This is a genomic window from Wolbachia endosymbiont (group A) of Pipizella viduata (assembly GCF_964028555.1).
In the GTDB taxonomy this organism is placed as follows: domain Bacteria; phylum Pseudomonadota; class Alphaproteobacteria; order Rickettsiales; family Anaplasmataceae; genus Wolbachia.
The window spans coordinates 115,344-173,014 of the sequence record NZ_OZ034787.1; the positions used below are offsets into that span (position 1 = coordinate 115,344).

The following is a 57,671-nucleotide window of genomic DNA, read 5'->3' on the forward strand; positions in this document are numbered from 1 at the left end:
TCAAATTGCTCTTGAAAGAGCGGATAAATTTTATCTACCACACAATACCTACAAGCCATGTTATACCTACAAAATGGATTCTCTATTTCATCTATTTTTTTCTCAGTTAGCTTCTGTCCTAGTATGTGATTATTTAATTTTGTATCCGACCAGCAACTTTCATCGCGAAATATGTTGTATAAGAATTGCCACTCACTATCTTCTAAATACTCTATTTGTTCAATGTAGGTTTTCACCCATCTTTCAATCGCTAAATGCCTTTCAGCAGCAATTTTAGAATCTGTATGTTCAATAACACTTTGTAACTTATTAAGTACTGTAGCATGACGTTCTGTTTTTCTTGGCATTTGATCTCCTAAAAAAATACTTATGGCATTATGTAAAAGTTAGAATTAAATAGCAACCTAAAATTACTAGGGATAAAAAAACTTCATGAAAAACATTTTCTATATTGAACGGATACAAAAATTCTATTGGAATTTACAGACAATACCTTAATTTCTCAGCGTCATAAAAATTTTAAATGTTTACTTTGTTTAAAAAGAAAAAAGATCGTATATTTGTGAGAACAAGCAGCGTAAAAATAAGGTTATAAAAATAGAAGATTTAAATTATTTTAATAAGCTTAGGTAAAACAGTTCGTATGTAGATATGGATCAAATGGGCTAATATGTCTAGTTTTACCGTATAGTAAAATTATTATAAATAAAAGTTCGTATGTATCACATGGTAGACCATGCCATCCCAAAGAAAAATGTTCTCACGGTTATTATTTTTAATTAAACAAAAGCGACCATATTATTAATTTAATGACAAAAAATATTGAAATATATACCTATTGAAATAATGTTATTAATCATAAAAAGATAACTTTACTTTGTTGATTTTTTCAACTATCATGTAAATAGTTTAGTATAGCGATTCAATATGTTAGCAGGGAATAAAGAGTCCGGTAAATCACCTAATAGTAAGAGCACTCTAGAAAAGTCAGATTTTGTTACTAGAGAACCTATTTCCATTTTCAATGGGATAAAAAATGCAAAGAATGAAGAGGAAAAAAAGAAGCTTAATCAACTTTTAGAGACACTAAGGAAGAAATTGCCTGAGGGCTTTAAGATAGGAGCTGCTATAGGTGAAGGGGATTGTTTCTTTGATTCCATAGCTCAAGGATTGAACGAGCTAAAGGATAAAGGTCTGATTGCAGGTAGTAAAGGATTTAGTGTAAAGTCTTTGCGGGAAAATTGTAAGCAATATGCACAACAAGTTAGTCAATCAAAAAAAGGTTCATGGCTGGGTAGTGCTTTAAAAGGAGAAGGTGAAAAACTTTGTGAATATATTCCGCGTATTGAATTTACTGCAGAAGACATTGAAAATACAAGCTCTGATTCAGAAATAAAAATTCTAAAGTTGGAAAACGCTATATGGGGAAGACCTAAAATTGAAGGAAAAATGATATGCGAAAAGTATGGCGTGAAAGTTAGGACTATAGAATTGAGAGATAAAGAGATAGATGGATTATATGTTACTAAAGGTAAGGTAGGTACAGGTAATAATATTATTTACATAGTGAATTACAGGAACCATTTTGTACCACTTCTTAGTAATATTGAAAAAGATATAAGGAGAAGCATAAAAGTTTCTAGAGAGGAAGCTTACGGTAATGTGGTAGGTTCAAATTCAAACAATATTTCTCAATCTTACATTTCTACACCATTACAAGATATTGAAAACCCCACATACAAACAAAGTGGTTGCTCAAGAAGTCCAAGTAAGGAAAATCATAAAACGAGTAAAAAACGTGGACGTTCTGTCACAGACAAAGATAATAAAGCACCAAAAAGGGTGCGCATGGATGTCAATGTTACTAGTAATGAAGATTCAGAATTCCCTAGTGATTTACAAGATGAACCTAAACAGAATGAATTAGATAATACTTGTCAAACTAAGCAATACATTCCTCATCATTTGATAGGGCTTATGTATCGATTAGACTTATCAGTGCTTTGCTCACTTAGAAAGTCTACGTATGAACATAAATATCCTTCATTGTCATTAGCGTTTGAAGATTCTGAAATTGATATGTTTAGTAATATTGTTCTTCGTTACGAAAAGAAGTCTATTCATATACGAATTGAAAATGTAGACGAATATTGTATAGATAATGATATTAGCTATGCTAAATTATTTACTAAAGAAAGACGAAGTTCTTCTATTAATAGTTACTTTGGTAGTTTTGTTAAACATCTAATCTCTAAATCAGGTAGTTTATCAAATAATGTAGAATATCTTATTGTCTATACTAATTCAGGCTTGGATCTTACAGAAAAAAAGGAATTAAAAAAAGGACAGTTGAGAAATTTTTATCCTTTTAAATTTGATAGCATAAATACAGAGGAATGTGACATTTTAAAAGACTTTTTGTTTACAAATGATAATACGCAAGGGAGTGGTTTTTATCAATTTTTGCAGGATGAGGCAACAAGAGAAGAACTTTTAGGACAATTAGAATTTTCTCCTGCTATGCGAAAAGCAATAAAAGGGAGAAAACTTTCTCAAGAGTTTGAAAAAGAAACAAAAGAAGCATTTTTGGATAAATTAGTACTTGCAGTTAATCAGCCTAATAGAGAAGAACTGAGCAACATCGTTAAAAACGAAATAAAAAAAAATAGTAAAGTTCAAGACGATTATATAGCATTACAAGAAAGAATATTGTGTGATTTAACAGCTCCAGAAAAGGATAAAAAACTTAAGAATTATATATCTGGAGTTATATATGAATTCAATTTATTAATACTCTTCTTGCATGAAATGTTCTTGAATAAAAACATGCTTTCCATGAGTTTTGAGGAAAAAAGCCGTGATACATCTAATAATATTACTATTAATTATAAAGATAGAGTTACTTATGTAAAAGCTCATAATGCAGATAGTAATATTGGTTATGATCAGTTATTTCCCTCCAAAAGACAGGAAAGAAAGAATACGTTTTCTATTAATAAATGTTTTACTCTTTTCATTGAAAAATTAGAAAATGATAAGGATATAAAATATTTTATTATCTATACTGATGCAGATCTAGACCTTACAGAAGAAAAAAAATTAAAAAAAGGGCAATCTAAAGATTCTTATCCTTTAAAATTTGATAGTATAGATATTCGAGAAAAAAGATATAAAATTTTAAGAAATTATTCGTGTATAAATGGGAATGGTCTTTATCAATTTGTGCAAGAAGGAACAACAAGAGAGAAACTTTTAAGTCTATTAAAGCTTCCACCTTCTTTGCATAAAGAAGAAGACAAAGGAAGACTCTCTGATGAGAATGAAATAGAAATAAAAGAGAAATTTTTAGATAAACTAATACTTGCAGTTAACCAACCTAATAGGGGAAATTTGAATAGTGTTATTAGAAATGAGATAGGTAAGTCTGATATTCCATATAATTACGAGAAATTACATGAAGTAGCGTTACGTTGGTCAGAATCTCATGAATTTGACCCTATTACGAAAGGAATAATGGAAAAGCTTTTGGAAGATATAAAAAATAATAGATCTAGTTATCAGAAAATTCAAAATAAAAACATTGATGAAGAAATTAAATTTGCTAAAAGTTTGGTTGGTAAAAAAGGAACACCTGCATTTAATCAGTTCTTAAGTTTTTTAATTAAAGGAGAAGGAAAAAAATATCTGAAAGTCATGAAAAAAGAAGGAATAAGCTTAACTAATGTGTCCAGTATCTTAGGCGGAGCGAGAGGTAAAGCTCCTACAGCATTTAAAGGCTTATATGGTCTATGGTTTGACAAAGAGGGAAACAAAACTCAATATTTAAAAACCCTAGAAAAAGAGGGAATAAATCTAGCTAATATATCTAGTATTTTGAATAGAGCAAGAGGTAAAGCTCCCACAGCGTTTAAAGACTTATATGATCTGTGGTTTGATGAAGAAGGAAATAAAACTCAATATTTAAAAACTCTAGAAAGAAAAGGAGTAAATTTGGCTAGCACGTCTAGTATTTTAAGTGGAGCAAGAGCTAAAGCTTCTACGGCATTTAAAGACTTACATGATCTATGGTTTGATAAAGATGGGAATGAAACTCAATATTTAAAAACTCTAGGAGAAGAAAAAATAAATTTAACTAATATGTCCAGTATTTTAAGTGGGGCTGGGGCTAATGCTGCAACAGCATTTAAAGGCTTGTATGATCTGTGGTTTGATGAAGATGGGAATAAAACTCAATATTTAAAAACTCTAGGAGAAGAAAAAATAAATTTAACTAATATGTCCAGTATTTTAAGTGGGGCTGGGGCTAATGCTGCAACAGCATTTAAAGGCTTATATGATCTGTGGTTTGATGAAGATGGGAATAAAACTCAATATCTAAAAACTCTAGAAGAGGAAGGAATAGATCTAACTAATATGTCCAGTATTTTGCATGGAGTAGGAGCTAATGCTACAAAAGCATTTAAAGGCTTATATGATCTGTGGTTTGATGAAGACGGGAATAAAACTCAATATCTGAAAACTCTAGAAGAAGAAGGAATAAGTCTAACTAATATGTCCAGTATTTTGCATGGAGTAGGAGCTAATGCTACAAAAGCATTTAAAGGCTTATATGATCTGTGGTTTGATGAAGACGGGAATAAAACTCAATATCTGAAAACTCTAGAAGAAGAAGGAATAAGTCTAACTAATATGTCCAATATCTTGCATGGAGTAGGAACTAATGCTGCAACAGCTTTTAAAAACTTATATAATCTATGGTTTGACGTGAAAGGAAATAAAACTCAACATCTGAAAATTCTGGAAGAAAAAGGAATAGATCTAACTAATATGTCCAGTATTTTAGGTGGATCAGGAACTAATATTGCAACAGCTTTCAAAGACTTATATGACCTTTGGCTTGATGAAGAAGGAAATAAAACTCAATGTTTAAAAACTCTAGACAAAGAAGGAGTAAGTCTAACTAATATGTCCAATATTTTAGGCGGAGCAGGAGCTAATGCTGCAACAGCTTTTAAAAATCTATATTACCTATGGTTTGGTGAAGAAGGAAATAAAACTCAATATTTAAAAACCCTAGAAAAAGAGGGAATAAATCTAGCTAATATATCCAGTATTTTGCATGGAGTAGGTACTAATGCTGTAACAGCTTTCAAAGACTTATATGGTCTGTGGTTTGATGAAGAAGGAAATAAAACTCAATACTTAAAAACTCTAGAAGAAAAAGGGATAAACCTAACTAATATGTCTAGTATTTTGAATGGAGCAGGAGTTAATGCTGCAGCAGCTTTCAAAAGTTTGTATGATCTGTGGTTTGATGAAGAAGGAAATAAAACTCAATATTTAAAAATTTTAGAAAAAGACGGAATGAGTCTAACTAATATATCCAGTATTTTGCATGGAGCAGGAGCTAATGCTTCTAAAGCTTTTAAAGAACTATGTGATACTTTTTTTGATGAGCAAGGAAATAGAAAACAGCTTTTAAAGCACTTTTGTATTGAGGAAAAAGGTGGAGAAAAAAGCTTTAAGCCAAGTAACTTATCCGGTATTTTAAGTAAAGCAGGAACTAGAGCTAGATATGCTTTTGAAAAATTGCATAATGTCTGTTTTAATGATGAAGGAAAAAGAACAAAACTTTTAGATGATTTCTATAAAGCAGGCTTTAGGCCAAGTAACTTATCCTCTGCATTATGTGGAACAGGAGCTCGTGCTTCTTCTATCTTAAAAAGATTGCATAATGTCTGTTTTAATGATGAAGGAAAAAGAACAAAACTTTTAGATGATTTCTGTAAGGTAGGTTTTAGGCCGGGTAATTTATGTAGTATGTTGAGTGGAGCAAAGAATAATCTAGAAAAGAGTCTGAAGAGGTTTCATGATTTTTGTTTTATAGGAGACACAAAAAGATACTTAAATCGTTTCTTAAGCAAGAAAGAAAGTTTTACGCTGAGTAACTTATCTAAGATATTACATGGAGCAGGAGATAATATTTGCCCTGCTTTAAAAAATTTTCATGATGTTTGTTTTGATGAGAAAGGAAACGAAACACAGCTTTTAGGTAACTTTCGTAAGGCAGGTTTTACGCCAAGTGATTTATCTAATATATTATCCATGTCGGGAAATAATGCCACTTTTGTTTTAAGAAACTTTCATAAAGTTTGTTTTAATGAAGAAAATTATTTAAATCACTTCTTGGCCGAGAAAAAGCTTTTTACGCCGAAAGATTTATCTAGAATACTACATGGAGTAGGAATTGATGTTTGTTCTATTTTTGAAAGATTGCATGACCTTTGTTTTGATAAAGAGGGAAACAAAACAAAATATTTAAACAATCTCATCAAAAATGGTCGTTATAAGATATCTGATATATTACATGAACAAGTTAAAAAAGCTTCTCCTATTTTTTTAGATAAACAGAATATTAGTAAAGGAGACAAAGTAACTAATGCATCGAGTAATTCATCCGGTAAAACGGAGCAAGAACAAAACTTGGGTAGTTTACAACAAGGTGATTCTAAAATTAAGAGAAAAACCCGGAAGAGTACCGTAAACTGGAGCGAAAACGTGCAAGAAACTGATGACGTAATAGACGATAATCCTGAAACTTATTTAAGTGATACAACAATAGATAATCAATTAACAAGATCACCAAATTTTTAAGCTATTTCTTTCTTGAGTTGTAAAATTTCAGCTTTAGAAAGTCCAATAGATTGGGCTATCAAGTCAACAGATAAGCCGGCTTTAAGTAAGTTTCTAATTACAGCTATTTTAGCCTGTTTTTTGCCCTCTTCCCTACCTTCCTGCTTACCTTCAGCTCTGCCTTTTTCATGAACGATTTGGATACCTTCTAGTCTACCTTTTTCTTGACCTAGGTGTATGGTCCCAGAGTGTGATGGTGTGGATTTAGTATAAATAATTCTGGAGACTGTGTCCACTGATAACATATAAATTCATAAGGAGTAAGACCCTTAAGAGTTTTGAGTCTCTTTGCATAATTATAAGCCATAACAAAGTTATAAAGGTGTTCTTTAAGTTGCTGGTGCGATTGATAGTAATACTTCTTAACTGTAGCATCCTTTAAAGTTTTATTCATACGCTCGACTTGCCCATTCGTCCAAGGATGGCTAACTTTTGTCAAACGATGTTCAATAACATTCTCTTCGCAAACTCTATCAAATATATGTTGGAAAGCATACTTATGACGCTTCTGGTTTGTAAATTGTATACCGTTATCTGTCAAAATAGTATGGATTTTATACGGTAAAATTCTAATCAAATTACGTAAGAACTCAGCAGCTATGGGTTTTGTAGCACTGTTACGCAACTCAACATAGGTAAATTTGGATGTCCTATCAATAGCAACAAACAAATGTAATTTGCCCTCCTCAGTTCTAACTTCAGCAATATCAATATGAAAGTAACCGATAGGATATTGTTTGAATTTCTTTTTTGACTTAACTTCTCCATCAACAGTTGGTAATCTGCTAATGTTGTGTCTTTGTAAACAACGATGCAAGCTAGAGCGAGTCAAATGCGGAATTGTAGACTGCAGAGCGTAAAGGCAATCATCTAGTGGCAGTAGTGTATACTTGCGAAATGTAACTATTATAGCTTCCTCTTCTAGCGTTAAAACAGTCGATCTTGGACGCTTTGGACCCATATCAGCATCTTTCGTAAATGAACGTTTTCTCCACTTAATAATAGTTTTTGGATTAAGGTTATAATGCTTGGAGACCCCAGTTATGGATTAGAAAATAGATAAAAGTAGAAGTAACAAAGAGTGAAATAGGGTAAATTCAAGTATTTTAGCAATAATGAAGAGGTTACCCATGAAGAAAGATATTACAGAACTTTACTGTTTTATAGAAGATTTTTGTTGCGTTGCTGATGAAAAGTTTTCAGAAAGGCTTCTATCAAGTAGCAAAAAAACAACAAGAATACCTGAAATTACTGTACCAGAAATACTTACTATAATCTTACTTTACCACCAATCGCCGTGCAAAAATTTCAAGTTTTTTTACTTGAATTATCTTAAATTATTGTACAGTTCTGAGTTTTCTAAACTCCCTTCATATCATAGGTTTGTTGCTCTAAAATCGCGGGTTTTATGGTATTTAGCAATGCTTTTGCAGTGGTTCTGCGAGCAAGCGAAAATTACTGAAATTTCCTATATTGATACAACTGCAATCGCTGTTTGCCACACAAAAAGGATCTCAAAAAATAAAGTTTTCAAAGAGTTGGCAAATATAGGAAAGACTACCTATGGGTGGTTTTTTGGTTTTAAATTGCATCTGGTAATCAATGAAATAGGCGAAATTCAAGGTATTACGCTAACTAAAGGCAGCGTTGATGACAGAAAACCTGTACCAAATTTGACTAAAAAATTGACAGGACTTTTGTTTGGAGATAAAGGTTATATCAAGAAGGAGCTCTTTGAGAAACTCTTTGATAGAGGTCTAAAACTCATCACTAAAGTGAAAAAAGGTATGAAAAATGCACTAATGTCATTAAAAGAGAAGATTTTATTGAGAAAAAGGTCGATTATTGAAACAGTTTTTGGTTGTTTGAAAAATAAGTTTGAGATTGAGCATACTCGGCACAGATCGCCAATAAATTTTTTGGTACATATTTTTTCAACATTAATTTCATATTCCATGCAGCAAAAAAAGCCTTCTATTTCTAAGTTTTATTGCCTTGGATAATCCGTAACTGGGGTTTGGAGAGTTTTGCTATGCTCTCTTTTCTATTTTGTATTGCTCTACGAATCGTCTGTGTTGTTTTGGCGCACCCATGTAATATTTGTCCCATAACTCCTCCTTTGATGGTATTTTTTTCTCATATTTTATCATACCATCACACTCTGGGACTGTACATGAACAATATATTTAGTAATGATAATAAGGAACTTAAAAAACTACGGGACAAACTCTTTGGTAAATTAAAAAAGAAAATAATGACTGATGAAAAGAACAACCAGGCAGCTAAGAACGTTAATGATCAAATCACAAAGTCTAAAACTACTGAAAGTAAATTAAGTAATTTACTGGAATTTAAAAAACAGCTAGAAGCTTTCCTGAAGGATCAAGATAATCGCGGTATTGTGTTGAATGAGATTGACTCTACAAGTGTTGCCCCAGTTGTTGAAGTTAATGGTATAAATCCAAAATGGAGTAAGATTAAAAAGTTAAAAAAAGCTCAACCTCTCACCTCTAACAGACAAGACTTTGAAAACGCTCTAGGGTACATAAAATCAAAAGAAGAAGTTATGGGGATTACATTAGAGGAACTTATGGAATACAAGCAACACTCTGTTAAGATTTTTCTACTGAACCGTGTTAATTCATGCAGAAATGGGTATTCTCAATTGCATCCTGATGTAAGAGAGGCTATAGCAATATTATCAAATGATAAGCTGAGAGCTTTCTACGATGAAGAAGTAAAGAAGAAGACGCTACAACCAATATTATCCTACAAAGAATGTGAACAATTATATGACAAAATTAACTATGAAAAAAATGAATCTCGTATTATAATCGAAAGAGAAGAACTTGGAGAGAATGTTATGAGGGTAATGGGAGTGAAGCGCTTTACGAATGAAAGCAGTAGAGAAGATCAGAAAAATGGTACTAGTCCAACAGGAACTTCTACAAATTATAGACAAGAGCAAGTTGCCTCTAGTGGTGATAGAACACTTTATAATAGTGATATACCTTCACTAGGTAGATCGATTAAGAGCAGCCGAAGTGCACTGTTTATGCCATTTGGAGCTTCTGTTGATACGAGTACCCCGATTAAACCTGCCAATCCATCTAACCTAGTTACCACTGGTGAGAATTATACTAGTAATGCAGATCTGAGTGATGAATTGAACGTAAGTGAAGTAACTAAAATTGTTGAACGAATGGAGCTATTATCCAATAGTTTAAAAAAAATCCAAGAAATTGTGGAAAAGCTGGGTAATACTACACTAAGTGAAGAAGTGATAGTTCATGAGAGACATTTCAAAAAGTTTATGGATTTTGTAGGAGAAATTCTCGTAGATATTGGTACAAGATTACCACAAAGTGATTCTAAAAGCATGTATCTTGAACAAAAATTGAAGGGATTGGAAAAGATGAATGAATCCTTAGATAACAGTGTTCAAGAGTTAGAGAAAAAAGTAGATAAACTTGAAAAAGAGAATAAAGATTTTCTAGCAGAAAATGATGAACTTAAGGAAAAACTTGCTACAGCGAAAGAAGAAAAGGAATTGCTATTTAATAAAAAAGAAAAGATGCAGGAAGTTATAAATGGGCTGAATGAGAACAATCAACGATTAATGCAAAAAATAAATGGGTTAGAAGATGATTATGAGTATTTGTTAAGAGCGGAAAAGACAAAAAGAGAAACCGAAGATTCGTGTATACAAGTGGAGGATGCAGATATACCGGAAGGAAAAGCTGAGTTATGTAAAGACTATGAAATTAAACTAGTAAAGCTGGAACAAGAGATAGATGCAAAAGGGAAACAATGTGAGGAATTGCTATTAGAAAATAGTATATTACGAGGAAATATAGAACGATTAAAGGAAGAGAATAAACGATTAGAAGGCATTGAAGAAAGCTTTAGTATCGATCCCTCACATTTTTGCTCTGTAAAAAATTTGCATGATGAGCTTATTCTAGCTAATGAACAGCCGGAAAATATTGATATATCAATCCAGGATGAGATGGATTCAAAAGTTGCCACTGAGTCTGTGGGTGTTAATGTAAAACAAGGTTATAGTAAAAGGACTAGCAACCTATCTCGAGTCTCTGAACAAAGTTCAGCAGTAAAATCTCAATTCTCAGAAGCAAGAGCTCAGAGTAGAAAGCAAATAATTTATGCCTCTGCTTCTCTTATATTATCTGGAGTATTTGCTGTTGGCACAAGTTTAACAATGTCTCATTTAGGAATATCTATTTCACTTGCTTTGACTGCATTAACTTTCCTTACATTGGGATGTTATTGTTCATATAAGGCAAGTACAACGCTTAGGAATATTGAACTTGATCGAACTTTTAAAATGGCTGATCATGAAGCTGTTTTTATGGTTCCCAGCTTATAACTATGTGGAAAAATATATTGTTTTACTCACCCCAAGAAAAGAGATAATGGGAAAGATAAAAAGGTCTATCAGTTCTCGGTGCGGCAGATTAATTTCTGACGGTGATATAGAGCATTACTTATTTCTCTAGAGAATAGGGAATTGGCGAATAGAGTTCTAGGTGTAGAAGGAGATATAGATGAAGAAAAGACCAGATTTAGTAGAAAAATATAAGGGCTTCTTTGTAAATGATAGTAAGGGAACAGCAAAGTAGTTATATTAAGGGACTGGTTTTATGTTCTGAACTCAGATTTTCGTTAGGTTATAAAAGAAGTAATATCGAGACCTTACTTTGAAATTCCAGATTATCAGAGTACTTTGCTCTTCTGAAGTGAGTGATGTTGGAATACCTCTGGATCGCAGTACTAATAACCAAAATTAAAGAGTAAATAGTTTATAATTTAAGTATTTATAATAGAGAAATTAGCATGTATCTAAATTTGAGCAGCAAATACCTTGAAATTACCATCAATTCAGTAAAATTGAAGAGTTTTATGGTTTAATCATGTAAAGTATTCAATAAACTGCCGTTTTTAAATTTTATCAGACTCAGTTAAAAGAGTGGAGATTTTAATGATTTACCTCAAATCTAATTAAGAGTTAAAGTGAGAAGATGTTTTAGTTTTTATGCACCTTCCTCTCTACTAATTAAGGCGTTCTTTTTATTTGCGGCTTTTCAGACGTACGATTCTGCTTAGCAACCAATCCGGTACTTCTCTACCCTTTTCCCACTTAGCAAACCTCATCTTTTCTTTTAGGTAGTACTCTCTGTAAGCTTTTACTGAATGACTAGACTTATATTGATCTGGTAACGCCTGTACAAAAGGCTTTATATCGGTTGATTGAAAAACAAGCAAATTCTTATTACTATCACACCAATCTATAACTTCTTCTGATCTATGTTTTCTTTTATATCGCCAAGTATACTCTTTGCACAGCTCCCTTCCGTATTTTATTAACCAGAAAAAGTTCCCTTTGGATTGTCTAGCCCATAGAGAACAAGGGTGGTTTTTGTGAGTAAGTTTATATGGAACTTCTATATTCTGGTCTGTGATGCTGACTAAAGGATTTGGCACTTTTAATGCTATTGAAAAAACATTACTCAGTAACTGAGCAGTTTCTAATAGCATTTTTACTATATGCTTATCACATAACATTTTTGCCGCAATCTCTGGGTTTTCATCTAGTACAAAGATGTTCATCTAAACATCCAAAGAGCTTAAGTCTTTAATTTCATTAGCTGTAAGACCAGTAGTTTGAGCTATGATATCAATAGAAACTCCTGCTTTAAGTAGATTCTTTGCAACTTCAATTTCCCTCTCTTTTCTGCCTTTTTCATGTCCGATGAGGATGCCTTTTGCAGTAGCATCATCAAGTTTTTGAGCAAGGACAGCCTGTTCATCAAGAATACGTTTTATTTCCTGTTCATAGGCAATAAATTCTTTTTCTGACCAGTTGAACCTATTTAGTTCTTCATAGGCCTTTTTAATTATTAGATCACTACCTATTATTTTTTCCAGCTCTTCTTCACTAGTCTCATCTGCATATTTAAAGAAGTAGACCCATTTCTCAACAATACTTGAAAGCTGATCTTCTTTGGTTTTTGGAAATTTAGGCAACTCAATAAATATAAAGTAAAAATCTTTTAGATCATGTTCATTAGTATCTTCATCGCGAATGGTATGCTTTGACTTATACTCAGACTTATCAGGAAATAAAATACAGTCTGCTATAGCAATAAAGATAATTTCCTTAAGGTCATGATATTGATCGCCTTTGTCAGCCTGTCTTGAATAGGCTTTAGCAGCATAGTATTGAGCACGTTTTTCAAAGCCCTTAGTTTTAGCGACCTGCATTTCGACTATCACTTGCAGCCCATTTTTATCTCTACAAAGAACATCAACAATGCTTTGTTTTTTAGAAGCAATATCAGGATCTTGAATAGTACTTAAAAACTCTATATCCTGTATTGCATTTGTTCCAGCAAAGCCGAGAATATCATTAAGAAAGTGAATAAGGATATCTTTATTTTTTTCAGTACCAAAGATGCGCTTGAACGATATATCATTCTTGGGATCGAGAAACTTCGAAAGAGCCATAGTTTAAGAGTACGTAAAAAACATTAATAATTATACACAATTGTGAAGAAATGTTCAACCTTTTTATCGCTAAACCTTATTTTTCAAACTTTTGGGTATGTTAAAGAAAAAAAGAATATCAGAGATCATCTGAGAATTGTATTTAAGGCTTTAGATGTAAGTTTTATCATCTTTTTATAACTGCCTTATAAAGGATCTTAAAACCCCAGCAAATGAATTAACAAGCTATAAAAAGTTTCAAAAACACTTTGGTGTAGGCTCCCAAAAAAATGCGAGTACAAATTATCTATTGGTGAATATGATAAGAAAAAAATTCCTATTCCGTACAAAGTAGGTCAAAGAATAAAAGAGTGGAGGTTGAGACGAGGATACACTCAGGAAGATTTAGCGAATAGAATCGGGGGGATAACAAATCAAGGGATATACGAATATGAACAAGGACGAGCTGCTGTTTCACTTAAAATGTTAGATGAAATAGTAAAGAATTAATATTACAGATCTGCTTCCAGAAACAAGAGAAAATGAGAATAGTGAAGCAGAGCTATCAAAGTTAATAGAATAATACAAAAAGCCAAGTCATGTATTAATAAAATCTCTGTTTGAAAGCATACAAGTTTGCAAAGAGAAAGTGAATAGAGTAGAAAAGATAAAAATTACAAAGAATTTAGTTAAGGAAGGAATTTCTATCAATATTATTTTAAAAACAGTAGGCATCTCTTTAGACGAAATTCAACAAATTTAAAATAAAAAAATCAGTATCTATTAACATCTTAACTTCTTGATAAAAAAATAAGTAAAAAAGATTAAAAAATTGATTTGACTTCACTCGGAAGCTATGGCTTTATGCCAATGCTGATAAAAAACAGCAGTAAATAATTAAAAACAATTTGTTATTAACGAGGAGTATATTTTATGAATAATAGTGAAAAACTTACAGAAGAAATAGAGAGAGTATTACAAAGTGGAGGAGGAAGTGCTTTGTTTGATCGTGAAATAGTGTCAGTGCTTCTAGGGGCAGTTCATGACAGAAAGCAAGCACAAGATGTTACTAAAACTCTAATGGATAACTGCCCAGGAATAGGAGAAATTTTGGGACGAGAAATCGATGATCTGAAAATGATAGAAGGAATGACCGAACATGCAGCCGCAGCAATTGAATGTGTTAAAGAAGCTTACAAGAGGGCACTAAGAGAAGGGTTAAAGAGAGGCCCTGTAATGGATAGCCAAGAAAAGCTCATAGAATATGTAAGGGTAAGTATAGGCTTTTCAGCAAAAGAAGCTGTCCAGATAATATATTTGGATACACAGTACCGTTTGATAAGAGACGAAGTGTATTTTGGTACAATAGATGAGGTGCACCTATCTGAAAGGAAAGTGGTAAAAAAGGCATTATCAATGGAGGCAGCATCGATAATATTAGCTCACAACCATCCAGGAGGGAGTTTAGAACCATCAGAAGATGATAAAGTTATGACTAGAGAATTAGTGTCAGCATGTCAAGGGGTGGGAATTGAACTAGAGGATCACATTATTATGACAGACAAAGGATATTGCAGCTTTAAGGAAAGAGAGCTGTTATAAAGATGGATGCCAAATTTTTCAGGTTTGGGAAGTTTGGCTACCACTGCTAGTGGCAAACAATACAAAATATGAATATAAGTGCTTTAAGGAAAGCATATTTCTATAGCTGAGATTTGGAAAAAGACATCAGAAAAGTTGTAAAGCATACAAGATCTTTGTATAGCTTGCATATTAAGTTATAATAAACGAATAAAAGCCCAAAAAGCTCTATTCTTTTGTTATAAATAGTTGCAAACTATACAAGATCTTTCTAATATTTGTATATTAAGTTAATAGTAAAGCAATAAATTGCGCTATAGACTTAGATAATATGCTTAATATAGGAGGCTTATATGGCTAGTAAAAAAATTACAATGGTTCGAAAAGACCCAAATAAAAAGAATCGTAAGTTCAATATTAACCGCAAGTTATTGGGCAAAATATTTAGTGCTCTTGAGGGCATTGATATACAACCGTCTAACTTTGTGAGCAAAATTAATAACCAGAATCCTGGAGGTACAATGCCTTCCCCTAGTAGAGATGGTCGCGAAAACCAAATAAACTTCGAAGAAGGACTTGACCGTATTTATGGTACAAAACCAGCAAGTAATCAAGAAGATTATCCAGAAAATTTAAATCCATTTACCTCAGGCTTGCAAAAAATAAAGCTAAGTGCAAGGGAAAGTAAAGAGTTGAGCCGATTAAAAAGTGCAATTGTAACAGCAAAAAATCCAAGTGAGCTGAACAAAGTTGTAGATGAGACAATAGCTGCTGGAATGAGGATGAATGGGTGTGATGAGGGAGGCCGGAGCTTTGCTGAGTATGTAATACTGGGTATGCATTTTCACAAGTTCAAAAAAGGTGATCAGAAAAAGATAATGAGTAAATTAATACTAAGAGGAGCAGAGTTTCATGACAATCTGTTGCAGAATAAACTGTTAGGTGAAATTTATAAAGAACTGCAACCGGAAGTGCAGCCACAGATAGATAAGCGACTTGAAGAACTAAGGAAAGTCGGTGAAAGTGCTGTTCAAAGAGGAGCCGTAATAGACGTGGAAATGGACAACAAAACATTTTTTATGGAATTCTCTGAGGATAGTAAAATAGAGGTTGCCAAGGTACTAGAAGGCACAAGAGATTTAGGTCTAGACAAAGGGTTAGGAAGTAACATTATAAAAATGGGCAATAGTGAAATTGAAGTCAGAACTGAGAAAGGAGGTGAGAGAAACTACATTGATGTATCAGAGAGTAGCTCAGTCGTGTTAGAATTTCCTACAAGTGTTGGCAAGCTAAATATTATATTGTACCATGATGTAAAAAACTGCTATCAAGTACAGGTAAGAGTGGGAAACCAAGAAATGTGGTCTGAACTACAAAAAAGAGGTCAAATAATAGGAAAATGTTGCCTCTTTGGGGGAGCGACAGTCAAAGAAGCTGTAGAAAGAGGAAGTTTCACAAGAAGTGGCATGTGGAGTAAAGAGCAGGCCAAAGAGGAGATAAGGGCGGATCACTCAAGTGAAACACTGTCGTGGGTGGATAGGACATGTGGAGGTAGCCAAGAAGCATTTAGGAAACGTTAAACAAAGGACTTCCTTCTCAAATTGGACTGCGTAAAAGCTTTATATAAATCGCAGTCCAAGCCGAGCTCTTCCAATAAACATAAGCTAAATTTAATCTTTTGACAAAGTAGGTTATAGCAAAAAGCCTATTAACAGGGTATACATGTTTATTTCTGTAAAACCGTTGCAGCATGGCAAATATCTCTATAAGATACAAAATAGCGCAAAAAGTAAGAAGCTGGAGGTTAAAAAGAAAATATACCATAAAAGACTTAGCAAACAAAACAGGTATAAACTATCATACGCTGCGAAGATATGAACTAGGGGTATGTGGCATTCCAGATGAAGAGTTACAAGCAATAGCAGACGCATTATCAGTTAGTTTTAGTGATCTACTTCCTAGACAAAAAGTACTCAAAGAAAATCGTTGTTGTGATAAGACTCAATGGATGTCCAATTTCATAGAAAAAACAAGGGGACGCAAGGCAATCTACGCATTAACCAAATCTATCCGAGCTGAGGAAGAAAGTGCTATAAAAGCAGCAAGAATAAGAATGGCAAAAAATATGCTCAAGTTAGAATTTGATGCTGATATTATCTATCGAGCAACAGGCTTATCAGTTGATGAATATGAAAATAAAGAAGAAAAAAGTTCTAAGCGTTCCAACAAAAGGGATGGAATGAAAAAGTGGAGGATAATACGGGGATATACTCAAGAGGAATTAGCGAAGGAGCTTGGTATAGGAGGTCCACAGATACATTACTATGAACAAGGAAGCACCATGTTCGGTGAGAGGTTATGGGAAATAGCAAGAAAATTATCAGTGAGTGCTGAAGATCTGGTAACGGAAGAAAACTGTTGTGAAGACGAAGATACAGATAGTGAAGGAGAAAAAGAGCTATTAAGCTGGGCGAGAGAGTTAAAAAAAATTAACACTCAAGAATCACAAGATGAACTGGATATATGGGTAGAATTTCTATTGCAAAGAAAGCGAATTTACAAAGAAAAGATTGATAAAATAGAGGGAATCAAAGTAGCAAATAATCTACTTATACTAGGTGTTTCTGCTGATGCTATTTCTTCAATAACTAGCTTGACTGTTGAGGAAATTGCGCAACTTACGCTCCCAACGGAATTAAAACTATGATAATTTATATAATATATTATGATATAGATGAAGATAGTTAATCTATTTAAGATTTCTCTGAAATTTTGCTTGCGGCTTTTTCTTTTACCGGTTCAACCGATACATCTTGAATTTCCTCTTCCGGCTTGTTTGGTTCGGCTACTTCTTTAGATTCTGTTGCTAATTTGCGTTGTTTGATAAACTTCATCAATGTTTTGACTGCGATAAAGTTTATACTGAAAACACAAGCAGAAGTTACCGCTAATGCTGGCAAGGGAGCTAAACTGAATGTTGGTAAAATTGCCACGATTGTAGCAGATGTTAGTAAAAATGCTAGTCTTTTGCTCCCGATTATCTTGTTTTTCTTGGACTTTATGGGGTTTAGGCTTTTTATTTTCCCTTTTAGCTTTTTGAAGCCTTTTTTGAATATGTCACCCTTTTTCAGCTCTTTTTCTACGGGTTTTGCTTTCTTTATTTTAAAGCTTTTTATTTTTTCTTTTATTCCTTTTTTATCTTTTTTTGCTTTAGAGGTTACTTTCGAGCATAGGCTAGGTTTCATCACAATTTCAGAGAGCGGTTTTGGCTTATCGTTTGAAGTTTTAGCTTCTTGCCCCTTAGCATGTTTTTTGGGCGAAATTATGTTTTTTAAACCTTTCTTTGCTTTGTGGTATAATTTCTTTAGTTTGCTTGGCATCGTTCAATATTGCAGAATCTATCTATTACTTCCTGGTTGTCCTCTATCATTGCCTTTGCCTCTTGCTGAAGAGATTTGATATTTTTTGATGTAATATTATCCATGTCAGGTGATGCTATTTTTAGCTGTGACTGTATTCTTAAATACTTACTACCTATAACTTGATCGAGCTGGTAGTTCACTGCATCTAAACTTGAAGCAAACATCATATTCAGTAGTGGCTTGATCCAGCCTATTTTTCCAAATCTCTTTGAATTGGCATACTCTATGCTTCTATCTGTTCTGCCAGTACCTATCGATAACAGTAGAATATCATCATTTGGAAATAACCTCTTACCACTTGCATATGCACAAGCCGCTGGATTACTTGCAAATACCCCTCCATCCACTAATACCATTTCCTTTTGGTCGATTTTAAGATATTTAGGTGCAAAGTAAGTAGGTGCTGCAGTTGTAGCTCGTAATGCATCTTTCAATTTGATAAAATTTCTATCTTCTCCCCAGCTCTTAAAAAAGAAAGGATAGTTGTTGTTAATATCATAACTTGTTATCAGTACCTTACTTAATGTATTTTTTAGAATATCCTCTCCAAAATATTTATCCAGTACAAATTCAATATTTTTATGTGGGTATTGTGCGCAATTAAGCCAAGAAAATATCGATCTTCTCAAAAATGAAGATTTAAAAATATATGCTCCGTACTTTTGGTAAAACTCAACTAGGTCGTTGGCTGAGTATTGGGGATTTCCCCGTTCATCTTTTTTACATAATCCCGCTACAACAATTCCACCGGTTGAGGTCCCTGCCATTAAGTGAAAGATTTCAGCTATAGTTCTTCTTGTTCTTTTTTCTATTTCTGCTAATATTATTGTTGGTATTATTCCTCTTATGCCTCCACCGTCGACTGAAAGAATATATTTGGCCATGTTTAGATATTTATTGATTTTTTTAACTTGTTTGCTTTTATCAGGTTGTGTTTCTTGTCCAAGTATTACTGTATGTTTCACTCCTAGAGAAAATTGCACCAACCTAATAATTGATTCCGTGGATCATGCTAAAAAATCCGTGTTGGTCCAGGCATACCAATTTACCTCAAAGTCTATTGCTGAATCCTTAGTTCAAGCTAAAAAGCGTGGAGTTGATGTCATGGTTATTCTCGACGAATCGCAAGTTAGCTCAAAGTATAGTGTTATTAATGAACTGTTTCATCAAAAAATCCCGATATACATAGACTATAAACCTGCAATTTCACACAGTAAAATTATGATTATTGATGAGCAAAAAATCATAACCGGATCTTTCAATTTCTCTGGCGCCGCACAGAAAAAAAACGCTGAGAATCTACTGATTATAACAGGAGACCCTACATTAGTTGAGCAATACATCGAAAACTGGAAGGATCGTAAATCTCAATCTGATCCTTATACACCAAAAGTAGAAGAATAATTACTTAAAATCAGCTTTAAATTCGTCCAATTCCTCAGAAAGATTTTTTACCCGCTCTTCCAGACGATATACCGTAACGGTCAATTCGTTGTTCTGCTCTATAAATTTATCATGCATGTGAACCCGTAAATCTAGCTTGGCAAGCCACCAAATTGTTGCTACGGTCTGTATTAACATCGTTACAATTACTGTAATTGGGATTTTTTGCTTTTGCATAATGATTTAAAATGTGAATTTATTATGGATAGCTACTTTAGTAACTACTATTTTGATTTATGCTGTTCCTCTGCATTTGCAAGTAGCTTAATAATTTCTCTGTAAGGTTTATCTTTGTTGTGCCTTGATTCTATTACAGCTACATCCCGAGGGTTTTTTCCATCTGTATCTCTAATATTAGGATTAGCACCTCTTTCTAATAAGAACTTAACTATCTCTAAATTGCCTCCGTATGCGGCAGAATGTAATACTGTCCATCCTTTATATCTACCTGTATCATTTATATCAACTCCTTCATTCACTAGAAATTTTACTAATTCTAGACATTTTCCTTCTGCTGCACAATGTAGCGCTGTTAATCTAGGAATTTGTGTGTTAATGCTCAATAGGTTCTTTACTGAAAACTTTACTACATCTAGATTACAATTTTCAGAAGCAATGCGTAAGATTGTTTTGTAATTATCTGTAGCTTTAGATTTTTGATAGCAATATGTAATAACAACACATACTATTAATAGTGCGAACCATGCGAAATGTAATTTATATTTTTTATTAGACTTTATTTTTTTCATATTTGGCACATAGTTTCTTCATATTAAACAGGTCATTACTCATTTTTTTCTTAACATTACTTACTCAAAGATGCTGACAACATAGTAAGGTAACCCGAGCTATTTAAAGCATGTTCCGCTCTATTAATTATCCATTCACCATCTACCGCTTGATTAAAACCTATAAGATTAAGCTTTGCTTCTGCAAATAACTCTGGATTACCAGGCATAGTTATATCTAAAGTTTCATTGTTACGCTTCAATTGTTTCAACTTGGCATTTGCTGCACTTAATGCTGACTCTGCATTTGGATAGATTTCTAGCATAATATAACTTGGCTCGCTACTACCAACTGTTTCTTTAATAGTTTCACCCTTTTCATAGCTATGCCACTTTGCCACTACTGAATTATACTTATCACGTACGGTAAAATGCACTTTCCAATTAATTGTGTCTTGAGGTCTAATAGTCGTTGTTCCTAAAGCTTTTCCTGTGGCTGATTTTGCCATATTCTTTGAAATAAACAATATATACCCACCAGCTAATTTTGCCATTGCTTCACGCTCTGTTGCGATCTTTGTTAACAGACTTATATCACTTTCATCTGCCTGATTAATATGGGGTATCAATACATTCTTAAATTCCTCAGCAACTTTATGTCCATATCCATGTTTTTGAGCTATTTCTTTCACTAAGTTTTCTATGGTAATTTGGTGCCATTCTTTTGATACTTTTGCCTTCAAAGATATTCTTAAATTTGTTGCATGAGCTTTTATTAGTAGAGTTTTAGGTGGGCCTTGTATAGTAACTTCGTTGACTGTATATATACCCATTGGAAAGATTCCCGTTTCCTTATAACCTAGTGCTATGTTCAATTCATTTGGAACTTCTACATTTTCATTGCCATGATCAACATATACCTCTGCGACATCATCTATAGTACCAGATTCATCAGTAAGATGCACCGATATTACATGATCTTTTATTCCTTCGATACTAAATTCAGGTTTCATTTATTCCCACACTTTTAACTTCAATTTTTTCAACTGCTCTTGTATTGTAGGTAACTTAATTTTTAATCCTGCAGGCAAAAAACTTCCATAATCTGCAAGTCCAGGATTTTCTTCCAATACTATTTCTACTGCTCCAGAGCTATGTCCATAGTGTTTAAAGCATATATAATCCAACATTTCATTTTCTCGTGCTATATAATGTACTGTCATACATAACTCCTTAAACTTAAGCTAAATTCAACCTTTTTTGGTAATCCACAGGGAAAATACGACGTTTGCTTTTCTTCTAACCGCACAGTAACAAATCTTCCCAAAACATTTCCTAAACTGTCTACTAAGATACTTGGTTCTTGATTTTTCTCAGCTTCTTTCATACTTTTTAATTGATTTAAATCATTGAGATTATGTAAATAAATTACTCCTTCTAAATCTATATTTTCTGTACCTTGACCAATATTTTGTAATGAAGGTATTTTGCCAATACACTCAATAGTACTCCAACGATTTTCTTTACTGTACCTTACACTTGTTGGAGAAAGCTTATGTTGACCAAGTGATAGCATTAGTAAATCGGTTCTATTGAATCAAACAGAACGTCACGCGATTTTTCTCTTATTCTTTTTATTACTGTATCAGCAAGACTACGTACATCTTGGTTAGGTTCTGCTTTTATACTTATATTAAATGTAAAAGTTTGATTGAAAATTTTTTGTTCACACTTTTCACAGTCTTTTAAAACTTTCTCTGAATTATCTCCTGCAGAACTTTTTTCTGTAATCACACTTTCAATAATATTCGTTCTACTATTTGAAACTCCACTAAAAGCATTATTATTCAATAAAGGATTTCCTTTACTAAAAACATTTCTATCTTCACTAGTTGTACTGCCTATTTTTGCTTCTACTGGTGTCTCTAATGCTTTTATTGGATTATCATTAAACAATTTTCCTATACCAATCCAATTTTCTATAGGTTTTGTAATTGATTTCCAGATACTTGAGAAAAAGTCCTTTACCTTCTGCCAATTAGCGATTACAAGCGCTGCACCAACTGATAGTCCAGCAATAGCAGCTCCTATAGGATTGGTTAGCGTTAAAGCTTTCAGTCCCATGATCACTGCTGGAATTACTCGCGCTGATAACGAGATTAATACTGGTAAAAGTGTTCCGTGCAAAATAGCCTTAAAAGTTAATATTCCACCTCCAGCCAATGCAAATGCATAACCAAAACCTACCACTGCAATCTTACCAATAATAAGAGCTGAAATTATGCTCATAACTCCTGTAGTTAAAATTGGACACTTCTCTGCGAACCAAGCTATACCTGTAGATATAGACCTCAAAATCTTACTTATCCAATTTAAAGGAGGTAGCATAACTGACCCTAAGTTCATTCCTAGCTCTGCTATTGTATTTTTAAGTAGCTGCAAATTATTTGCTGTAGTACTTGCACGGTTATTAAATTCTTTTTGCATAGATTTGTTATACTTTTCTTTATCAGCCACAAAATCTATTGCTTTTTTATATTCTTCCAAACTCCCAACTATCAATGCAATATCATCTTGATATTCTTGACCAAAGAGATTGAGAAGGATTTGTGAACGTTCCTGTCTATCTACTTTTTCTAAAATTTCAAAAAAATGAAGTAGAGCGTTTTGCCCGTTTTCAGCAACCTTTTGTGACATTTCCTCTGCAGTGATACCTATCGATTCCAATGCTGCTTTGAACTCTTTTCCTTGCCCTTCAGCAGTTTGAAGTTTAGAAAGCAGAGCATTGACAGCAGTTGCTGCTTTTTCAGGTTGTTTACCTAAACTAACGAAGGCATTTACTAAACTACTTGTCTGATTAATATCTAAACCAAATTGTTTTGCATTACCACCCACTCTAGCAAGCGCTTCAATCATATCGTTTGCCTTAGCTGCAGTATTGTCTGATAGGTAATTTATAACATCACCAACTCCTTCCATCTTCTCTACTGCAATTCCATAAATGTTAGCGAGTTTAGCTATGGAATCACCAGCTTGTTCGGCAGACATGTCAAATGCTGTGGCCATTTTAGCTACTGTTGTGGTAAATTCAAGTAGCTTACCTTTGTTGATACCAAGCTGTCCACCACTTGCAGCTATTTGTGCTAACTCTGCAGCTGATAATGGTATTTCACGGGATAATTTCTTCAATTTTTGAGCAAATTCTTCAGCTTCGTTTGTACCAGAAGTAAAGTCTACGACCTTTTTAATATCAGCCATGGCACTTTCAAAGTCAATCGCAACTTTAATTGGAGCTGCAAGTGAAAGACCTAGTCCTATAGTCTCCATTGCTTGTGATCTATAATGCGCTTTTTTTGCTAAAGCATTTTGCTGTTTTTGTATTACAGATCCTAATTTACTGTATTTTCCTTTTAGTACTTCAATAGATGAACCAAGTTTAGTTTGATCTCTCACTAAAGATTTGACATCCTTTCCACTTTTCCTGATTTCTTCATTTAATGTGTGAAGAGCATCTCTCTTTTTGATATAAGCCTCTTTTGCTTTTGATGCTGATGCTTTCAATTTTTCAAATTCATTTCTCAGTGCTTTGCTTGGCTCTTTTTTTTCCTTCTTCTCTTTAGCAATTGCTGCGGCTGATTCTTTTGCTTTCTTCTCCGCTTCCTTCCAATTCTTCATAGCTTCAAGGGCATCATGATTTAGTTGCTTAAATTTGGAAACTGATTTCATTGACGAATCAAGCTGCTTTATACTATCACCCAACTTAGAAAGCTTTGCTGCACTACCTGTCATTGCACTATTAAAACTGCCATCTAACGTTGCACCGATCTTTATTGAAAGCATTGACATTTTTTTGTTACTCCTTCACTTACTTCTAACCACTTTGGAAACTCTTTTATACTCATATTAATAATTTGCTCAATTCCACTTCCTGTTGTTGAGCTAAGTTTTAAAATATTGAATCTTAACTCCTCTGTTCCAGCGGCGACAAAAAATCTTTTAGTACCTTTTGTATTTCTACATAATCTTTAATACATAAATCTTCAACTACTTCTTTTGGCACAGATGCTAGATTAGCAATTAAAGCTACCTCTTTCAAAGCTTCGCCTTCTATGCGTTCTATAGTAAGTAAATCTCTTACTTTAGGTTCACGCATCGATAACTCTGAGACAGAAATTCCATCAACTGTAATTGGGTTGTTTAGTGTTATAGTGTGCATTATTGCCTCCTTAAAATAAAATTTCGAAATCTTTTCATATGCCTAAAACCGTTTGTAGCAAAGCCATCTGATCAACACCATTTATCTTTCTAATCATATTTTCAGCATCGATTTCTATTAATTCATTACCACCTATAGTAAGTTTGTAGTAATGGGCAGCTACAGTACACTTTAGCGTTGCTTTTTCAGCAGGTTTCCAGCTACCAAAGTCAAATTCTTTGAATATTCCCCTGAGATTGATTACTACAGCTTCAATATCGTTACTACCACTCCCTTGCATTCCACCACGAAGAGTTAAAGATACAGAGTTTCCATTTATCAAGCCAAATAGCCGAAAGAGCTCTGTATCGTATTCAGAAAAAGTGAAATCTGCTTCAAGCTTCTCCATCCCCATGTCAATATTTATTGGAATATCCATACCACCAGCACGATATTCTTCGGTTTTGATGGTAAGCTTTGGTAGCGTAATTTCATCTATTTTTCCTGCATAACCACGACCATCAACAAATACGTTAAAATTTCTCAGTATTTTCGGTAACACTTTGCTTTCTCCTAACTTATTACACTATTATTTACGAGATGAGATTTGAATGTTATTTGCTCAGCCGGATATGGTGGTGTAAACTCAAAGTCAAAATATACTTTTCCGCTTGCGATGTTTGCTGGTGTGTTTAATTCTGAGATTGTGTAACATTTTCCACTGATAATTGCTCCTTGCGCTTTTAAACTTGCTAGGTAGGAATTCACCCCCTCAATCACATCATCTATATAAGTTTTGGTGATATTGCGATCAACTGCCCATAAATGAGCTCGAAGTAGACTATCATTGATTAAATCTGCAGTCCTTCTCACTGACAGAAAAGCCCATTTTGAGTCATTTGAACATGTTCTATTTCCCCAAAGCCTATAGCCGTTTTGATGAATTATCGTTGTTACTTCATTTTCATTTAAGTGGTTTGCTCTGCAATTTGCATAACCTAAGCTAAAATCAATAGGCCTGCTTGTGCCAACAATACCATTTATCTCTTTATTTGAAGGTGAATGCCAGAAGCCTTGTTCGCTGTCTATTTTAGCTATTAAACCAGCTACAAATGGACTCGATGGCAAGATTTTTTCTTTTCCTTCAATAAATAACTTAATCCATGGGTCAACTACGTAAACTCTTGAGCTGCCTACACTTTTTCTCCATTTTATTGCTTCTTCATCATTAGTATTTGGTCCGTCTGCAACAATAATTGCTCTTAATTTTTCTGCTATGGAAATTAAAGCACTCACTACTGGATTTACTCCATCTATTTCAGGTAACTGATGAGTAAACTGAGGTGCAATTAATATTCTTGGAGCAACATGAACTATACTTTCACTACTGAGGAATGCCTCTATCCCTTGATATTCTCCAGTCTCTTTATCAACTCCACCGATTATACTTTGAATAGTTTCACTTTCTTTGAGCTTTGGATCGCTGTTTTCACTTTCTTTAACTCGAATAACTACTACTGTTGCACCAATCTGGGAAAATATTCCATTTATTGCAGAAGGTAAACTGCCACTCTTTCCGAGCTTTGCTGCTTCCTTTAAGCTTCCTGCAACTAACACTGGTTTATTTAGCGGAAATTTTTGCTCATCTGCTTCAGGTGCAGTACCAATTACACCTATCACTGATGATTTAGCTGTACGTACTGTCTTTGCTCCTGAGGTTACCTCAATAACATTTACGCCATGTAAAAATTCTTCAGCCATTTCTTTGTATTTTTTTCCTGAAATCATCTAGCAAAGTCTGTAGCTCATTTTCACTTTTGGCTTCTTCAATCTTTCTTTTGGCTAAATCTTCAAGCTCTTCACATTTAATTATTGCTTTTACTGCTTTTTTCACTTTTTCCTCAATTATTCTTGCCATTTCAATAACCGTAATACCACGGACTTTTGCTAAAGGTTCTATAATTTCTTTATCCTTTTCATCTATAGATTCTGGTGCTGCTAGAATGCTTTTTGCGGCTTCCGCTTGAATCTCATAAGATTTAGCTTTTTGGTGAGAATGACCTGCATATTGGTGAGTATGATTATCATAATAGAAACGCATACTATCAAATGCACAAAGCTTCGCATTATCCAGTAACTCCTTTTGTATATCTTCTTTAGTACGCTGAGCAATTTTTCCTCCTTCTGTTAAACAATAGCTTTTTTGCCAATCAAAATCTTCTGGTGCTTCATACCAATCATTTTCAGTTGGCTTACTTTCAAGCGTTGTTGTTTCTACTTGTTTATCATTTTCAAATCTAATGTAGATAGACATTGTTTGTTACCTCCAAATCTCATACGTGTTAGATAATCCTGGACATTGCCAACCCCTGAGCGTCCTTTCCACATCTACCTCAAGCCCTGTGGTGAGAAAATTGCTACGTATGTTATAAATCCCCCACTGAATAAATTGACCATAGTTGTGTACATAATTTGATGCAAGCATACCTTGACTAACTTGTGTTCTGGAATACAGATAAGATGATGTGTAAAGTAATATTGCAACTGTTTTTCCTGCTGGAATCTCCACATTACCAGATCCGGCTAACTTGCTATCAGAACTCGTGTATTGGTAAACATTTTTCCATACTATTTTTGAAATACTTGATTTATTAGAATTAGTATTATCTGGTGTTCCCACAAATAATCCTGCACCTCCATACTCCGTACTCGAATACGATGATCCAACAAATTCTATTGCTTTATTTATGTTCACATTGGTTGTATTTTTTACAAATACTACTCCAAGTGCAGCATATGGGTAATAGTATATCTCATCATAACTACCCGAAAAGCTTTTTGTGCATAACTCTCCGTAAATAAATGTTCCTTTACTTCCCTCTATAAAACTTAGTTGTCTTGGCCGATAAAAACTAACGTAATCTGTATTGTACGTATGGCTACCTGCTAGTAGTTGTAACATATAGTCTGTTTTTGTTATATCACTACTCCACTTTCCAAGCTCTGTCGTAAAAGTTCCGTGGCCAAAATAATTATTTTTTCTGCCAAGTACACCAAATAAGAAAGGTAATGACCCTGGTTCAACCATGTTGCGCTTTCTTATTTCATTTATAAGAGACGCTTTTAACTGTTCATCCCGAGTTTTTACCTCATTAGAGATGTTTTCAATTCGAGTTTCTATTTCTCCTATAATTGATGAGCCAGGTGGTACATTATTAACAGCACGAAAATCTTCTACTAAACCTTTAAGACCATCTTTATGACTGTTACTAATACTATTTATTGCTGCAATATTTGCATTCTTTCTCGTATCAAGTAGCGATAAATTTGTTGTCCCTTTTTCATCAATTCTCTTTAATAACTGCTTCTCTGATTCAGAGATCACTGCTAAAGAACTAGCTTTTTTATTATCCAGATCAGTTAAGTGTTTTTTTGCACTATCAAGAAGTTCTTTTAGCTTACCATCTGTCATCTGTACAATTTCAGAAACTGCACTTTTGTCGATTATTGATTCCAATGCTTTAGCAAGATATGCTAATTGATCTGGTGTACTGTTTTCTGCTAAATCCTTAAGCCTCTTTTGTAGTGCATCAATTATCTCTTTTACCTCAGTCATCTGCACAATGTCAGCAATAGCTTTTTTATCTGCTATCAATTCCAGCGATTTTGCAAGATATGCCAGTTGATCAGGTGTGCTGTTTGCTGCTAAATCCTTTATCCTTTGGTATATTGCTTCTTTCATTTCCAAAAATTTAAAAAAGTCTCAAAATTAAACCGCTCAAAATTACTCTTAAGTTGATTATGCTCATCTTCTCTTTCGGTAATATCTTCATCTATTTTCTTAATTGTGGTACGGATACGAACAACATCTTGCACAGCAATGTTTTCTGGATGAGGCAAAGAGTATCCTCTACTTGTTTTATCATCTGACATTCTGCTAAGTGATAATGATTCGTAGATTTTTGACTTTTGGACGATAGACAACCGTTCCACTTAAAACTAATTTTATCCTTGTTTCATTGCCATTAAAGTTTGTCAGCACATGAGTTCTCTCTACCCAATTTTCTCCAATTGGTTTTCCTGATGTTAAATTCACTAATTGCCAATCCACATTTTTTTGCACATATGCTTTAACATCTGCAGTGCCAGGTATTAGCGCATCATATGTTATGGTAATTTTAGTGTTAGCTCCTGCTGTGATACTCCTAGTTATATAATCTCCAGACTCTAAAAGATTACCCATAACTAACTGTAACCCAGGATATAGCACTGGACTTTTTTCTTGCCCTCCTTTTAGGCTTGCTTTTACCGTTAATTCCCCATTTATTCTTTCGCGCAGTGCAAGCGGCAAATTATCAGACAAAAAGTTCTCTTTTCCCTCTTCATCTGTTAAGATAAATTCCACATTGGTATCAAATGCTACTTTTTCAACGTTCGTCAAAACAATTAAATCTGAAGTATTGTTTGCAGTAACTTTTCCCAGATCAATAACGTGAGAATTTTCGCTAAATTTTGCAGCTAGTAGTCGAAACGTAAGGTCAAAGTTTTGATGTGGAGTCCAGGTGCTTGCATTGCTAGATGACAGTAATACTCCTACTTGATAAGGCTGACTTGTTACCCAACGGCTATTTACTGCATCATATTTGCCAAGTTCTGCTATTTTTACTGCAGTACCCGGATCATCAGTAAGTAGCACTATTGCATATTCCTCTCCTGCATGGCAAAACACTGGTGGCCACTTTATACGTGTTGCTGTGCCATCTATCTTTATATCTTTTGGCTCAATATAACTTTCAGCAATAACAGTCTGCGAGGGCATTCCCACTGCTGTTTCTCTAATTTGCACAACAACACGTTTTTTGCCTTTATTTACAAACCATAGCTCCACGCCTCCTATGTGCCTACTTTCATTTAGAGTAAATGTTTGCGCTAAAGGATCAACTCTTCTTGCTGCGATAACTCTTCTTCTTTCTTCTATGGTAATAGTTTTTTTACCAGTATAAGTTGCTTCTCCATAGCTTCCCTTATCCCCGTAAAACTGTACTAATTTAGTACCTGCTGGAATATTTGCTGGGATTTTTATTTTTCCACTTATTTGTCCTTGATTTTCCACTTTTTTTCTTTTTATTTTTACATAGGTTGGATAATGATGCCGTCAAATTTTACTTCTTTAAGCCTTTCACCTAGCTCAAAACCTTCAATTTCAAAATCTTGTACTGCTTCTCTCATAAATTCAGTTTCGTATGAGGTACTTGACAGCAGCTCTGTTGTTTCTTTAACATTAAATACTCTGGTTACTGGACTTTTCCAATTCGTGGTAACCTCCGTCCAGTGATCTATATTTTTATTTAGAGTAATTTGTGCCGGGACTGGATCAAAAGCTTGATATGGATTGATCTTTTCTCCTTTAGTCTGTAAAAGCTGCTCCAGTACCGGTTCAAGTTCATACGGCAACAAATAAGTTTTTTCTCCTTCATCGATATCAGCAATCGTTACATCTATTGGTAAAATTAATTCCTTGTTTACTATTGCTGCAGACTGCGAAATTCCTTGATCACGCATATCATCATCAAAGAATGGGTCAACAAATACTCCTTTTTTGGTAGTAGGTTCTCTTGAATTTGCATCACTGCGTAAACGCTCCTGTGCAACAAGAGCATAAAGATCATTTATTCCTTTTTTCATTGCTTCAAGCTCATTCATCGGCACAGCATGAATAGCATTATTCACTATTTTTACCCCTTCTTTTTCTCCGTTTTTCCATGTCTGATGAATGTAGCAGAGCAAAAGTTGTCCGCTAGGTGCTTTAGGCATCGATGGTCGCCAAGGGTGAGCTATGCCTTTTATCCTTCTTATTGCGCCTTTTGCATCTATAGTAATTAAATCAAAACGGGGCATTTTCCAGGTGTAATCAATCAAAACTAAGCTGTTGTCAACTGCACCTCTTACTTTACATCCCTCTTCGCTTATATCTTCAGGACTTACATGAGTGCGACAGCGATAGGTTATTTGATAACTACTTCCAGGAGCTGGTTCTTTACCTGGTAATGACCAATCAACGTTTCCTGCGTTTAATTTGTAATCTATACTATTTTCATAAATAACATTGCCTTGTTTAACTTGAATAATCTCAAGTACTGCAGAGTCAGGTATCGGATCAATAGCTCCAGAGTATGAACCATGAGTAACAGTAATGGTTTTCTGAACAGTTATATCTACTTTTTTAATTTCACTTATTGGAAAATCATTCACCTTCAGTTCCATTACTCTTTGGCTATTTGGCTGAAAAGTATGTGGTTCTGATTCAACTGATTTTATATCCGGATCTTCATCAAAAGAAACACGAATACTGTGAGGAAGTTCAATCTCATAGCCATCAACATGAGCTTTGCCCTCATTAATCACAAATATTTTTTTTCCTCCTTCTCCCTCTTCCTTTTGCAGGAACATTACTTCAAGACCATTTACGACGTAGGAACCATTTGCTTCTTTGTCATAACGAGCAAGAGCAGTAGTTACTATGTTTGCTTGTGGAGGTGGTGAATGTTCTATTAATACTCCATTTTCAATGTTATAGATTGGATAAAACTCTCCTTCAGAAAAACGTGGAGAAAGACCTTCTGCTTGATAACCCCAAATGGTGGAAACTTTAAGCCTTGCAGCTCCTACTTCCTGATAGTTTCTTGTACCAATAGCAGGATCACGAAGGTTTTCATCCTCAAGTTCTGTAATCGTAGATTCTACATAATAAACACCTATGCGAACTGTGGTACTCAGTGGAATAACAAATTCTTCTTTTTCGACTTTTCTAACTGCTCCACGAAGATAGATTTTTCCTCCCTCAAGTGTAGCTTTACCAGTTTTTGCATCTATAATACAATTGCTTCCCGTTATAACATCACCATCACGAAATATTGCATCACCTATGCCTTTAAGCTTAGAAAGAGCATACTCCTGAGTCTCGTTTAATTCTGCAGACTGTAGACCTCTTCCTGCAAGGAACAAACTTTTTTCGTACTCTTTGTCAGGATTAAAGCGGTTATAATAGGCGTTTAAAGTCATTTTATTCTAAAAGGTTACAACAAATGAAAAAGTTTCCCGAGTTGCAGATGTTCTGATAAGTGGTACAGTGTGTTCTAAAACTAATAAGATCCCTGGGTCTTCTATATCTTGTGGTTCAAAATACCTCTGTCCTATAGGTAATTCTTCTTTTACTTTAGTACCAACCATAACCCCTGATTCCCGTATAACTTGATTTGCTGCGTTTGTGAAATCGAAAGTAAATTTGAGATAGAGATTATTAGTTGGTACATTTGAGGGCCTAAACCTTCCAGATGGAGTTATAAGTTCACCGTTTTCATCACCTGTGCAGAATAGCACTTCGTCTGCAGTACGTCTGCCAAGTTCATTGAGCAGCTTTTCAGAAGTTATCAGCTCTGGTGGTGTGCTTTCACTATACTCTACAGTAACTTTATCACTTACTGGAATAGAGCTATTTTCCGTAAGTTTTATTACACCAGTACTGCCATTAACTGTATAGTCAATACTTGGCTGATAAGTTGTTTGCCCTGTAAAAACCTTCACATCTTTAATAGGTTGACGATCAAAAATAGGTTGATGATCAAATTTTATTTCACCCTTAACGAAAGTTTTTTCTACTTTGTGGCTACTTCCAGAGCTTGAATCACCTGTTCCCCAAGCAAGATGGATAGATTGCTTTTTGATGCTGGCTGCTATTGCTGCTCTTCCTGACTGTGTGAGTATTGACATTTTCCCCCTATATTATATATGTACGGTGAGTTCAAAATTCATCCGCAAAAATCAAAATATTTTTTTATATCAGAAAAATTTTTTAGGAGAATAGCTCAGCTCCACAGCTAAACTTTCCAACGCCGCGAGCAAATGGTCCGCTAGGAATGTCAAGCCATTTATCTTCTTTTGAACCAGTAGCCATTCCCTTAACCAGCTTCCGTGTTTGTAACAGCTCTTGAACTATACGCTCCATTCTATCTCTTCCTATACTGTGAAACTCCTCAGGTAGTCTATGCCGCTGTTTATACACTCCTGTACTTCCTGTATGGGTAAATGGATGTCCAGAAATTGCTGCTCGTGTAATTGCAGTTATAAGATGCTGCTTTGAATCTTTTTCGTTCATATTTTTTATTCTTAATCTTTCAGTTATGTCCTCTAACAATCCTGTTTCTTCATTTCTTAAATAAGTGCGTAAAGTGCGATCAGCCAAACCGTTTGCTTTAACAATTGCTCCATAAAATAATGCGTTCTGTCTTACAGATTCTCCTATTGATTTAAAAATTGTCGGTTTAGCTGCATCTTCCACAGACCAAAAAGCGTATGAACACCTAACACCATTAACAAGAGCAGATGTACCTCTAATGGCATCACGTGCTTGCTCAACAGTCGATATAGGTTTTTCACTTTTTGGCTTTCTCATATGATGGGCAGTAATTATTGATGCTCCAGTGCTACCTGCTAAATCAGATAATAAAGACATCAAATAATCGCCTACGGCTGGGTCAGTATTTAAATCAGCATGCACGAATGATGCAAGTGGATCAAATACGATTAATTTTAAGTCTTTTATTTTATTAAGTTGTTTTGTTATCGATTCAAATTCAGGAGAAGTCTCTATAACTTTACCTGAAACACTCTTTATGATTGTAAGTGATCCACTAACATTTGGTAATGGTACAATAAAGAGCCTATCTTTATATTTTAATCTTTCGCATTGCGAATCAAGACGCTCTAAACGACGATGTATTTCACTCATATCATCTTCTGCTGAGAAAATTACCACAGATCCATGTTCAGTAACTAAAGGACCAAAACCACATGGCTGATCTTTTCTACTCGCAACTTTCAGTGCTAAATCAAGCAGAAGCATACCTTTACCAGTATCTCCCATTGCAGCTAGAATAGATGTCACTCCTAAAGGAAATAACCCTTCAACAAGAAACTTTTGCTCTGGTACTGGACCTATAAAACGTTCCACACTCCATTCTTGAATATTAAGAAATTGCTTAACGATGATTTTTTTCGAGTTATTTTCAATGAATTCAGGAATATTCATCTTTTCTTCTATACCATCAGCTGAATCCCATCCTTTTGGTTTATTCTCCGGTATTTCAAGAAGAGTAAGTGATAAAACACCAAGAAAAGTAAGCTTTTTCACAACTTTCTCAGCATATTGTTTACCTGGCTCATCATTGTCTGGCCAAATAATAACATGCTTACCCTTAAGTGGTGACCAGTCTGTTTTTTCTATTGGTGCATTTGCTCCTAACATTGCAGTTGTGGCAGTCATACCTTGCTCTATCAGAGCATCTGCACACTTTTCACCTTCAACTAAAATCACCTTATCAGATTTCATGATACCTGGAATATTATATAAAGGCCTGGTCTCTGGTAGAGTAAAACTAGACCTTTTTACATCAAAAGGAAGATATCTTTTTCCTGAATCAGTGTTATAACGATAAACTGTAACAATCACTTGATCACTTTCATCGTAATAGTTCCATGATGCCGTTGGTTGCCCCAGAGTGTTATTTTTTTCCGAATAACCAATCCACTTAGCAATATCTTCTATCGTATCAGTAAATTGATTTTTTCCAGTAACAGCAGCCCAAAGATCAAAAATATCTCCTCCTTCTCCGGTAGAAAAATCATGCCATAATCCGGCTTTACTGCCAGTTAACTCCACTATCATACTTTGTCCTTTATTGCCTTTTAGATCACCTACATAGAACTTATCACCACGAAAAGTTCCTCTTGGCAGTAAATAAGAAAGACATGACCTTATATTTGATAGGAGTTGAGTTCTTAACTGTTCTTTCTTCCCTAATAATTTATAATGTCCATTTCTTTGTGAACAATAAATATCCATACCTACCTGAAGAATTTTTATGTTCTAGCTATAACGTTAGCAGATTTCCAACATCCATTAATCTTGTTGATGAATTTTGTTGGTATAGATCTACCGTTTCTAAGTTCATATACTACTTGCAAGATATTTGTACGTTTATTGGGTTGAAATATTACTATTCCAGATGTATAAAAACTTCTTAAAGCATTAGCACCAACAAGAGCTTGAAATGGATTCTTTTCCAATATAGAGGTAGGTACTTTTTTGGTGTGATTTGTGATGATTATTCCAGCCATAGGATTAATCTTGGAACGTAGTTTTTCTATTGCATGCTGCAGACCATAGTTAACGGAATTATAAGGAGAATCAATCACAACTAAATCAAACTTTTCCTCTACCATATTTTTTATTTTTTCTATACCTTCTTCATTTAAGGTCAAATTCATCTTGTTCGTCACAATTAAGTTTTCTGTTGCTAAATGAGGAAGTTTGTTGAGTTGTTGTATACGTTCTCTAATGTAATCATATTCCATTTCGTTTTGTAGATAGAATATTTTTAGCGGTCTTGTAGGCTTCATGCCAAGAAATGATCTTCCTGCTGCCAGATGTACTAATAGAGAAAGAAGAAAATGACTTTTGCCAATCTTTGGAGTACCACCTATGACCAAAAGACCACCTGGTGTCAAAATTCTTGGGCCTATTATATCTTGTGGCATTGGTGATTTGTCATTTAAGTAATGGTTTACAGAAAATGCTTTTCCTTCGTTTTGTTTTTCTTGTAATATGGAACTTCTTTCATCTTTACTGTTCAACCATGTTTCAGCAGAATCTATATTACCTTTAACTAAAGTCCAAAGGTCTATTATATTTCCTTTCTTTTCTTCGATCAGGTTGTACCAATTTCCTGCATTTTCTCCTTCCATTTCAACTATTATCTTATTTCCATTTCTACTTCCAATATAGAATTTATCTTGGTAAGATTTGCCATCAGGCAACAAATAAGATAAACAATCCTTGATGTTATTAATTAATAATGATTTTATTTTCAAAACATTTTTAGATGAAAAATCCATAAAATTCTCCTTGTTTATTCCAAATTTGTTCAACATATTTTTTAGACGTTTAAAGTCAAGATTAGCCAGCTCACAAACAGTTTCAAAAGATCGTGAGCGAATCCATTGACAAGCCTCTTTTTTAAGTTTAGGGTTTTTTCCGGCTGCATCCTGAATAGCTCTAGTAATAACAGCAGCCCACAACTTTCCTTCGTCATACTTCAAAATGGCAACCAATCATCTTGAAAACTTTTTTGTAATTCTGGAGTAATAACTGTAGTAATCCTATTTCTATCTCCGTATGTATTATTAGTTTCAACGCCTACTTTTGCTGTAAACTCTAAATCGTTGAAATCAGCTATAGAGTTTATTCTTCTAGCGGTAACTGCTTTCTCTGAAGTGTCATTTGCATGAATATTTCTGGATGATTCCAAAATACTACGCAGCATAGAACGTCCAGATTCTCCCCAGATGTCTTCTTCACCTTCTGCTTTGCCATTTTTGATACCTATAATCTGAAAAATCTTGCGTTTTGCATATGGGCCTTCAGTGACGGTAAATTCTGCATTTAAATAGATACTGCCAGTAGTGTAGTTTTTAGTGAACCAATTTTCATAACCTCCAGGCTTTATTGCCATTTTTACCTTGACTATTGTACCTTTCGGTATTAAACTGCTCTGCAGTTTTGCGTTATTAAAATCAGTTAAAAAATCTGATAACATATTGTCTCCTATAAATTAAGTGAAAAAAGAATCAACTCCATTGGTCTACAAGTTTCCAACGACCATTTATCTTATCGACGAGCTTACTTGCTACACGTTCACCATTACGAAGTTCAAATACTATCTGGCGTACACTGCTTTCTTCATCATGAGCAAACATCACCATACCAGTACTGTAAAATCCTCTTAAAGATCCAGCACCACTTAGGCCTTGAAATGGATCTTCTTCGAGCATCTTTTTTGATAATTTTTTTGTATGATGAGTAAGTACAATACAAGCATCTGGATTGACAGCACTGCGTAGCTTTTCAAGAGTCTTTTGCAGAAAGAATAACATAGCACTATTATCATTTTCATTGCCATATTCACTGCTAAAGACGTTACGTAATGGATCTATGGCCAAAACATCAGGTTTAAAGCGTTCATTTACAATCTCCTTAATTTCACTTATTTCATCATGATTAAATGATAAGTGCACTTTTGGCGTAATGATTAAGTTGTTAGCAGCTACATTCAAAAGTTCATTATCAAGTTGTTGCAAACGTTCTTTCATATATTCATATTCAATTTCAGTTTGCATGTAGAAGATTTTCAAAGGTCTATTTGGTGTCATACCGAGAAATGATCTACCAGCAGCCATGTAAACAAGCCAAGAGATCAAAAAGTCGCTTTTGCCAATCTTAGGAGGGCCACCAAATACTAACAAACCTCTTTTAGTTAGAATTCTTGGTGAGATTATATCCTCTGGTATTGGCGATCGATCGTCCAAGTATTCTTTCACACTGAAAAAAGGAATTTTTTGACCAATAGTTAAAAAGTTTTGTAGCATATAATAACCTCCTATATGTTGGGCGTGACAGGTTGAATTGCAAAAGCTTTAGTTTTAATTTTTGTAAGAAGTTTTCCTAGATGCGGTTCTTCAACCATATTAAGGCAACCACTTCGATCTTTAGCAGGATATCCCCAAGAATTAATCGTCTGACAGACAAATGAACGAATTTCTGTACCATCATCTTTCTTGATTCCAACCATGCTAATTACTTCATCAACAATGCCAGGAATTTCACTTGCGGTTTTAGCACCTTCACATTGAGGTAGCCAAGTCGAGCGATTGAAATCATCAAGGTATTGCCCAAGAGTTCCAACTATAATGATGTCTTTATTTGGAATATGTTGAAACTGATTGAGCCAAGCCATCATTTCTTGAGCAAGTAACCCGTAAGCAGCTCTCATATCTTGTTTTCCTGATCTTTCAGAAAAAGCTTCAGGTTGCATTTTTGCCCATAAAAGACATAAACGCGAGGCTACTGTAATACTATCGATAAAAACACATCGATACTTGAGAAACTCCGAAGCAAGCTCTTTGTATTTACTGGATACATGCTCATAGTGCCTTTGGCTATATGCTGAGTCAGATTTTAACGCAGGATTAGGACCACCTATGAGACATGCAATATCTCTTGCCTCATTCCAAGTACGAATACTTACAGAATCCCCTTGCCAATCTTGAACAGCAAGTAAACCTGCCTCAAAATCAAGACAAAGTGTTGGTTCATTTATGGTCTTTAAGAGACTAGTTTTACCTATACCATAAGGACCAAAGATGACCATTTTTATACCTGTTTGAACTTTTAGCCGTTCATTGCTGTTCATTATTTTCATTTTTCTCCCAGTACCTAAATATATATGTACGATGACCTAGGCAATTCGTCCGCAATTTGCAAAAAAAAAATTTTGAGCAAATATAATCGAGAGCTTATAACTTCTCTAAAACTGAGAATTTATCGCGTATTCGTTCTAGTGTGCGATAGATAGTTGTCTTTGGTATTTTGGTTATTACAGAAACTTCAGTAATAGTAAATACCTTAAGTAATTGACATAAATTACTATCTTTTTCAGACAAAGTTGAAATTATATTATTTATATCAGTGCGAATTATCGCTTCGATTTCCGAGTTCCTATGATCTGGAATATCGTCGTTTATATCATCAAAAGTTATATTACGTTTTAGACACAACTGATTGCGTAACATATTGCGAGCACAATAATTAGCTAATCTAGCAACGAAAGTACTAAAACTACTTCTTTTCTCATCGTGCTGGTTCAGATATTGCCAAACCTGACAAAAAAGCTCTTGTTCTATATCTTCGAGACTTTCGTTAATAAAACAGCTTTTGGATTTAAGGCGCGAAGCTTGAAATCTCACATGTTTAACAATTGTAGAATCGATTCCTTGATAAGAATTCTTCATAAAAACTCCAAAAGTTTCATGAATAGAGATTTTTACCAAGACTTTGTATGACTAATTTATTATAAAAAAGTAGTAATAATTTTTTTATCTAAAAGAATAAAATCTTTAAAAATTAAAATAAGATTTAAACGTTTTGATACACTACTGAAGCTACTTTTTCATAGGTAAAAAACTACCAATTTCGTACCTAATTTCTGAGTTACTAATTAGTATTTCAGAAAGCAGTGATCGTTAAGTTATTGATAATATTGTCTTTTTTATGTTCTATTCCTAAAAGCCGTTTCTAAAGTTAAGTGGCTAAAATCGGCCAGTAAAGAGGGTTTACGGATTACTGAAGTCTTATATATATTATATATATATTTAAATACAGGTAAAATATAATATATGATAATATAATAATATAAATATTGGCGTAATATAAGTTATGTAAAATAGTTATTAAGATAAGTAAAGATGAAAAAAACTCAAATGGCAGGATATGAAATTTTTTTTAATTTTTTTTCAAAATTGCGGACGAATTTGCGAGTCATCGTACATATATATTATACAGGGCATTGAACTTTAATTACACAAAGGAGTTTTTGTACGTCAATCTTAACGCTAGATCTCGGCAAGCAAACAGGCTGGGCAATTCTTACAGATGGAGTAATTGAAAGTGGAAGCAAAAGTTTTCATGGTAGCCGTTTCAGTGGAGGTGGAATGTGTTTTTTAAGTTTTCACAATTGGCTTAATTCTTTGAAACATGAGTTCACTGCAGTGTATTTTGAGGAAGTAAGAAGACATCTAGGAACTGATGCAGCTCATTGCTATGGTGGTTTTCTTGCAGTGCTGTCTGCTTGGTGTGAAGAGAACAATATTCCCTACCAAGGTGTTAATGTTAAAACTATAAAACGCTTTATAACAGGCAAAGGTAATGCAAGTAAGAGTGAAGTTATTGAAGCTGTAAAGGAAAAAGGGGTTTTGCCTAAAGATGATAATGAATCTGATGCTTTAGCATTAATGTTCTATGTTATGGATTTCAGTAAAGATATTAATAAGATGAAAAATCCATAAAAAGTGGGTCCTTTCGGCCATAATGGCGGGTTTGGTGGGTCAGACCTCAGGCCTTCTCTAGCGTCAGATATATTTTGAATATTAACTTTTTAATTATTAAGATATGAATTTAGCAATCCACTACTATCCTACTCGAAACCTAGTTGAATATGAGCGTAACCCACGTAAAAATGACGATGTGGTCAACAGAATGTGTGCTTCTATTCGGGAATTTGGCTTTCGTATACCAATAGTTGCAAAAAGCGATGGAACTGTGGTTGATGGTCATTTAAGACTTAAAGCAGCAAGAAAACTTGGTATGGAGAGTATTCCAGTGGTTTTAAGTGATAATTTAAATGAACCACAAACCAAAGCTTTTCGATTACTGGCCAATCAATCAGCTAATTGGGCAAAGTGGGACGATGAGCTTTTAAAAGTGGAAATTCAGGAGCTAGAAGATTTACAGTTTGATCTTAAAATGACTGGATTTGAATTAGAAAAAGTTCAACGGTTTCTTGATGATTTAGATGGTGAAGAAGAAGATCTTTCTGACTTAGTTGTTGATGACAAAAAAGTAGAAATAACAAAACCAGCTGATCTATGGATTTTAGGTGATCATCGAATCTATTGTGGTGATAGCTCTTTAGTTGAATCATATAAAGCGGTATTAGATAATAAAATGGCAGATATTACCGTATGTGATCCTCCATATAACGTTGATTACGGTAGCAGTCAGGAAAGAGAAGAGAAAAAAATATTAAACGATAATCAAGGTGAAAAGTACGAACTTTTTCTCTACGATATCTGTTCCCATATTTTAGCATATACGAAAGGTGCAATTTACATTTGCATATCATCATCAGAGTTTTCAACGTTGCAAAAAGCATTTGAAGAGGCAGGAGGAAAATGGTCAACATTTATCATTTGGGCAAAGAATCACTTTACGCTAGGCAGATCAGATTATCAAAGACAATACGAAGCAATGCTCTATGGATGGAAAAGCGGCAATAAACGTGAGTGGCATGGAGGAAGAAATCAAAGTGATCTGTGGTTTTATGATAAGCCAACGCACAATACACTACATCCAACGATGAAGCCAGTAGAATTAATGGAAAGAGCAATAGTTAATAGCAGTAGACCAGGAGATATAGTACTTGATCCATTTAGTGGTTCTGGTAGCACATTGATTGCATGTGAGAGAACAGGAAGAATTTGCAGAACAATAGAGCTAGATTCAAAGTTTGTAGATGTAACGATAAAACGTTGGCAAGTATACACGGGAAGAGATGCCATTTTAGCCGGTACTGGTAAAACCTTTTCAGAGACTCAAGAAGAAAATTCGTAAAAAATAGGCAAAAAAGAGAGAAGAAAAAAAAAAGTGAAAAAAATAACACAAACAGAATGGGCAAGAGAGATAGGAGTATCAAAGCAATATGTCTGTTATTTAGTAAAGAAAGGGATAGTTGAGTTGGAGGATGGTTTGATCAATAGAGAACAAGCAAATGAAGCAGTAGCGGCAATAAGAGATCCAAGTCAGCCACTTAGGAGGAAAAATCCAGAAAACGAAAATACAAGTAACCTTTCCACGATGTTGCTAAAAACTCGAATAAAAAATGAAATGGAACGAGGTAAACTTCTTGAGGCGAAAGCTAAGGCTGAGATTGGTGAACTTGTAGCAGTAGAGGAAGTAAAGCGCGATGCATTTAATGTAGCAAGAGTTGTACGTAATAATTTGCTTAATATTCCAAATAGAGTTTCAGCACTGCTTGCATCACTGAGTGACACTGAAAAGATTCATATGGCGCTAACCGAAGAGATTACAAACTCATTACAAGAATTATCTAATATTAAGTTTTAAATAATGTCTGCTAACTTAAGTTTAGAATTAATAAAGTGTCTTATTAATCAACCAGGAGTGGATGTAAATGTTAGAGGATTAAATGGGAAAACCCCACTACATTATGCAGTAGAAATTAACGAGCTTAGTATGGTTGCTCTCTTACTAAATAGGAAAAATATTAATCCACTGATCACTGATGATAATGGTAAAAGTGCGCTGGATTGTGCAAGAGAAGAGATATTACAAGCACTAATCAATCACAAATATGGATTGGAGAAAGATAGCTTACTTCACTTAGCTGCGATGTTGAATGAAGCAAATGCTGTAAGGTTTTTACTCGACAAAGGGACTAATGTTAATGAGCAGAATGCTTTACTACATACACCGTTACACTTAGCGGCAGGAGCTGGGCATGAACAAATAGTAGAAATTTTAATTAGAGAAGGAAATGCGGACAAAGATGTTCTTGATGCGAGAAATCATGCAGCAATTCATTATGCAGTAAACAACAAGAAGCTAGGAGTAGTAAAATTACTTTCAAATCTTGGTGCGAATGTTAATGTAGTTGGCAGCGGCAGAAATGCAATGAAATTATCTTCTTTGCACGTAGCTATAAGTAGTAGTAATTACGACGAAAGGGACTTATGTTTAGATATTGTAAGATGCTTAATAAATGTTCCTAATGCTGGGGTTAACTTACAAGATTATGAAAATAAAACGCCACTACATTATGCTGAAAGGCTGAAAACAATAGAAGTTTTACTAACGCGAGAAGATATAGATCCTTTAATTAAGGATGATAATGGCAAGACACCATTTTGTTATGCAAAAGAAGCAAATAGATTAGATATAGTAAAGATTTTAGCAAGTAATAGATACGGAGCTGATAAAAACAGTTTGCTTCATTTAGCTGCCAGAAAAGGATATGAAGACCTAATAGACGGTATTCTTGGTGAAGGAGTTGAAATAGATGCTGTAGATGAGAGTGGAAAAACGGGAATTTATGTTGCTGTAAAGCATGGTCACTTTAACGTAGTAAAGTTGTTGCTAAAGAGAGGAGCAGATGCCACGGATGTTTTTCAGTATGCAATAATAACGAACAACGCAAAATTAATAAAATTACTGAGCAAAGAGAAGGAAATAGTGTTATTTGGAAGACAGAAGAACTTTCCAACATTTCATTTATTGAGCAATAAATATTTTGAAGAAAGGAAAATAGCAGACAAAAAAATAAAGAAATATATCAATATTGTCTGTGTTTCTATAACAGTATGTGCAATAGTGATAGTGGGAATTTACCCTAACATTATAGCTGCGGTAATGGTGGGAATAGTTGCGCTCATAGCTGCAATAGCAATGAGTAATTTAACTCAGAAGTACATAGAAGAAGCACTTGAAAAGAAAATGTTTATTGAACTCGAAAGTGAGAAAACAAGTGAGTGCAGTTCTATTTTAAGTGATGTTGAGGTATCATCTAATGATGGTGAAGAGCTAGCGATATGATATATGCTACATCTTTTTCTGAAGGTTTAAAGCCAGATCCACTACTTAAAGTGTCAGAGTGGGCGAATGAGTATCGAGTTTTAGCGCCAACTGCAGCATCAGAGCCAGGGAAATGGAGAACAGAGAGAACGCCATACCTTAAAGAAATCATGGATTCACTATCTCCGTCTTCAACTGCAGAAAAAGTAGTATTCATGAAAGGAGCGCAGATTGGAGGAACAGAAGCTGGTAACAATTGGATAGGCTATATCATCGATCAAACACCAGGTCCAATGCTAGTAGTACAGCCAACAGTTGAAATGGGAAAACGTTGGTCGAAGGGAAGATTTGCACCGTTAATAGAGAGTACGCCATGTTTAAAAAATAAAGTAAAAGACCCAAGGTCAAGAGATTCGGGCAATACTGTGCAAAGTAAGGAATTTCCAGGTGGAATAGTAGTAATAACTGGAGCAAACAGCAGTGTAGGACTGAGGTCTATGCCAGTAAAATATCTCTTTCTTGATGAAATAGACGCCTATCCAGGAGATTCAGGTGGTGAAGGAGATCCAGTGCTGCTCAGTATTGCTCGAACTAATACATTTGCACGGCGAAAGATTTTTTTAGTATCAACACCAACGATTCATGGAATAAGCAGAATTGAGAAAGAATTTGAAGCAACAGATAAGCAGTACTTTTTTGTACCATGTCCGTATTGTAATTACTATCAAGTTCTAAAATGGTCACAAATTAAATGGGAAAACAACGACTCAAGAACAGCACATTATGTCTGCACTGAATGTAGCGGCAAAATAGAAAATCATCAAAAGACAGAGATGCTTGAGCGTGGAGAATGGAGACCTACTAATAGAGTAAAAGGTGAGAAAAAAGGATTTCATCTTTCAAGTCTTTATAGTCCAGTAGGCTGGTATAGCTGGACTCAAGCAGTAGAAGATTTTCTCCATGCAAAAGAAAGTGAACAATTACTAAAAGTTTGGATAAATACCACGCTTGGAGAAACTTGGGTAGACAAAGGAGAAGTACCAGACTGGAAGCAATTATTTAACAGGAGAGAATTTTTTCCCGTAGGCACAGTACCTAAGAGAGAAGTGGTACTTACTGCAGGAGTAGATGTCCAAAAAGATCGTTTAGAAGTAGAAGTTGTAGCCTGGGGAAAAAGTCGTGAAAATTGGTCAATAGACTACCGAGTATTTGAAGGAGATACAGGAAGTGGAGAAGTATGGGGAAAACTCTCTGAGCTCTTAAATCATCATTTTATCGGTGAAAATGGGCTTGAATACATGATAAGCATGATGGCAGTTGATGCAGGATATGCAACGCAGGAAGTATACAACTGGGTAAGAGGTCATCAAGGCTGTGGAAGAGTAATGGCAATTAAAGGTGTAAACAAAGCGCTAGTACCACTTAGCAGCCCAAGTAGAGTAGATATAACAGTTGGTGGTCAAAAGCTAAAGAGAGGAATAAAGCTCTGGCCAGTTGGAGTATCGATATTAAAATCAGAGCTTTTTCAGCTACTTAATGTTTTAAAAAACGGGGAAAAAGAAAAAGTGCCAGCAGGATATTGTCATTTTCCTGAGTATGCACCTGAATATTTTAAGCAGCTAACGGCAGAGCAATTAGTCAGCAAAGTGGTAAAAGGATACACCAAACAAGAGTGGCAAAAGGTAAGAGAAAGAAATGAAGTATTAGACTGTAGGATTTATGCAAGAGCAGCATCGATAGCACTGGGAATAGATAGATGGCCAGAGAGTAAATGGAATAGTTTAAGTGAAAAACCAGAAAGTAAAAAATCAAAGAAAATAGTGAAAAGCAAATGGATCAGCGAGTAGTAAATGTATAACGAAGATTATCTAATTCAAGTCGAAGAAGCGATAAAGAAACTACAAAACGGAGAGCGAGTAGTATCAATTGCATATGGTGACCATGTTGTAAGATATGCTGAAGTAGATATAAATGATTTACTAAGCTTAAGACAACGTATTAAGGCTGAATTGAAAATTGCAGGTATGAAGCCAAAGAGAAAAATTGTTTTTTCAACAAATAAAGGGGTTGACAAAATTATGTAAAAATGTTATAGTTTAGAGTTGATATCTTACAGTGAATAATATGGATCAAAGTCAAGGAAGGCTTAATGTTAATGTAAATTTTGAGGGGGAATTTGCTCAGTATCTTACAGAAATGGCAAAAGTTCAAAATAGAACTATTGAAGAAATTGTAAAAGATCTAGTAGAAGAAGAACTTGAGGTAAGTAAACTATCTGAAGGTGACGAAATGGATGAAGGAGAAATAGCTCTACTTGAACTTGCTGCTAAACGTAATGTTCCTGGAGCAAAAATAATTAGACATGAAGATATCAAGTGGGAATAATTTACCAAATTGGTTATTTAGAAGGTGTAGATACCGAAGATCTTCCTTCTCTTCCGAAAACAATACGGTTAAGGGTGCAAAAAGCTATAGAAAAACGTCTCACAATTATTCCTGATAAAGTAGGTGAGGCTTTATCGCATAAATGGGTAGGCTACTTTAGGTTGCGTGTTGGCGATTATCGAGTCATATACTTAATAGATAACTCAGAGCACATGGTCAAAATTGCAGCAATAGGACATCGAAAAGAAATTTATAAACGTAGTCCAGAGTAATGACTCTCTACATACAATCTGTTGACCAAATTCTCTAGCAACTTGCTATAATTTTTCAATGTCAAATTGTGCAACAACTTGTTGCATAATCAAAGAGGCAAAATGTTATTAAAATCATTCAAACAACTATTTAACAAACCAAAGATAAAAAGCTCAGCCTGGGATGCTGCAGGCTCAGGAAGAAGATTTTTTCACTTTCAACCAGAGTTAGGAAGTATAAACAATTTGCTGTCTCAAAACCTTGAAACTTTACGTAGTAGATCACGTGATATGGTGAGAAAAAATCCATATGCAGCAAATATTATTGATACAATAGTAAGTAACTCTATTGGAACAGGAATAAAACCGCAATCAAAAGCAAGGGATGGGGAATTTCGAAAGAGGGTGCAAGAATTATGGCTAAGATGGACAGATGAAGCAGACAGTAACGGAGTAAGTGATTTTTATGGATTACAAGCTCTAGTATGCAGAAGTATGATAGAGGGAGGAGAATGTTTTGTACGTTTAAGAACGAGAAAGCTGGAAGATAGATTTTCTGTGCCATTACAACTGCAAGTACTTGAGTCTGAACATTTAGATAATAAAACAAATCAAACTTTAGGAAATGGTAATGTAATAAGAAACGGGATTGAGTTTAACAAGCTTGGGCAAAGAGAAGCATATTACCTATTTAAAGAACACCCTGGTGAAGGCTCATTTGGTGAATCAGTGAGAGTGCCAGCAAATGATGTTTTACATATTTATAGACCATTAAGACCTGGGCAAATTAGAGGAGAGCCATGGCTTTCGAGTATACTGCTAAAGCTCTATGAACTTGATCAATATGATGATGCAGAATTAGTGAGAAAAAAGACAGCAGCGATGTTTGCAGGGTTTATTACAAGGCTCGATCCTGAAGCAAATATTTTAGGAGAAGGTGAAAGTAATGAGCAAGGAGTAGCACTATCAGGTTTAGAGCCAGGAACAATGCAGCTTTTAGACCCAGGAGAAGACATAAAATTTTCAGAGCCATCTGATGTAGGAGGAAGTTATGAAGCATTCATGAGACAGCAGCTGAGGGCAATAGCAATAGGCACAGGGATAACATATGAGCAACTAACAGGAGATTTAACGGGCGTTAATTATTCATCCATTCGAGCAGGATTAATAGAGTTTCGTTGTAGATGTGCTATGCTGCAACACAACATTATGGTATTTCAATTTTGCAGACCAGTATGGAGTAGATGGCTAGAATTAGCAGTACTCTGTGGAGAACTGAGTATAGATAAAAAAGTAGCAAAAGCAGCGAAAGAAGAAGTAAAATGGATACCACAGGGATTTGATTGGGTGGATCCTTTAAAAGACCAGCAAGCACAACAAATGGCAGTAAGAAATGGATTTAAGAGTCGATCAGAAGTGGTTTCAGAGCTAGGTTATGATGTAGAAGAAATAGACCAAGAAATTGCAGAAGATCAAAGACGTGCTAGTTCCTTGGGTTTAAGTTTTGATTCCGACGTTACTACTAATCAAGAGATAATATGAAAAACCAAGCGATATGGCTAAACAGATGTGTAATGGTAGAACCAAGGAGTTTTGAATTACTGTCACTACAAACAGGAAAGCAGCCTATCTTTAAAAATATAAAACATGCGGTAAGAAATAGTGAAAGAGGAATAATACCAATACATGGAATCTTGACGAAAAAGTCAGAAGTTTTTGATGATGTATTGGGGATGACATCGTATGAGAAGATAAGTGAAGAGATAGAAGAAGCTTTAATAGATAAAGAAGTAGAAACAATAATTTTGGACATAGACAGCCCCGGAGGAGAAGTAAACGGTTTATTCGACCTTTCCGACTTTATTTACCAAGCAAGGAGAAAAAAGAGGATTGTGGCAATAGCAAATGATGATGCGTATTCTGCGGCGTATGCAATTGCATCAAGTGCTGAAAAAGTATTGGTAACTAGAACTTCAGGAGTTGGAAGCATAGGAGTAATAGCAAGTCATATAGATCAAAGTGGGTTTGATGAAAAACAGGGAATAAAATATACGACAGTATTTGCAGGAAGTAGAAAAAATGATTTAAATCCACATGAGCCAATAACTTCTGAGAGTTTAGAAAGCCTAAAAAGCGAAGTGAATCGTTTATATGGAATGCTGGTTGAGCTAATAGCACGCAATAGAAACCTTTCTGTAGAGGCAATAAAATCAACAGAAGCAGGGCTATATTTTGGCGAGAAAGCAGTAGAAATAGGTCTTGCAGATGGAATTACAATTCTTTCAGAGTTTAAATCTATTAATAAAAAAGGGGATATTACTATGAATGAAAAAACTACAAATGACCTAGAAACTGACAATTTAACTAAGTATCGTACTGAAGTTCTTGAATTAATACGTTTATGTAACTTATCACGAATGCCAGAAAAGATAGGAGAATTTATTGAGCAAAGCGTAAGTGTTGAGCAAGCCAGGGAAGTTTTAATGGAGTTACTTGCAGAGCGAACGAAGAAGACAGAAATACTAAGTGCAATACCACAGAATTCAGGAGAAGAGTTGATGATGCAGGTAGCGAAAAGTCGTGCGCAATCAAACATTTAAAGTATGTGTATAACCGCCGTGTATAACAACCACAAATATGGCGGTAAAAAAATAAAAAAAGGAGAGAAAAAGACATGATAAGTATAACTGAAGGAAATAATTTAGGCGATCTTCTGAAATATGAAGTGTCCAACCTATATTCAAGAGATCAAATAACAGTAGCCAAGGGACAAAATCTAAAGCTGGGAAAAGTAGTTGGTTATGATACTAAAGATGGTTTTATTAAAGCTTTAAATCCAACTGCCACAGATGGGACACAAACGGCTATAGGAGTGATAGCAAGCGATGTAAACGCAAAGGAAAATAGTAAAGGAGTAATTATTGCTCGTGGTGCAATACTAGCAGATCATGCAGTTGTATGGCCAGCAAATATCATTGAAGAGCAGAAAACTGCAGCAATAAAGCACCTTGAAGGACGAGGGATCATTATCCGCAAGGGAGCTTAAAAAAACTATTAAAAATACAAAAGGGGGAAAAGAAAAAATGCAAAATCCATTTACAAATACAGCATTTAGCATGACGGCACTAACAAATGCGATAAATATATTGCCGATAAATTATGGACGAGTTGAAAATTTAAATTTGTTTCCAAGTAGATCAGTAAGATTTCGACATATTACGATAGAAGAGCAAAACGGAGTATTGAGTTTATTACCAACGCAAGTTCCGGGAGCACCAGCAACAGTAGGAAAACGTGGAAAACGAAAAATAAGAACTTTTACCATTCCACATATACCACATGATGACGTAGTGTTGCCTGAGGAAGTACAGGGAATAAGGGCATTTGGGTCAGAAAGTGAACTGAAAGCATTGGCAGATGTAATAACTGATCATTTGCAGCTAATGAGAAATAAACACGCAATAACGTTAGAACATTTGAGAATGGGAGCGCTGAAGGGAATCATTCTTGATGCTGATGGGTCGGAGTTATTAAACCTTTACAACGAATTTGAAATTACACCAAAAGTAGTAAATTTTGCATTGGGGACTGCGACAACCGATGTAAAGCGTAAGTGTCTGGAAGTATTGCGCCATGTTGAGGACAATTTAAGTGGTGAATATATGACGGGGATTCATGCACTGGTAAGTCCAGAGTTTTTTGATGCACTAATTTCGCATAGTAAAGTGAAAGAGGCATATGAAAGATGGCAAGAAGGAGCAGCGCTGAGGAATGACATGAGATCAGGATTTACGTTCTGTGGAATAACATTTGAAGAGTATAGAGGGCAAGCAACCGACCCTGAAGGAACCGTAAGAAGATTTATAGAAAGAGAAAGTGGAAACTGTTTTCCACTAGGAACAGCGAGCACATTTACAACGTATTTTGCACCAGCAGACTTTAATGAGACAGTAAATACTCTTGGACAGCCACTTTACGCGAAACAAGAGCCAAGAAGATTTGATAGAGGGACCGATTTACATACTCAGTCAAATCCTCTGCCAATGTGCCATAGACCGGGAGTATTAGTAAAAGTCGTTGTAACATAACAACACAGGTAGAGCAACTATAAAGTGGTGAGGCAGAAGAATGCTTTACCTGTGTGCCCCTTCTTAGCATGTAAAGGTTAGTATATAGCAGAAAAATATGCAAGAAAATATTAAGAGATTATTGCAAGATTGTTTTGCCCATTTAGGAAAAGTAGCTTTGTATGAATCAAAGGATAAGTCATATATGGTACAAGTACTAAAGCAACAGCCAGATAAATTATACGAGATTGGTGAAGGACAATTTGTAGGAGAAATTTTATTGTTGGAAGTAAGTGTGTTTGATGTATTAAAGCCAATGGTAGGAGATACTTTTTCCATAGGTAGTTGTAGATACAGAGTACACACACCACCACTTAGAGATAATTCATGAATGGTATGGAAAATTCAAGCATCGGGGGTGTAAAATGTCTATTAATATAGAAGTTACCGATAATATTAATAAGGTAATTGAAAATGTAAATGCTGAAAGGAAAAAAGTGGAAAAAGCAGCGGTGAGGGCATTGAACAAAACAGCACTATGGTTAAAAACGCAAGCAGCTAAGGAAATTAGTGAGGAAAAGAAGATAAAATTAACGGTAATGAGAAAAAGGCTAAGAATTTTTAAGGCTAAGACAAGTAGGTTAGATGTATTAATGAGAGCAAATTTATATGATATTAGGGTATCAGCAATTGGCAAGATGAGACAAACAAGAAAAGGAGCGAAAGTAGGAAAACATAAGTTTATAGGAGGATTTATGGCAACAATGCCAAGAGGAAATAGTGGTGTTTTTAGGCGTGAAGGAAGAACAGCTTTGCCAATACAAGAGGTAAAATTAGGACTGGAACCAGAAGCATCAAAAATAATAAAGGAGCTAGTTAATTATGAAACAGAAGGGATATTTGAGAAATATTTTGAGCGTGAATTAAACTATGTTGTAAAAGTATGATTTTAATTGAGTTGCACAAAGCAATTTGCAGAATGTTGAAGAAAGAAATACCAGCGATACAGACATGTGAAATATATCCAATGATAAGAAGGGAAATAGTAGCACCAGCGGTATTTGTGGAATTGTCAAGTTTAGAGCAAGGAAAAGATTCAGGAACAGAAGAATTAGCCCTGAAAGCAAGATTTGAGGCACGAATTGTGATTGATAGCACAATAGAGAATGCAGCTATTATTGTCAGAGAATTAGCTGCTGAGGTTGCGAGAGTAGTAAATAAAAATACTTGGAACGTAAAAAATGTTTCGCCAGGTGAATTTATATCAGCAGAAATTGACGGATTTAGGCCAGAATTAGACGCGTATTTAGTGTGGATGGTAGACTGGGTGCATGAAGTACACTTGGGTCGATCTATTTGGGAAGAGGGAAAATTTATGCCACACAAAATAGAAATCGGTGAAATAAATGTTGGAAAGTAATTTTGCTATTTCAGAGTTGCAAAGAAAGTTAGCTAACATTGTACGTATTGGGCTTGTGAAAGAAGTAGATTATGAAAAAGCGAGAGTAAAAGTGCAAATAGGGGAATTTTTAACAGATTGGTTGCCATGGATAACAAGTAAAGCAGGAAAAGATAGAAATTGGTCTCCTCCAGATATCGATGAACAGGTTATTATACTTTCTGCGCTAGGAGAACTATCATTAGGGGTGGTATTAGCAGGAATATATCAGGAAAAATACCCTGCACCAGAGAATAAAAAAGAAATAAATAGTGTAAAAATTCAAGATGGGACAAGATTGTTATATGATAAAGAGAAGCATCATTTAGAGATTGAAGTAGTGGACAAAATAACATTGAAAGCTGGGGAATCAAGTATAGAGATGACAAGGAGCGAAATAAAACTGAAAGCAGATAGAATAGAACTTAATTAATTGGAAAATGAATAAATCAGTTGTGCGAGTAGGAGATTATTGTGGAGAAGCAACACCACATTTTTGCATTAGCGGCAGTAATAATGTTTTTGTAAATGATTTCCCAGTCTGTAGGAAAGGAGACAATTTTAACGAAGGAAAAGTAATGATTCAAGGATCAAAAACAGTGTTTGCAAATGGTCATGGTGTAGGAAGAGTAGGGGATTCAGTATCTTGTGGGTTAAAAGTAATAAAAGGCAGTAAAAGCGTCTTTGCAAAATAGAAATGAAGGGTATGGATGGTAAAACAGGAAAAGCGTTAGAAGGAATAGAGCACTTAAAGCAATCAATAATTGATATACTTACGACTCCTATAGGATCACGAATTATGATGAGGAATTACGGGTCTAGGCTATTTGAATTATTGGATAAGCCAGTTAATCGTGATTTAACACTAGAAATTTACGCAGCAACTGCAGAAGCTTTGGAAAAATGGGAAAAAAGGTTTAAATTAGAAAAAGTAAAAATGACAGAAGTAAAAGAGGGAAAAGTAACGCTTGACCTGGAAGGGTTGTACGTACCAATGGGGAAAAAGATTCGCTTCGATGAGGTTGTAGTATAAAGATGCAGCAGACTAACATTATTGAGCCACTGAACTTCGAAGAAATCTTTTCACGTATGAAAGAAGAATTAATAAGTCGAGATGAAAGTTTTACGGCATTAGTAGAAAGTGACTCAGCGATGAAGGTATTAGAAGTAGCAGCCTGGAGAGAGCTTTTGCTGAGACAAAGGATAAACGAAGCAGTAAAGAGTAATTTACTTAAGTTTGCGACAGGAGAAGATCTTGATAATTTAGCTGAATTTTATGGAGTGGAGAGGCAGAAAGAAGAAGATGACGAACGTTTTAGAAAAATAATTAAAGCAAAGATAATAGGCTGGAGCACGGGAGGAAGTAAAGAACACTATCGATATCATGCACTGTCAGCAGATAGTAGAGTAAAGGATGCATTAGTAGAATCACCTATACCAGGGAAAGTACAAGTTTCAATCTTATCCACAGAATTATCCACACTGCAAGAAGAATTACTAGAAATTGTCAAAAATCAGCTAAACAGGGAGGATGTGAGGATTTTAACAGATACAGTTGAAGTGGTAAGTTGCAATATGATAGAAATAGATATCCACAGTAAAATTAGCATTAAAAGACCAGATATTATTGAAACGGTGAAGAAGAAATTTATCGAAAAATTTGGAACAACGAAAAGATTAGGATGGAAGGTAACAAGATCATGGATAATAGCCAATTTGTTTATGGAAGGAGTAGAAAACGTGGAATTAATAGAGCCAAGAGAAGACATAGTTGTGAAAGGAAATGAGTGCGCTTTCTTAAAAAGTTTAAATGTTGAGTTAAATTAATGCTATTACCGCCAAACGCAACAAAAAAGGAAAAAGCGCTGGTTGATGCAATAGATTACAAAGTAGATCCTGGTTGTATCAGAGGGTTTAAATTTAGCCAAGGGGAAAAAGTGTTGCCATGGATAATAGAGGAATATGGGCTAGGAGAAATCCTACATTGGGTAAAAGACAAAAGAAAGGCGATAAAAAAAGGGATAAAATTTCAGCGTTTAAGAGGAACACCTGCTTCACTGAAAATAGCACTAAAATGGGCAAATATAGAAGATATTACAATTATCGAAGAACCATCTGGCAAGCACTTCTTTGAACTGCAGATAGGGATAAAAGATGTTCCGAATGACTTCTTCGTTGATGCAGTAGTAGAACTAGCAAAACTATCATTGCCTGCAAGATCGAGGCTAATGAGGATTTTTAACGATTATTACAACATTAGCAGGTTCATATTGGATGAGAGTTTTTTCGGAAGTTTATTATCGGATTATTCCGGGGTAAAAATAGAAAAAGATGGGCCAGTTTTATCATTTGGAAGAGTAAATTTTTTCAGGTCTCATGGTCCGGTTATTAGGATTGTAGAAAACTATCTACGCGATCATTATGAACGAGCTTTAAGCAATGACATATATCGCTTGGATGTAGCAATACTTGGAGAAACCGAGCCTCATACTAAGAACTACAACGGTATTTATGAACGAAATTATGTGTGGTATAACTTCAAAGCGCTATATCCGCTACCACAGAGCTTATTACCTAAGATTAAGTTTGCTAAAGCGCAGATAGTATTATCAGATAGCTGGAACTTAGGAGAAATAAACGCGTGTTTTCCGGTTACGAGTGGAGAAGAGAAAGGAAGTAAATTTTTACTAGGAAGTGATAAACTATCTGAACAACTGTGGAATTTAAAACACAAGCCAATTTTAGAAAGGTTTAGCGTTACTCACCACTACAAAGTAGAAGATTTTACCAACCAAAAAGTTATAATATTTGGTGTGGCAGAGCACAATATTCATTTTGAAAGGGATTTAAATTCAGAGCAAAAGGATTCAATACATGAACCGGAAAATTACGTTTTAGTGTTTTACCCAGGCGTACTAACGTGGCACGAACATCGTCATTTGAACAGAGGTTGGGAAGAGAAACAAGTAATATGTTTAATGCATTAAGCATATATATTTATATCTTCATATACTATATTAGTATTTAGTTAAAAAGGTGTACTACGCGAAAAAAGACTTGCCTTTTTATGCCAAAACGCACATAACTTGAATAGCAGCAGGTAAATATAAGAAATTTGTCTGGCGCTAGAAAAGATAATTTTGTGAGGTATGAAATGGGGTTCAGCGAAGAAAAGAAAGAATCTTTTAACAAGTTTTTTAAAGAAGTATCAAGGAATGGATTTAAAAATATTAATAAAAGGGATGAAAAAGGAGAAACAGTATTGCACCATGCAGTAGAAAATTCCGATCACAAAACAGTGAGGTTATTAATAGAAAAAGGAGCGGAGATCAATGCAAGAGATAAAAATGGTTATACGCCACTGCACTGTGCAGTATTCGCAAAAAGTTTAGAAAATGTAAAAGTACTGCTAAGGTCAGGAGCGGAAATAAATGCCACTCAATATGTCAGTGGATGTACGCCACTGCACTCTGCATGTAAAATAGGAGGAGCAGGAGTTGAAATAATAAAAGAGCTAGTAAAAGCAGGATCTGAAGTTAATCAACTGAATAAGTATGGTTCAACACCAATGTATTACATATGGGAAAGTGAAAAGTATTGTCTATGTGATAGGGAAGAGAGTGAAAAGGCAAGTAAATTTTTGAGAGCAAAAGGTGGAGTAACAAAAAGTAGAAAACTGACGTGCTATGGAATAGAGGGGCTAGTGGGAGAAATAGCAGACAAGTTGGATAGGAGCTATATGCCAGAGCTAAAAATAATGGAGATCGAAGAAATAAGGAAGAGAGACAAATCATTAATAAAGAAAGAATGTCAAAATTTAGCAACCAAGATAATGTGCCAAGTAAACGAAATGATAGATGAGGTGGTGAGAATTAAAAAAGGGACTTAAATTTAAAGAAAAGGTGAGGTAGGTTATGAGTAAAAAAGAAAAAGAGGATGCACTAAAAGAATTATTAGAGAACTCAGGTAAAAATATTAAGGAGACAAAAAAGGAACTGCATTATGCAGTAGACGGAAAAACAGTGAGCTTATTAGTTGAAAAAGGAGCGAATGTGAATGCAGCGGATGTAGAAGGATATACAGCACTGCACCTAGCGATAACGGAGAAACGTCTAGAAACAGTTAGAGAATTGATAAAATCAGGAGGGAATGTAAATGCTGAAGAGTATGGCAGTAAATGCACACCGCTGCACCTTGCATGTGTGGTGGGGAAAGTGGAAATAGTGGAGGAGCTAGTAAAAGCAGGGGCTGAAATAGAACAAGCAGATAAATTTGGGATGACAGCGATGGATTATGCGAAAAATAGTAAAGAGGTAACTGAAGTATTGAAGAAAGAAACAGACAGAATAGAAAAGTTATTTGAGAAATTATGAGAGGCTGAAAATATGGAAAGAAAGGAAGAAATAGAAAAGAAAGTAATGAATTTAGAGAAAAAAGCGTTGGAAGAGGTGAGGAAAATATGGAAAAAGGTATATGGAGAAGGAGCGCCTAGATACTCAAAGAAATACCTGATACCAAGATTAGCTTATAGAATGCAGGAAAAAGCGTACGGAGAAATATCAAGAAAAGGGGCAAAAAGACTAGAATACCTGGCAGATCGACTAGAGAAGGGAAAAAGGATAAGTAGCGATAAACTGCCAGTAGAGGGAACAGAGCTAATATTAGAAAGAGGGGAAGAGACGCATGCGGTAATGGTAACAGATAAGGGTTTAATCTATAAAGAAGAGTTTTATACGTCATTATCAGCAGTAGCCGGCAAAATAATGGGAATGAGTTATAATGGACCGCTCCTATTTGGAATGAGAGATAAGGAGAAAGAATGCTGAAAGAGGTAAGATGCGCGATATATACGAGAAAATCAAATGAAGACGGGCTAGAACAAAAGTTTAATAGTTTAGATGCACAGCGAGTAGTATGTGAGAAGTATATAAAAAGCCGAGAAGGGTGGGTAGCATTGGCAAAAAAGTACGATGATGGAGGGTTCTCAGGGAGTAATTTGAATAGACCAGCGATAAAGGAATTGTTTGAAGATGTAAAGGCAGGAGAAGTCGACTGTGTAGTAGTATATACGCTAGATAGGTTATCAAGAGAAACAAAGGACTGCATAGAAGTAACATCATTTTTTAGAAGGCACCGGATAAGTTTTGTAGCAGTAACACAAATATTCGACAATAATACGCCAATGGGAAAATTTGTACAAACAGTGCTATCAGGGGCGGCACAACTAGAAAGAGAAATGATAGTAGAGAGAGTAAAAAATAAAATAGCAACATCGAAAGAACAAGGGTTATGGATGGGAGGAAATCCACCGCTTGGCTATGATGTAAAAGAAAAGGAATTAATAATAAATGAAAAAGAAGCAAAAATAATAAAGCATATATTTGAGAGGTATATGGAGCTGAAGTCAATGGCAGAATTGGCAAGAGAGTTAAACAGAGAAGGATATCGAACGAAAGCAAAATCAGATATCTTTAAAAAGGCAACAGTGAGGAGAATAATAACAAACCCAATATATATGGGAAAAATCAGGCATTATGAGAAACAGTATAAAGGAAAGCATGAAGCGATAATAGAAGAAGAAAAATGGCAAAAAGCGCAGGAATTGATAAAGGATCAGCCGTATAGAAAAGCAAAATATGAAGAGGCGCTACTAAAGGGAATAATAAAGTGCAAGAGCTGTGATGTAAATATGACACTGACATACTCAAAAAAGGAGAATAAAAGGTACCGATATTATGTATGCAACAATCACCTAAGGGGAAAAGATTGTGAATCAGAAAACCGAAATGTAATAGCAGGAGAAGTAGAAAAAGAAGTAATGATGAAGACAGAGCAGCTATATGAAAATTGGAAAGAAAAGACCGAAGAAAAATGGGAAAATTTAAGTTTTGGAAAGCAGAAAGAAGTGGTGAGAAAGTTAATAAAGAGAGTAATGGTAAAAGAAGATGGAATAGAGGTGAGTTCAGAGGATAAGGTGGAATTTATACCAATGTGGCTAAAAAAGAAAGGAAACAAATGCACAGTAGTAGAACCAGAAGGAAAAACAAATAATGCGCTACTGAAAGCAGTGGTAAGGGCTCATCTGTGGAAACGTCAACTGGAGGAAGGAAAATATAGGAGTGTGAAAGAGCTGAGCATTAAAATTAATATAGGTACAAGACGCATACAACAAATTTTAAGATTAAATTATTTAGCACCAAAAATAAAGGAAGACATAGTAAATGGGAGACAGCCAAGGGGTTTGAAGTTAGCTGATTTAAGGGAAATACCGATGCTATGGGGTGAGCAGTTGGAAAAGTTCTACGGATTAGTGTCTTAATTACACCGTTTAACAAAAGGGGGAAACTATGAAAACGCCAAAGCTATTAAAAGGTATTGCTAAAAAATTTAAAAATAGGAAGGGAAGCACGATAGCCACCACTGCAAAAGGAGCTGCTATAGAGGAATCAAGGACTTCTAATAATATGCCAGCAGATGTTGAAGAAGTGAAAGTTGAGGTGAAAGAGCAAACCAATGTTGATAAAGCTACAGAGACCGACACTCAATTATGTAATGAAAATAGTGAGATAGAACAACCAATATTTGAAAGCAGCGAAAGAGCTCAAAACTCCTCAATAGAAACTACTGTAGAGCCAACTTCCGTTAATAGAGAAACTGATAAGCAAGAGCCAAATGCCCCTGAAGGAACATCTTCCGCTGAACCAT

Annotated in this window: 59 protein-coding genes and 1 pseudogene (2 of these 60 cut by a window edge); 33 read left to right on the forward strand and 27 right to left on the reverse strand. The window is 34.8% G+C overall.

Going from position 1 to position 57,671, the window contains the following annotated elements; translation table 11 throughout:
• Positions 1–347, reverse strand: the 5' portion of a protein-coding gene (locus tag ABWU50_RS00610) for a hypothetical protein (RefSeq protein ID WP_353275948.1). The gene continues 34 nt to the left of window position 1, outside the view; 347 of the gene's 381 nt are visible here — the first part of the coding sequence; the start codon lies at positions 345–347; the stop codon falls past the left edge of the window.
• A gap of 580 nt (positions 348–927) precedes the next feature.
• On the opposite strand from ABWU50_RS00610, the gene ABWU50_RS00615 reads away from it, so the two are divergent.
• Positions 928–6,654 carry a hypothetical protein gene (locus ABWU50_RS00615; protein ID WP_353275949.1) on the forward strand — a complete coding sequence of 1,909 codons (5,727 nt, stop codon included), beginning with the start codon at positions 928–930 and terminating at the stop codon, positions 6,652–6,654.
• A 208-nt stretch (positions 6,655–6,862) separates the two neighbouring features.
• On the opposite strand, the pseudogene ABWU50_RS00620 reads toward ABWU50_RS00615, so the two are convergent.
• Positions 6,863–7,726, reverse strand: a pseudogene (locus tag ABWU50_RS00620) (IS481 family transposase); the annotation flags it as partial.
• A gap of 97 nt (positions 7,727–7,823) precedes the next feature.
• On the opposite strand from ABWU50_RS00620, the gene ABWU50_RS00625 reads away from it, so the two are divergent.
• Both ABWU50_RS00625 and ABWU50_RS00630 read left to right on the forward strand, forming a co-directional pair.
• Positions 7,824–8,696, forward strand: coding sequence for an IS982 family transposase (locus tag ABWU50_RS00625; protein WP_353275950.1), 873 nt, complete (start codon positions 7,824–7,826; stop codon positions 8,694–8,696).
• Positions 8,697–8,866: 170 nt separating this feature from the next.
• Positions 8,867–11,080, forward strand: a complete 2,214-nt coding sequence (locus tag ABWU50_RS00630) for a hypothetical protein (RefSeq protein ID WP_353275951.1) — start codon at positions 8,867–8,869, stop codon at positions 11,078–11,080.
• A gap of 701 nt (positions 11,081–11,781) precedes the next feature.
• Here ABWU50_RS00630 and ABWU50_RS00635 read toward each other — a convergent pair.
• Together ABWU50_RS00635 and ABWU50_RS00640 are read right to left on the reverse strand one after the other, a co-directional pair.
• The gene (locus tag ABWU50_RS00635; protein WP_010082266.1) at positions 11,782–12,321 is read right to left on the reverse strand and encodes a pyrimidine dimer DNA glycosylase/endonuclease V; all 540 of its coding nucleotides are present in this window, start codon (positions 12,319–12,321) and stop codon (positions 11,782–11,784) included.
• Positions 12,322–13,218, reverse strand: a complete 897-nt coding sequence (locus ABWU50_RS00640; protein ID WP_010962719.1) for an Rpn family recombination-promoting nuclease/putative transposase — start codon at positions 13,216–13,218, stop codon at positions 12,322–12,324.
• Between the two features lie 357 nt (positions 13,219–13,575).
• Between ABWU50_RS00640 and ABWU50_RS00645 the strand changes: the two genes are divergently transcribed.
• The 4 genes from ABWU50_RS00645 (at position 13,576) to ABWU50_RS00660 (ending at position 17,485) form a co-directional block, all read left to right on the forward strand.
• Positions 13,576–13,707, forward strand: coding sequence for a helix-turn-helix domain-containing protein (locus tag ABWU50_RS00645; protein WP_353275952.1), 132 nt, complete (start codon positions 13,576–13,578; stop codon positions 13,705–13,707).
• Between the two features lie 423 nt (positions 13,708–14,130).
• A complete protein-coding gene (locus ABWU50_RS00650; RefSeq protein ID WP_264703784.1) occupies positions 14,131–14,799 on the forward strand; it encodes a RadC family protein in 669 nt (222 codons plus the stop codon).
• 332 nt (positions 14,800–15,131) lie between these two features.
• Positions 15,132–16,358, forward strand: coding sequence for a hypothetical protein (locus ABWU50_RS00655; protein WP_406720016.1), 1,227 nt, complete (start codon positions 15,132–15,134; stop codon positions 16,356–16,358).
• A gap of 170 nt (positions 16,359–16,528) precedes the next feature.
• On the forward strand, positions 16,529–17,485 hold the full coding sequence (locus ABWU50_RS00660) for a helix-turn-helix domain-containing protein (RefSeq protein ID WP_264703785.1): 957 nt from the start codon (positions 16,529–16,531) through the stop codon (positions 17,483–17,485).
• A gap of 46 nt (positions 17,486–17,531) precedes the next feature.
• Here the strand turns inward: ABWU50_RS00660 and ABWU50_RS00665 are convergent, their stop codons facing one another.
• Together ABWU50_RS00665 and ABWU50_RS00670 are read right to left on the reverse strand one after the other, a co-directional pair.
• Entirely contained in the window at positions 17,532–18,158 is a 627-nt protein-coding gene (locus ABWU50_RS00665) for a hypothetical protein (RefSeq protein WP_264703787.1), read from the reverse strand.
• Complete coding sequence (locus ABWU50_RS00670) at positions 18,143–19,084, reverse strand: patatin-like phospholipase family protein (protein ID WP_353275955.1); 942 nt, start codon at positions 19,082–19,084, stop codon at positions 18,143–18,145. The genes ABWU50_RS00665 and ABWU50_RS00670 overlap by 16 nt, the downstream gene beginning before the upstream one ends.
• Here ABWU50_RS00670 and ABWU50_RS00675 point away from each other — a divergent pair.
• Positions 19,083–19,604 carry a phospholipase D family protein gene (locus ABWU50_RS00675; protein WP_353276302.1) on the forward strand — a complete coding sequence of 174 codons (522 nt, stop codon included), beginning with the start codon at positions 19,083–19,085 and terminating at the stop codon, positions 19,602–19,604. The two genes, ABWU50_RS00670 and ABWU50_RS00675, sit on opposite strands and share 2 nt — an antisense overlap.
• Here ABWU50_RS00675 and ABWU50_RS00680 read toward each other — a convergent pair whose 3' ends face one another.
• The 21 genes from ABWU50_RS00680 to ABWU50_RS00780 form a co-directional block, all read right to left on the reverse strand.
• Positions 19,605–19,820 carry a hypothetical protein gene (locus ABWU50_RS00680; protein ID WP_264703792.1) on the reverse strand — a complete coding sequence of 72 codons (216 nt, stop codon included), beginning with the start codon at positions 19,818–19,820 and terminating at the stop codon, positions 19,605–19,607.
• Positions 19,821–19,867: 47 nt separating this feature from the next.
• The gene (locus ABWU50_RS00685) at positions 19,868–20,392 is read right to left on the reverse strand and encodes an ankyrin repeat domain-containing protein (RefSeq protein ID WP_264704136.1); all 525 of its coding nucleotides are present in this window, start codon (positions 20,390–20,392) and stop codon (positions 19,868–19,870) included.
• A 56-nt stretch (positions 20,393–20,448) separates the two neighbouring features.
• Positions 20,449–21,384 (reverse strand): contractile injection system protein, VgrG/Pvc8 family, encoded by a 936-nt coding sequence (locus tag ABWU50_RS00690; protein WP_264703794.1) that lies wholly within the window; start codon positions 21,382–21,384, stop codon positions 20,449–20,451.
• Positions 21,385–21,594, reverse strand: coding sequence for a tail protein X (locus ABWU50_RS00695; protein ID WP_264703796.1), 210 nt, complete (start codon positions 21,592–21,594; stop codon positions 21,385–21,387).
• Positions 21,591–21,947, reverse strand: a complete 357-nt coding sequence (locus ABWU50_RS00700; RefSeq protein WP_264703797.1) for a phage tail protein — start codon at positions 21,945–21,947, stop codon at positions 21,591–21,593. The genes ABWU50_RS00695 and ABWU50_RS00700 overlap by 4 nt, the downstream gene beginning before the upstream one ends.
• A complete protein-coding gene (locus ABWU50_RS00705) occupies positions 21,947–24,217 on the reverse strand; it encodes a phage tail tape measure protein (protein WP_353275957.1) in 2,271 nt (756 codons plus the stop codon). Before ABWU50_RS00705 ends, ABWU50_RS00700 begins: the two co-directional genes overlap by 1 nt.
• 115 nt (positions 24,218–24,332) lie before the next feature.
• Positions 24,333–24,587, reverse strand: coding sequence for a phage tail assembly protein (locus tag ABWU50_RS00710; protein WP_052264941.1), 255 nt, complete (start codon positions 24,585–24,587; stop codon positions 24,333–24,335).
• 34 nt (positions 24,588–24,621) lie between these two features.
• Complete coding sequence (locus ABWU50_RS00715; RefSeq protein WP_353275958.1) at positions 24,622–25,128, reverse strand: phage major tail tube protein; 507 nt, start codon at positions 25,126–25,128, stop codon at positions 24,622–24,624.
• Between the two features lie 11 nt (positions 25,129–25,139).
• Entirely contained in the window at positions 25,140–26,327 is a 1,188-nt protein-coding gene (locus tag ABWU50_RS00720) for a phage tail sheath subtilisin-like domain-containing protein (RefSeq protein WP_353275960.1), read from the reverse strand.
• Positions 26,320–26,880, reverse strand: a complete 561-nt coding sequence (locus ABWU50_RS00725) for a hypothetical protein (protein WP_155968663.1) — start codon at positions 26,878–26,880, stop codon at positions 26,320–26,322. The genes ABWU50_RS00720 and ABWU50_RS00725 overlap by 8 nt, the downstream gene beginning before the upstream one ends.
• A gap of 6 nt (positions 26,881–26,886) precedes the next feature.
• Positions 26,887–28,308 (reverse strand): hypothetical protein, encoded by a 1,422-nt coding sequence (locus tag ABWU50_RS00730; protein ID WP_353275961.1) that lies wholly within the window; start codon positions 28,306–28,308, stop codon positions 26,887–26,889.
• Positions 28,305–28,499 carry a hypothetical protein gene (locus ABWU50_RS00735; protein WP_015589010.1) on the reverse strand — a complete coding sequence of 65 codons (195 nt, stop codon included), beginning with the start codon at positions 28,497–28,499 and terminating at the stop codon, positions 28,305–28,307. The genes ABWU50_RS00730 and ABWU50_RS00735 overlap by 4 nt, the downstream gene beginning before the upstream one ends.
• 4 nt (positions 28,500–28,503) lie before the next feature.
• Complete coding sequence (locus ABWU50_RS00740) at positions 28,504–29,679, reverse strand: hypothetical protein (protein ID WP_353275962.1); 1,176 nt, start codon at positions 29,677–29,679, stop codon at positions 28,504–28,506.
• Between the two features lie 17 nt (positions 29,680–29,696).
• Positions 29,697–31,628, reverse strand: coding sequence for a DUF4815 domain-containing protein (locus ABWU50_RS00745; RefSeq protein ID WP_353275963.1), 1,932 nt, complete (start codon positions 31,626–31,628; stop codon positions 29,697–29,699).
• A gap of 6 nt (positions 31,629–31,634) precedes the next feature.
• Positions 31,635–32,336, reverse strand: coding sequence for a hypothetical protein (locus ABWU50_RS00750; RefSeq protein WP_353275964.1), 702 nt, complete (start codon positions 32,334–32,336; stop codon positions 31,635–31,637).
• 82 nt (positions 32,337–32,418) lie between these two features.
• Positions 32,419–34,467 (reverse strand): AAA family ATPase, encoded by a 2,049-nt coding sequence (locus ABWU50_RS00755; protein ID WP_353275965.1) that lies wholly within the window; start codon positions 34,465–34,467, stop codon positions 32,419–32,421.
• A 17-nt stretch (positions 34,468–34,484) separates the two neighbouring features.
• The gene (locus ABWU50_RS00760) at positions 34,485–35,735 is read right to left on the reverse strand and encodes an AAA family ATPase (protein ID WP_353275967.1); all 1,251 of its coding nucleotides are present in this window, start codon (positions 35,733–35,735) and stop codon (positions 34,485–34,487) included.
• On the reverse strand, positions 35,720–36,220 hold the full coding sequence (locus tag ABWU50_RS00765) for a hypothetical protein (RefSeq protein WP_353275968.1): 501 nt from the start codon (positions 36,218–36,220) through the stop codon (positions 35,720–35,722). Before ABWU50_RS00765 ends, ABWU50_RS00760 begins: the two co-directional genes overlap by 16 nt.
• Before the next feature lie 31 nt (positions 36,221–36,251).
• Complete coding sequence (locus ABWU50_RS00770; RefSeq protein ID WP_353275969.1) at positions 36,252–37,049, reverse strand: AAA family ATPase; 798 nt, start codon at positions 37,047–37,049, stop codon at positions 36,252–36,254.
• A gap of 11 nt (positions 37,050–37,060) precedes the next feature.
• Positions 37,061–37,882 (reverse strand): ATP-binding protein, encoded by an 822-nt coding sequence (locus ABWU50_RS00775; RefSeq protein WP_265017278.1) that lies wholly within the window; start codon positions 37,880–37,882, stop codon positions 37,061–37,063.
• A 94-nt stretch (positions 37,883–37,976) separates the two neighbouring features.
• Positions 37,977–38,471, reverse strand: a complete 495-nt coding sequence (locus tag ABWU50_RS00780) for a sigma-70 family RNA polymerase sigma factor (protein WP_019236463.1) — start codon at positions 38,469–38,471, stop codon at positions 37,977–37,979.
• A gap of 591 nt (positions 38,472–39,062) precedes the next feature.
• Between ABWU50_RS00780 and ABWU50_RS00785 the strand changes: the two genes are divergently transcribed.
• From ABWU50_RS00785 to ABWU50_RS00905, 25 genes are all read left to right on the forward strand, one after another.
• Positions 39,063–39,524, forward strand: a complete 462-nt coding sequence (locus tag ABWU50_RS00785) for a crossover junction endodeoxyribonuclease RuvC (RefSeq protein WP_341823232.1) — start codon at positions 39,063–39,065, stop codon at positions 39,522–39,524.
• A gap of 103 nt (positions 39,525–39,627) precedes the next feature.
• Positions 39,628–40,848, forward strand: a complete 1,221-nt coding sequence (locus tag ABWU50_RS00790) for a DNA modification methylase (protein WP_353275970.1) — start codon at positions 39,628–39,630, stop codon at positions 40,846–40,848.
• 33 nt (positions 40,849–40,881) lie between these two features.
• A complete protein-coding gene (locus ABWU50_RS00795) occupies positions 40,882–41,361 on the forward strand; it encodes a hypothetical protein (RefSeq protein WP_264378236.1) in 480 nt (159 codons plus the stop codon).
• Positions 41,362–41,364: 3 nt separating this feature from the next.
• The gene (locus ABWU50_RS00800) at positions 41,365–42,846 is read left to right on the forward strand and encodes an ankyrin repeat domain-containing protein (protein ID WP_010082188.1); all 1,482 of its coding nucleotides are present in this window, start codon (positions 41,365–41,367) and stop codon (positions 42,844–42,846) included.
• A complete protein-coding gene (locus ABWU50_RS00805; protein ID WP_353275972.1) occupies positions 42,843–44,672 on the forward strand; it encodes a phage terminase large subunit family protein in 1,830 nt (609 codons plus the stop codon). The genes ABWU50_RS00800 and ABWU50_RS00805 overlap by 4 nt, the downstream gene beginning before the upstream one ends.
• A gap of 3 nt (positions 44,673–44,675) precedes the next feature.
• Complete coding sequence (locus ABWU50_RS00810; RefSeq protein WP_010962704.1) at positions 44,676–44,909, forward strand: gpW family head-tail joining protein; 234 nt, start codon at positions 44,676–44,678, stop codon at positions 44,907–44,909.
• A 40-nt stretch (positions 44,910–44,949) separates the two neighbouring features.
• Entirely contained in the window at positions 44,950–45,210 is a 261-nt protein-coding gene (locus ABWU50_RS00815; protein ID WP_012673197.1) for a hypothetical protein, read from the forward strand.
• Positions 45,201–45,482: a type II toxin-antitoxin system RelE family toxin gene (locus tag ABWU50_RS00820; protein ID WP_010962706.1), complete on the forward strand. Its 282-nt coding sequence runs from the start codon at positions 45,201–45,203 to the stop codon at positions 45,480–45,482. Before ABWU50_RS00815 ends, ABWU50_RS00820 begins: the two co-directional genes overlap by 10 nt.
• Positions 45,483–45,584: 102 nt before the next feature.
• Positions 45,585–47,003 (forward strand): phage portal protein, encoded by a 1,419-nt coding sequence (locus ABWU50_RS00825; RefSeq protein ID WP_353275973.1) that lies wholly within the window; start codon positions 45,585–45,587, stop codon positions 47,001–47,003.
• A complete protein-coding gene (locus tag ABWU50_RS00830; protein ID WP_006280203.1) occupies positions 47,000–48,061 on the forward strand; it encodes a S49 family peptidase in 1,062 nt (353 codons plus the stop codon). The genes ABWU50_RS00825 and ABWU50_RS00830 overlap by 4 nt, the downstream gene beginning before the upstream one ends.
• A gap of 74 nt (positions 48,062–48,135) precedes the next feature.
• Entirely contained in the window at positions 48,136–48,507 is a 372-nt protein-coding gene (locus ABWU50_RS00835; RefSeq protein WP_010082142.1) for a head decoration protein, read from the forward strand.
• Between the two features lie 37 nt (positions 48,508–48,544).
• Positions 48,545–49,549 carry a major capsid protein gene (locus tag ABWU50_RS00840; protein WP_353275974.1) on the forward strand — a complete coding sequence of 335 codons (1,005 nt, stop codon included), beginning with the start codon at positions 48,545–48,547 and terminating at the stop codon, positions 49,547–49,549.
• A gap of 97 nt (positions 49,550–49,646) precedes the next feature.
• Positions 49,647–49,919, forward strand: coding sequence for a hypothetical protein (locus ABWU50_RS00845; protein WP_353275975.1), 273 nt, complete (start codon positions 49,647–49,649; stop codon positions 49,917–49,919).
• A gap of 34 nt (positions 49,920–49,953) precedes the next feature.
• Entirely contained in the window at positions 49,954–50,475 is a 522-nt protein-coding gene (locus ABWU50_RS00850) for a phage tail protein (protein WP_353275976.1), read from the forward strand.
• A complete protein-coding gene (locus ABWU50_RS00855; RefSeq protein ID WP_010962732.1) occupies positions 50,472–50,948 on the forward strand; it encodes a hypothetical protein in 477 nt (158 codons plus the stop codon). The genes ABWU50_RS00850 and ABWU50_RS00855 overlap by 4 nt, the downstream gene beginning before the upstream one ends.
• Positions 50,935–51,399, forward strand: coding sequence for a phage baseplate assembly protein V (locus tag ABWU50_RS00860; RefSeq protein WP_012673195.1), 465 nt, complete (start codon positions 50,935–50,937; stop codon positions 51,397–51,399). Before ABWU50_RS00855 ends, ABWU50_RS00860 begins: the two co-directional genes overlap by 14 nt.
• A 7-nt stretch (positions 51,400–51,406) precedes the next feature.
• Positions 51,407–51,661, forward strand: a complete 255-nt coding sequence (locus tag ABWU50_RS00865) for a PAAR domain-containing protein (protein ID WP_010082105.1) — start codon at positions 51,407–51,409, stop codon at positions 51,659–51,661.
• A gap of 2 nt (positions 51,662–51,663) precedes the next feature.
• Positions 51,664–51,999: a GPW/gp25 family protein gene (locus ABWU50_RS00870; protein ID WP_007552425.1), complete on the forward strand. Its 336-nt coding sequence runs from the start codon at positions 51,664–51,666 to the stop codon at positions 51,997–51,999.
• Positions 52,000–52,001: 2 nt separating this feature from the next.
• Positions 52,002–52,793 (forward strand): baseplate J/gp47 family protein, encoded by a 792-nt coding sequence (locus ABWU50_RS00875; RefSeq protein ID WP_012673194.1) that lies wholly within the window; start codon positions 52,002–52,004, stop codon positions 52,791–52,793.
• The gene (locus tag ABWU50_RS00880; protein ID WP_353275977.1) at positions 52,793–53,953 is read left to right on the forward strand and encodes a phage tail protein; all 1,161 of its coding nucleotides are present in this window, start codon (positions 52,793–52,795) and stop codon (positions 53,951–53,953) included. The genes ABWU50_RS00875 and ABWU50_RS00880 overlap by 1 nt, the downstream gene beginning before the upstream one ends.
• Positions 53,954–54,120: 167 nt before the next feature.
• The gene (locus ABWU50_RS00885; protein WP_006280237.1) at positions 54,121–54,855 is read left to right on the forward strand and encodes an ankyrin repeat domain-containing protein; all 735 of its coding nucleotides are present in this window, start codon (positions 54,121–54,123) and stop codon (positions 54,853–54,855) included.
• Between the two features lie 25 nt (positions 54,856–54,880).
• Entirely contained in the window at positions 54,881–55,339 is a 459-nt protein-coding gene (locus ABWU50_RS00890) for an ankyrin repeat domain-containing protein (RefSeq protein WP_353275978.1), read from the forward strand.
• A gap of 12 nt (positions 55,340–55,351) precedes the next feature.
• Positions 55,352–55,792 (forward strand): DUF2924 domain-containing protein, encoded by a 441-nt coding sequence (locus ABWU50_RS00895; RefSeq protein ID WP_044471239.1) that lies wholly within the window; start codon positions 55,352–55,354, stop codon positions 55,790–55,792.
• The gene (locus tag ABWU50_RS00900) at positions 55,786–57,285 is read left to right on the forward strand and encodes a recombinase family protein (protein WP_353275980.1); all 1,500 of its coding nucleotides are present in this window, start codon (positions 55,786–55,788) and stop codon (positions 57,283–57,285) included. The genes ABWU50_RS00895 and ABWU50_RS00900 overlap by 7 nt, the downstream gene beginning before the upstream one ends.
• A gap of 28 nt (positions 57,286–57,313) precedes the next feature.
• Positions 57,314–57,671: the 5' portion of a hypothetical protein gene (locus tag ABWU50_RS00905; protein WP_353275981.1), read on the forward strand. The gene runs 263 nt beyond the window's last position; 358 of the gene's 621 nt are visible here — the first part of the coding sequence; it begins with the start codon at positions 57,314–57,316; the stop codon falls past the right edge of the window.

Excerpts from the sequence above, each read along its gene's own strand:
- ABWU50_RS00615 (WP_353275949.1), top strand. The coding sequence starts at position 928 with ATGTTAGCAGGGAATAAAGAGTCCGGTAAATCACCTAATAGTAAGAGC.
- ABWU50_RS00625 (WP_353275950.1), top strand. The coding sequence starts at position 7,824 with ATGAAGAAAGATATTACAGAACTTTACTGTTTTATAGAAGATTTTTGT.
- ABWU50_RS00630 (WP_353275951.1), top strand. The coding sequence starts at position 8,867 with ATGAACAATATATTTAGTAATGATAATAAGGAACTTAAAAAACTACGG.
- ABWU50_RS00635 (WP_010082266.1), bottom strand. The coding sequence starts at position 12,321 with ATGAACATCTTTGTACTAGATGAAAACCCAGAGATTGCGGCAAAAATG.
- ABWU50_RS00640 (WP_010962719.1), bottom strand. The coding sequence starts at position 13,218 with ATGGCTCTTTCGAAGTTTCTCGATCCCAAGAATGATATATCGTTCAAG.
- ABWU50_RS00650 (WP_264703784.1), top strand. The coding sequence starts at position 14,131 with ATGAATAATAGTGAAAAACTTACAGAAGAAATAGAGAGAGTATTACAA.
- ABWU50_RS00655 (WP_406720016.1), top strand. The coding sequence starts at position 15,132 with ATGGCTAGTAAAAAAATTACAATGGTTCGAAAAGACCCAAATAAAAAG.
- ABWU50_RS00660 (WP_264703785.1), top strand. The coding sequence starts at position 16,529 with ATGGCAAATATCTCTATAAGATACAAAATAGCGCAAAAAGTAAGAAGC.
- ABWU50_RS00665 (WP_264703787.1), bottom strand. The coding sequence starts at position 18,158 with ATGCCAAGCAAACTAAAGAAATTATACCACAAAGCAAAGAAAGGTTTA.
- ABWU50_RS00675 (WP_353276302.1), top strand. The coding sequence starts at position 19,083 with ATGTTTAGATATTTATTGATTTTTTTAACTTGTTTGCTTTTATCAGGT.
- ABWU50_RS00670 (WP_353275955.1), bottom strand. The coding sequence starts at position 19,084 with ATGGCCAAATATATTCTTTCAGTCGACGGTGGAGGCATAAGAGGAATA.
- ABWU50_RS00680 (WP_264703792.1), bottom strand. The coding sequence starts at position 19,820 with ATGCAAAAGCAAAAAATCCCAATTACAGTAATTGTAACGATGTTAATA.
- ABWU50_RS00685 (WP_264704136.1), bottom strand. The coding sequence starts at position 20,392 with ATGAAAAAAATAAAGTCTAATAAAAAATATAAATTACATTTCGCATGG.
- ABWU50_RS00690 (WP_264703794.1), bottom strand. The coding sequence starts at position 21,384 with ATGAAACCTGAATTTAGTATCGAAGGAATAAAAGATCATGTAATATCG.
- ABWU50_RS00695 (WP_264703796.1), bottom strand. The coding sequence starts at position 21,594 with ATGACAGTACATTATATAGCACGAGAAAATGAAATGTTGGATTATATA.
- ABWU50_RS00700 (WP_264703797.1), bottom strand. The coding sequence starts at position 21,947 with ATGCTATCACTTGGTCAACATAAGCTTTCTCCAACAAGTGTAAGGTAC.
- ABWU50_RS00705 (WP_353275957.1), bottom strand. The coding sequence starts at position 24,217 with ATGTCAATGCTTTCAATAAAGATCGGTGCAACGTTAGATGGCAGTTTT.
- ABWU50_RS00710 (WP_052264941.1), bottom strand. The coding sequence starts at position 24,587 with ATGCACACTATAACACTAAACAACCCAATTACAGTTGATGGAATTTCT.
- ABWU50_RS00720 (WP_353275960.1), bottom strand. The coding sequence starts at position 26,327 with ATGGCTGAAGAATTTTTACATGGCGTAAATGTTATTGAGGTAACCTCA.
- ABWU50_RS00725 (WP_155968663.1), bottom strand. The coding sequence starts at position 26,880 with ATGTCTATCTACATTAGATTTGAAAATGATAAACAAGTAGAAACAACA.
- ABWU50_RS00730 (WP_353275961.1), bottom strand. The coding sequence starts at position 28,308 with ATGAAAGAAGCAATATACCAAAGGATAAAGGATTTAGCAGCAAACAGC.
- ABWU50_RS00735 (WP_015589010.1), bottom strand. The coding sequence starts at position 28,499 with ATGTCAGATGATAAAACAAGTAGAGGATACTCTTTGCCTCATCCAGAA.
- ABWU50_RS00745 (WP_353275963.1), bottom strand. The coding sequence starts at position 31,628 with ATGACTTTAAACGCCTATTATAACCGCTTTAATCCTGACAAAGAGTAC.
- ABWU50_RS00750 (WP_353275964.1), bottom strand. The coding sequence starts at position 32,336 with ATGTCAATACTCACACAGTCAGGAAGAGCAGCAATAGCAGCCAGCATC.
- ABWU50_RS00755 (WP_353275965.1), bottom strand. The coding sequence starts at position 34,467 with ATGGATATTTATTGTTCACAAAGAAATGGACATTATAAATTATTAGGG.
- ABWU50_RS00765 (WP_353275968.1), bottom strand. The coding sequence starts at position 36,220 with ATGTTATCAGATTTTTTAACTGATTTTAATAACGCAAAACTGCAGAGC.
- ABWU50_RS00770 (WP_353275969.1), bottom strand. The coding sequence starts at position 37,049 with ATGCTACAAAACTTTTTAACTATTGGTCAAAAAATTCCTTTTTTCAGT.
- ABWU50_RS00775 (WP_265017278.1), bottom strand. The coding sequence starts at position 37,882 with ATGAAAATAATGAACAGCAATGAACGGCTAAAAGTTCAAACAGGTATA.
- ABWU50_RS00780 (WP_019236463.1), bottom strand. The coding sequence starts at position 38,471 with ATGAAGAATTCTTATCAAGGAATCGATTCTACAATTGTTAAACATGTG.
- ABWU50_RS00790 (WP_353275970.1), top strand. The coding sequence starts at position 39,628 with ATGAATTTAGCAATCCACTACTATCCTACTCGAAACCTAGTTGAATAT.
- ABWU50_RS00800 (WP_010082188.1), top strand. The coding sequence starts at position 41,365 with ATGTCTGCTAACTTAAGTTTAGAATTAATAAAGTGTCTTATTAATCAA.
- ABWU50_RS00805 (WP_353275972.1), top strand. The coding sequence starts at position 42,843 with ATGATATATGCTACATCTTTTTCTGAAGGTTTAAAGCCAGATCCACTA.
- ABWU50_RS00810 (WP_010962704.1), top strand. The coding sequence starts at position 44,676 with ATGTATAACGAAGATTATCTAATTCAAGTCGAAGAAGCGATAAAGAAA.
- ABWU50_RS00815 (WP_012673197.1), top strand. The coding sequence starts at position 44,950 with ATGGATCAAAGTCAAGGAAGGCTTAATGTTAATGTAAATTTTGAGGGG.
- ABWU50_RS00825 (WP_353275973.1), top strand. The coding sequence starts at position 45,585 with ATGTTATTAAAATCATTCAAACAACTATTTAACAAACCAAAGATAAAA.
- ABWU50_RS00830 (WP_006280203.1), top strand. The coding sequence starts at position 47,000 with ATGAAAAACCAAGCGATATGGCTAAACAGATGTGTAATGGTAGAACCA.
- ABWU50_RS00835 (WP_010082142.1), top strand. The coding sequence starts at position 48,136 with ATGATAAGTATAACTGAAGGAAATAATTTAGGCGATCTTCTGAAATAT.
- ABWU50_RS00840 (WP_353275974.1), top strand. The coding sequence starts at position 48,545 with ATGCAAAATCCATTTACAAATACAGCATTTAGCATGACGGCACTAACA.
- ABWU50_RS00845 (WP_353275975.1), top strand. The coding sequence starts at position 49,647 with ATGCAAGAAAATATTAAGAGATTATTGCAAGATTGTTTTGCCCATTTA.
- ABWU50_RS00850 (WP_353275976.1), top strand. The coding sequence starts at position 49,954 with ATGTCTATTAATATAGAAGTTACCGATAATATTAATAAGGTAATTGAA.
- ABWU50_RS00855 (WP_010962732.1), top strand. The coding sequence starts at position 50,472 with ATGATTTTAATTGAGTTGCACAAAGCAATTTGCAGAATGTTGAAGAAA.
- ABWU50_RS00860 (WP_012673195.1), top strand. The coding sequence starts at position 50,935 with ATGTTGGAAAGTAATTTTGCTATTTCAGAGTTGCAAAGAAAGTTAGCT.
- ABWU50_RS00865 (WP_010082105.1), top strand. The coding sequence starts at position 51,407 with ATGAATAAATCAGTTGTGCGAGTAGGAGATTATTGTGGAGAAGCAACA.
- ABWU50_RS00870 (WP_007552425.1), top strand. The coding sequence starts at position 51,664 with ATGAAGGGTATGGATGGTAAAACAGGAAAAGCGTTAGAAGGAATAGAG.
- ABWU50_RS00875 (WP_012673194.1), top strand. The coding sequence starts at position 52,002 with ATGCAGCAGACTAACATTATTGAGCCACTGAACTTCGAAGAAATCTTT.
- ABWU50_RS00880 (WP_353275977.1), top strand. The coding sequence starts at position 52,793 with ATGCTATTACCGCCAAACGCAACAAAAAAGGAAAAAGCGCTGGTTGAT.
- ABWU50_RS00885 (WP_006280237.1), top strand. The coding sequence starts at position 54,121 with ATGGGGTTCAGCGAAGAAAAGAAAGAATCTTTTAACAAGTTTTTTAAA.
- ABWU50_RS00890 (WP_353275978.1), top strand. The coding sequence starts at position 54,881 with ATGAGTAAAAAAGAAAAAGAGGATGCACTAAAAGAATTATTAGAGAAC.
- ABWU50_RS00895 (WP_044471239.1), top strand. The coding sequence starts at position 55,352 with ATGGAAAGAAAGGAAGAAATAGAAAAGAAAGTAATGAATTTAGAGAAA.
- ABWU50_RS00900 (WP_353275980.1), top strand. The coding sequence starts at position 55,786 with ATGCTGAAAGAGGTAAGATGCGCGATATATACGAGAAAATCAAATGAA.